The sequence below is a fragment of the Cupriavidus sp. 2TAF22 genome, from assembly GCF_052115045.1.
In the GTDB taxonomy this organism is placed as follows: domain Bacteria; phylum Pseudomonadota; class Gammaproteobacteria; order Burkholderiales; family Burkholderiaceae; genus Cupriavidus.
The window spans coordinates 1-56171 of the sequence record NZ_JBFRFX010000045.1 but is presented as its reverse complement, the minus strand read 5'-3'; the positions used below and the strand labels follow the sequence as shown (position 1 = coordinate 56171).

Genomic DNA, 56171 nt, shown 5'->3' with positions numbered 1-56171 from the left:
CGCCCAGGCCGCGCAGGCCGGCGCGGCCGCCGCCGCGCTGCCGGCGAGCGCACCCGGGAATGGCTGAGCGCCGGCCGGGCTTCGCGTGTACGCAGAAACGGGTACGGTCCGTGCCCCATGTTACGCCGAAGATATATTTCAGCGCTGAAAAATTCATATGCATCGGGGAAACAACATTCGCAATTTGCGAAGTTATGCACCGATGCGCATAATGCCGCTACGCGGTAACGCGGGCAGCCCGGATTTCGCCATGTGCGGCGGGCCAATCCCGTCCGGTGGCGATGGCCACAGTGAAGCCGGCCGACACGAGCCAGCCGTACCAGCAAACCAAAAATAATAGAGAGTACTTGGCAGAACTGGCGCAAGCCACCGGGGAGAAACACCATGGGCGAACATCCGTCGGCGGATGAAGATCTTCACCGCCTGATCGATTCGATCTACGAGTCCGCGCTCGACGTCACGGCCATGCCGCAGGCGCTCGACCTCTTCTCGCGCTACACCGGCACCGAGAGCCCGCATTACCTGGTCTGGGACAAGGTGGCCGGGCGCGCGCGGCTCGGCGTGACCCCGCACGGCTGCTTCTCGGCGCAGGGCGCGCATATCCCCGAAGACCTCCGCGCGCTGGCCACCCTGCCGTCGCACGCACTGGCCGGTGCCCATGCCGGCGGCCCCATGGAGGACGCATCGCACTACGCGCACGGCGCCGATCTCGAACGCGGCGTACGCCTGCTCGATACCGAAGAGGTGTGCGTGCTGATGGGCGGATCGGGCGACGGCCAGTCCCCGGATATCCGCTTCGACGGCATGGAAGGCTCCGCGCACCGCCGCAGCCGCCTGGCCCGCGTGCTGCCGCACTGGGCCCGCGCCGCGCGCATGCAGCAGCGCAATGCCGAACTGAGCGGCCTGGCGGCGCTCGGCCTGGCCGGGCTCGATACGCTCGACTTCGGCGTGATGGTGCTGCAGGCCGACATGCGCGTGCGCTACGCCAATATCTGGGCGGAGGCGCTGGTGCAGGCCGACAGCCAGCTCGCGCTGGACAATGGCGTGCTCCGGCCGCGCGAGCCGGCGCTGCAAGCCACCCTGCACAAGCTGCTCGAACGCGCCATGCAGCCACACGGGCCCGAGCGCGCGGCGGGCTCCTGGATGCATATCACGTCGGGCGGCCAGCCGGTGCCCATCATCGTGCTGCCGCTGGTTTCGCGCCAGCCGGTGGAGGGCCCCTGGCAACTGCCGTTCGCCATGGTGCTGATGGGCAATTCCGAGTCGCGCTCGGTGCTGGACAGCTCGGTGCTGACCTCGCTGTTCGGCCTGTCGCGCAAGGAAAGCCTGGTCGCCATCCGGCTTGCCGCCGGCGAGACCCTCAGCGAGATCGCCGAGCACGAGTTCGTCTCCCCCCACACCGTACGCGTGCATATCCGCGACATCCTGCGCAAGACCGGCACGCATCGCCAGAGCGAGCTGGTGCGGCTGCTGCATCTGCTGCCGGGCGTGGCGCTGGAGCGGGTGGCGCCGGCGCGCGGCGCGCCGCCGGCCTGAGCCCGCGCCCGCCCCGCGCCCGCCCCCTTCCCGGTCACGGCTTCTGCCGGACATCCTCCCCCAAGGCCGCTAAGCCGCGGCTGTCTGCCTCGCCACCGCCATCAGCCGCTGGACCTGCCGGTCGTCGCTGTCGGCGGGCGTGGCCAGCGCGATGCCGATGCGCGCCGACGGACGCGGGCTGCTCAGGCGCAGGAAGCGCACGCGGCGGTTGACATAGCGCGCCGCCACGCTGGGCACCAGCGCCACGCCCAGCCCGCTTTCCACCAGGCTGATGATGGTCTGCACCTGCACCGCTTCCTGCGTCACGCGCGGCACGAAGCCGGCCTGCTGGCACAGCAGCATGGCGATGGCCTGCAGGTTGGGCACATCGGCGCTCGGATGCATGATGAAGGGCTCTGCCGCCAGCGCCTTGAGCGCTACGGTGTCCTGCTGCGCGAATTCGCTGTCGGCCGGTACCGCGGCCACGAACTCGTCGGTCTCCAGCGGCATCAGCGTGTAGCCGCCAGCCTGGAGGATCGGGAAGCGCACCAGCCCGGCATCGAGCTGGTGGCGCTCGAGCCGCTCCAGGATCGACGCCGAGGTGGATTCGTGCAGGATCAGCTCGATACCCGGATGGGCTGCCCGAAAGGCCGGGATCAGCCTGGGCAGCAGCGCATAAGTGGCCGAGCCGACAAAGCCCACCCGCAGCGCGCCGCGTTCGCCATGGGCCGCGGCCACCGCGGCCGCGCGTGCCTGCGCCGCATGGAACAGCGCGCGGCGCGCGTCGTGCAGCGCGGCCTCGCCCGCCTGCGTGAGCCGCACGCCGCGCGACGTGCGCACGAACAGCGGGGTGCCGAGCGAGTCCTCCAGCTTGCGGATCGAGATCGATAGCGGCGGTTGCGCCATGTGCAGGCGCTCGGCGGCGCGGTGGAAGTTGCCGGTCTCGGCGAGAGCGACGAACTGCTGGAGCTGGCGCAGGTCCACGGTGATATCCCAGACGTATCGGATACTAAAAATCTAATATTAGACGCAAAGCTCTCGCCTGATCTACCCTGTTGCCATCCGATGTCGCGCCGGCCGCGCAGGCCTGGCCTGCCGGGCGCCGGAAAAGACACAGAACAGATCAGGAGACCGTCCAGCATGTTGCCTCTCTCAGGCGTGCGCGTGATCGACCTTTCCACGGTCGTGATGGGCCCCTATGCCAGCCAGTGGCTGGCCGACCTGGGCGCCGAAGTGATCAAGGTGGAGCCGCCCGGGGGCGATTCCACGCGGCACACCGGCCCGGCTGCCGAGGACGGCATGTCGGCCATCTTCCTCGGCGTCAACCGCAGCAAGAAAAGCGTGGTGCTCAACCTCAAGCAGCCGGCCGCGCAGGCCGCGCTGGAGCGGCTGCTGGCAAGCGCGGACGTATTCGTGCACAGCATGCGCCCGCAGAAGCTCGCGGGACTGGGGCTGGACCCCGCCGCCGTGATGGCGCGCCATCCCCGCCTGGTCTACGTGAGCCTGCTGGGCTTTGCCGAAGACGGCCCCTACGGCGGCCGCCCGGCCTACGACGACATCATCCAGGGGCTGTCCGGCAACGCCGCCCTGATGGCGGCGCAGACCGGCACCGTGCGCTACTTCCCCACCATCGCCGCCGACAAGACCAGCGGCCTGGTGGCGGCGCTGTCGATCGCGGCGGCGCTGGCCGGGCGCGAGCGCCAGGGCGGCAAGGGCACGCTGGTGGAAGTGCCGATGTTCGAGTCGATGACGGCCTTCAACCTGGTCGAACACCTGTATGGACAGCACTTCGAGCCGCCGCGCGGCCCGACCGGCTATCCGCGCGTGCTGGCCCCGCTGCGCCGGCCTTACCAGACCGCCGACGGTCACGTCTGCATGATGCCGTACACCGATGCGCACTGGCGTGACTTCTTCACCGCCGCCGGCCGCCCGGACCTGGCGGCCGATGCGCGCTTTGCCGGCATCGCCGCGCGCACGCAGCATATCGAGACGCTCTACGAGCTGACCGGCGAAATCGTGCGCGCGCGCACCACCGACGCGTGGCTGGCGCTGTGCGAGACCCTGCAGATCCCAGTCGCCCGCGTGAATGGGCTGGACGATCTCGTGGACGACCCGCACCTGCAGGCCACCGGATTCTTCGACACGCTGGAGGATCCGGCCATGGGCACGCTACGCTTTCCCGGCGCGCCGGTGCGCTTCGACGGCCAGCGCGCGGTGCCCGGCCTGCCCCCGCGGCTGGGCCAGCATACCCGCGGCCTGCTGGGCGAGGCAGGGCTGAGCGAAACGCAGATCGACGCGCTTGGGCAAGCCGGCGCGGCATACTGCGCGCCGGCCGCCGAGGCCTGAGAAACCGGCGCCCGGATCATGGCAGAGACCCTGAACGCAAGCCCGGAAGCGGTGCCGGACAGCACAGTTCCATCTTCCGCTCCATCCACTCCTAACATAAAGGATGCCGGCCACACGGGCCGGCCATCACCAGGAGACGCCGTGCCGCATACCCACTACCCCCGCCTCGGCCAGGGCTTTTACTGGCAGGACATCAAGGAAGGCCAGACCTTCGAGACCTTCCGCCGCACCGTGACCGAGACCGACCTGGTCAACTTCATCTCGGTCACCGGCATGCTGGAAGCCATCTTCATCGAAAAGGGCTACGAGGGCAGCGCCATCCAGGGACGGCCGGTGCCGGCCGCGCTCACCTATGCGCTGATCGAGGGCTTCATCCTGCAGACCATGATCCAGGGCACCGGACTGGCCATGCTCGAGCTGACCCAGAAGATCCTGGCGCCTGTGGTGGTGGGCGACACGATCTGGGCCACGGTCACGGTGGGCGACATCCGCCCCACCTCGCGCAGCGGGCGCGCGGTGGTGGACTCGGCCATCGAGGTATTCAACCAGCGCAACGAGCTGGTCATGAAGTACACCGCCAGGCGCCTGCTGGCGGGGCGATAGCGGCCAAACCGGAGGAGACAGAGTGAAAAAACAAGACAAAGAAACGAGCAATTGCACTGGCACTGGCACTGGCACCGGCACCGGCATCGGCGGCAAGCCGGCACGTCCCGCACGCGGCCTGCCGCCGCTCCTGCCGGTCCTCCTGGCGCTTGGCCTGGCCGCCGGGCCGGCCTGCGCGGCAACGGACTACCCCGCGCACCCGGTCAGGCTGGTGGTGCCGTTCCCGCCGGGCGGGCCGACCGACCTGGTGTCGCGCGTCATCGCCAGGAAGATGTCGGACGAACTGGGCCAGCAGGTGCTGGTGGACAACCGGCCGGGCGCCAACGGCAATATCGCCGCCGAGCTGGTCGCCAAGTCGCCGGCGGACGGCTACACGGTGCTCTACAACACCTCGTCGATCGCGCTGAGCCCGGCGCTGTACAAGAAGCTGTCCTACGACGTGAAGCGCGACTTCGCCCCGGTGGCGATGACGGCGATGGTGCCGCTGGTGCTCGAAGTCAACGCGCAGGTACCGGCCGCCAACCTCGGCGAGTTCATCCACTACCTGAAAGCCAACCCGGGCAAGCTGACCTATGGCTCGGCCGGCAACGGCAACGTGACCCACCTCGCCGCCTTCCTGTTCCTGCAGGCCAACGGGCTGTCGGCGGTGCACGCGCCGTACAAGGGCAGCGCGCCGGCGCTGACCGACCTGGCCGGCGGCCAGGTGCAGTTCATGACCGACACCATCAACTCCTCGCTGCCGTTCATCCGCGACAAGCGCATGAAGGCGCTGGCGGTGACCAGCATGTCGCGCAGCTCGCAGTTGCCCGACGTGCCGACCGTGGCCGAGACCGTGATGCCGGGCTTCGAAGTGGGCGCGTGGCAGGGCATGCTGGTGCCGGCCAGGACCCCGGCCGAGGTGGTGCGCAAGCTCAACGCCGCCACGCAGCAGGCCCTGGCCGCGCCCGATGTGCGCGCCAGCCTGGCGGCGCAGGGCGCCGAGCCGCGCGGCAGCAGCCCGGACGCCTACGGCCGCTACCTGGCCCAGGAGATCGACCGCTGGCAGAAGGTGGTGAAGGATTCCGGCGTGACGCTGGACTGACCCGCCGCCTGGCCAGCCGCATCCCCGGAGATTCGCTTTGACTTCCCTGATCGACACGTTCCAGCTTACCGCCCTGCCCGCGGCCGCCGCCGCCTTCCGGCAAGAGGTGAAGGCGTTCCTGACCGAGCACCTGCCCCCGCTGCCACCCGAGACGCGGGCGCGCTCGTGGATGGGCTTCAACGCCGATTTCAGCCGTGCGCTGGCGCGGCGCGGCTGGGTGGGCATCACGCTGCCCGCGCAATATGGCGGCGCCGGGCTCGACCCGTTCTCGCGCTTCGTGCTGGTGGAGGAGCTGCTGGCCTGCGGCGCGCCGGTCTCTGCACACTGGATTGCCGACCGCCAGAGCGGGCCGCTGATCCTGCGCTACGGCAGCGATGCGCAGAAGCGTTTCTACCTGCCCCGCATCTGCCGCGGCGAGGCCTTCTTCTGCATCGGCATGAGCGAGCCCAATGCCGGCTCGGACCTGGCCAGCGTGGCTACGCGCGCGCTGCCGCAGGAGGATGGCACGTGGCGCCTGAACGGACGCAAGATCTGGACGACCAATGCCGACCGCTGCCATTACATGCTGGCGCTGGTGCGCACCTCGGGCAGCGCGGAAGACCGCCAGCGCGGCCTGTCGCAGGTCATCGTGGACCTGTCCGCCCCGGGCGTGACGGTGCGGCCCATCCACGACCTGGCGGGCGACGCGCATTTCTCGGAGGTCAGCTTCGACGACGTGCTGTTGCCGGCCGGCGCGCTGGTCGGCAAGGAAGGCAGCGGCTGGGAGCAGGTCAATGCCGAGCTGGCCTTCGAGCGCAGCGGACCCGAGCGCCTCTACTCCAGCGTGGTGCTGCTCGATACCTGGATCGCCGCGCTGCGGCGCGCGCCGGCCGCCCGGCGCGACACCGTCACCATCGGCCGGCTGGCCGCGCGGCTGGCCGTGCTGCGCACCATGTCGCTGGCGGTCACCGCGCGGCTGGCGGCGGGCGAAAGCCCGGTGGTGGAAGCCGCGCTGGTCAAGGACCTCGGCACCGGATTCGAGCAGTCCATCCCCGCGCTGGCGGAAGCCGCCCTCGGCGACGACCCGCACCTGGCCGCCGACGCCGAGCTGTACCGCACCCTGGCCTACGTCAGCCAGGTGGCACCGTCCTATTCGCTGCGCGGCGGCACGCGCGAGATCCTGCGCGGCATGATCGCCCGGGGCCTTGGCCTGCGCTGATACGGAGTTCCCACATGCATAACGCTTATTCCGACGCGCTCGAAGCCCTGCTGCGCGACTGTTGTACCCCCGCCGTGGTGCGCGCCGTGGAACGCGGCGGCGATCCGCAGCCGCTCTGGCAGGCGCTGCAGGAAAGCGGCTTCGCCGATTGCCTGCTGCCCGAGGAGGCCGGCGGCGCCGGCCTGCCGCTGGCGGAACTGGCGCCGGTGCTGTTCGCGCTGGGGCGCCACGCGCTGCCGCTGCCGCTGGGCCAGACCCTGTTCGCACGCGCGCTGCTGCACGCCGCGGGGCGCGCGGTGCCCGCCGGCCCGATCGCGCTGGCGAGCTTCGACGGCGATGACGCGCAGACCACGCTGGTCGCCGGCGGCGCGCCGGCGGCGTGGTTCCTGGTGCAGGAAGGCGCGCGCTGCGTACTGCTGCCGCGCGCGCAGGCGCAAGTGCGCGCCACCGGCGCCCATGCCGACCTGACCGTGATCCTGCCGCGACCCGCGCCGCAAGGGCCGGACGCCTTCATGCTGCCGGCCGGCGCCCTGCGCGAGATCGGCGCCTGCGTGCACGCCGCGCAGATGGCCGGCGCGATGTCCCATGTGTTCGACATCACGCTGCGATACGCCAACGACCGCCAGCAGTTCGGCCGCGCCATCGGCAAGTTCCAGGCCATCCAGCATCAGATCAGCGTCATGGCCGAGCATGTCGGCGCCGCGCGCATGGCCGCGCAACTGGCCTGCGCGGGCGGCGGCCAGGACAATGCGTGGCGACCGGACCCGCTGCGCGCCGCCATCGGCAAGCTCAACGCCAGCGAAGCCGTCACGCCGGTGGCCGCCATCGCCCATGCCGTGCACGGCGCGATCGGCATCACCGAGGAATACGACCTGCAACTCTACACCCGCCGCCTGCATGCCTGGCGGCTGGCGGACGGCACGGAAACCTACTGGGGCCGGGTGGTCGGAGAGGCGGTGTGCGCCGCCCCCGGCGATGGCGTGGTCGCGCTCGCGCGGCGCTGGAGCACGGACGCAGCCTAGCCCGCAACCGCCATAGGCCCGCGCGGCCAAGGTGCGCGAAAATGCCCGCCGGAGGCCACGCCCAGGCGCATCCTGCCCGGCGGCGCCGGCCCGGCGCCAGTCCGGGAAAGCCGGGCCTGCGTGTGTCCCTTTCCCATCGCCCGCATGGCCAAGACCGCAGAATCAGAGTACCTCCTACACTACAGTGAGATTCGAGGAAGTAACGCAGTGCGCCGGCCGATGAAAGGATAAGTCGCCGGCATCCTTGCGGTGCCCGCTCCGGCGACGTTGTTCCGATCCACCCGAGATTCGGTGTCTGCCCGCAACCGGGATACGGAGGCTGATGTGTCGACAATCCAAGCAAGCCTTGCCGGCGCCGCGTATTGCCGCCGCTGGCGGTCTGCCGCCATTGCGCTGCTTAGCCCGATCGTGGCCGCGATGGCTTTCCTGCTGGCGCCGCAAGCGCGCGCCCAGACGCCTTCGCCGGCGCCGGAATGGCAGTATTCGGTCGGCATCCCGCTGGAAAAGATGTTCGAGCCGGAAACGCCGACGTGGGCGGTGCGCATCGGCGCGGCCGCCATCTATCGCCCGCGCTATGACGGCGCCTCGAACTACTACGTGCTGGGCGGTCCCTCCCTGGACGTGCGCTATCGCGACCTGTTCTTCGCATCCACCGGCGAGGGCATCGGTGTCAACCTCGTCAGCACGCCAAACTGGCGTGCCGGCCTGGCCATCTCCTACAACATCGGCCGGCGCGAGGCTGACGATCACGATCACCTGCGCGGCATGGGCAACATCAACTTTGCGCCAGAGGCCAAGGTGTTCGTCGACTACGTGGTTTCGAAGGAATTCCCGCTGGTGATCCGCGCCAATATCCGGCGCGCCATGGGCGGGGCCGACGGCTGGACCGGCGACGTCGGCGCCTATCTGCCGCTGCCGGGCAGCTCCGAGAAGTTCTATTGGTTCGTCGGGCCTACCATGAGCTTCGCGGACTCGCGCTACATGAACACCTGGTTCGGCGTCAGCGCAGAGYAGTCGGCGCGCTCCGGCTATGCCCAGCACAACGCCGGCGCGGGCATCAAGTCCTATGGCGCCGGCCTGAGCGCGATGTGGTTCTTCCACAAGCATTGGTTCGTCACGAGCGACGTCAGCGTGTCGCAGCTGGTGGGCAGCGCCGCCAGCAGTCCGGTCGTGCAGCGCGCCACCAGCTTCTCGGGAGATATGTCGTTCAACTATCAGTTCTGAGCACTCCGGGGGCGTTCCGGGCGCCCGCGCCGGCATTCGCCGGCATTGTCACGCGGCGCGGGTCGCGCTGGCGGGGCCGGGCGGGCCCGGCCCGCCCGTGCGATGCTCAGGCCGCCTTGCGGTGCCTGCGCTCGGGCTTGCACTCGTACTTGGATTCGCGCCGGCCGTCTTCGTAGGCCACCTCCAGCCGCACCGTGAAGCCCCACAGCCGCGTCACGTGGCGGATCACCTCGTCGAAGTTCTGCGCCAGCGGACGGCGGTCGTTCTGCAGGTGCCGCAGCGTCAGCGAGCGGTCGCCGCCGACATCCACATTGGTAATCTGGATGTTCGGCTCCATGTTCGACAGGTCGTACTGGTTGGCCAGCAGCTGCCGGATATTGCGATAGCCCTCGTCGTTATGGATGGCGGTCACGCGCAGCTTGCCTTCGCGGTCGTCGTCGAGCACCGAGAACAGCTTGAGCTCGCGGATCACGCGCGGCGACAGGAACTGCAGCAGGAAGCTCTCGTCCTTGAAGTTGCGCATGGCGAAGTCGAGCGTCTTGCGCCAGTCGCTGCCGGCGAACTCCGGCGCCCAGCGGTAATCTTCCTCGGTCGGGTTCTCGCACATGCGGCGCAGGTCCTGGAATATCAGGAAACCGACCGTGTACGGATTCAGGCCGCTGTAGTACGGGCTGTTGTACGGCGGCTGGTAGATCACGTTGGTATGCGCCTGCAGCAACTCCATCATGAAGGCGTCGTTGACCAGGCCCTCCTCGTAGAGCTGGTGCAGGATGGTGTAGTGCCAGAACGTGGCCCAGCCTTCGTTCATGACCTTGGTCTGGCGCTGCGGGTAGAAGTACTGCGCGATCTTGCGCACGATGCGCACGATCTCGCGCTGCCAGGGTGCGAGCTTCGGCGCATTCTTCTCGATGAAGTACAGCAGGTTCTCCTGCGGCTCTGGCGGAAAGGACGGTTCCCGCTCAAAGGCGTCGTCGTCTTCGAGCGCGTGCGCGCGGTGCTTCGGCAGCGTGCGCCACAGATCGTTGACCTGCGTCTGCAGGTAGCTTTCGCGCTCGTTCTGGCGCGCCTGCTCTTCGGTGATGGAGAGCTTCTTGGGCCGCTTGTAGCGGTCCACGCCGTAGTTCTGCAGGGCGTGGCAGGAATCCAGCAGCAGCTCCACCTCCTGCTCGCCATAGCGCTGCTCGCACTCGGCCACGTAGTTCTTGGCGAACAGCAGGTAATCGATGATGGCGTCCGCATTGGTCCAGGTGCGGAACAGGTAGTTGCCCTTGAAGAAAGAGTTGTGGCCATAGCAGGCGTGCGCGATGGTCAGCGCCTGCATGGGCATGGTGTTCTCTTCCATCAGGTAGGCGATGCACGGATTCGAGTTGATGACGATCTCGTACGCCAGCCCCATGTGGCCGCGCTGGTAGCTGCGCTCCGATGCGAGGAAATGCTTGCCGTAGGACCAGTGGCTGTAGCCAACCGGCAGGCCGGACGATGCGTAGGCATCGAGCATCTGTTCGGCGGTGATGATTTCTACCTGGTTGGGATAAGTATCCAGGCCGAAGTCGCCTGCGATGCGGGCGATTTCGCGGTCATAGCGGTTGATCAGCTCGAAGGTCCACTCCGAGCCGGTAGACAGATATGCCATTTACGACCCCCGTTGCGGGTGAAGGGTGCGCCCGCGTCTTGCTCAACTGGAACCAGTGCCGCTGCCCGCAGGGCGGGAGACGGGCACGTTCGCCGCCGGCATGCTCCGCGTCAGCGGCTCGCAGGCCAGGCCGCCTTCTTCTGGAACAGGTCGTGCAGCACGGGATAGATCTCCTCCGCCCCGATGATGCGCTGCATGGCGAAGTTCTCGTACCGGTCCCTGACCATCAGATACTCTTCCCAGAGATTCTGCGGTTCCTCCGAAGCCACCTCCACATAGGCGTAGTACTGCACCAGTGGCAGGATGGACTCGCGCAGCAGGCGCCCGCACAACTCCGAATCGCCCGCCCAGTTGTCGCCGTCGGATGCCTGCGCCACGTAGATATTCCACTGGCTGGCCGGATAGCGGTCGTGGATCACCTCGACCATCAGCTTGAGCGCGCTGGATACAACCGTACCACCGGATTCGCGCGAATGGAAGAAGTCCTCCTCGTTGACTTCCTTGGCCACCGTGTGATGGCGGATGAACACCACGTCGATGCGCTCGTAGTTGCGCTTGAGGAAAAGGTACAAGAGCATGAAGAAGCGCTTGGCGAGATCCTTGCGGCTCTCGTCCATCGAGCCGGACACGTCCATCAGGCAGAACATGACCGCCTGCGCCTGCGGCCGCTTCTTCAGCACGCGGTTGTTGTAGCGCAGGTCGAGTTTCTCGATGAAGGGCACGCGCTCCACGCAGGCGCGCAGGTGACGCATCTCCTTCATCATCTCGAGCGCGCGCGCCGAGTACGGCCCGTCCTGTTCCAGTACCTCGCCGTACTCCCGCTCGAGCACGTCGAGCTTTTTCTGGTAAGGGCTGGACAGCGCGATGCGGCGCCCGAGCGAGCTGCGCATGGTGCGCAGGATGGAAAGGTTGGAAGGCGTGCCGTCGATGGAAAAGCCGGCGCGCACCTTGCGGACCTCGGCGATCTTGGCAAGGTGGCGCTTGGCCATGTCCGGCAGCGCCATGTCCTCGAAGAAGAAATTGAGGAAATCCTCGCGCGACAGGGTGAAGACGAAATCGTCCTCGCCCTCGCCCGAGTCGCTGGCCTTCGAGCCGCCCCCGCCGCCGCCTTGCTGCTGGCGGTCGAAGCTGTCCCCCCGGATGAACTTCTTGTTGCCCGGGTGGATCCACTCCCGCCGGCCGCCCTGGCCGTGGTGGAAGGCGGGTTCGGAGATGTCCTTGACCGGAATGGACACCTGGCCGCTCTGCTCGATGTCCATGATCTTCCGGCCGGACACGGCCTTCGCTACCGCCTGGCGTATCTGTTCGCGGTAGCGTTTGATGAAGCGTTGCTGGTTGACGGCACTCTTGTTGCCGCCGTTCTCGCGCCGATCGATGACCGTGGCCATATGCATGCCCTCTTGGAGAGGCCTCGTCCAGGCGCCGTTACGATGATTTTCTGACGCGCAAATACCACTCCACAAGTAGGCGGACCTGCTTCGCCGTGTAGCCCTTCTCAACCATGCGGTTGACGAAGTTCGCGTGCTTGTCCTGGTCCTCGCGGGAGGACTTGGCGTTGAACGAGATCACGGGCAGCAAGTCTTCGGTGGTGGAGAACATGCGCTTCTCGATCACCATGCGCAGCTTCTCGTAGCTGGTCCACGCAGGATTCTTCCCCGCGTTGTTGGCCCGCGCGCGCAGCACGAAGTTGACGATCTCGTTGCGGAAGTCCTTGGGATTGGATATCCCCGCGGGCTTCTCCACTTTCTCGAGTTCGTCGTTCAGTGCGTTGCGGTCGAGAATCTCTCCGGTATTCGGGTCGCGATATTCCTGGTCCTGTATCCAGAGGTCGGCGAACACCACGTAGCGATCAAAGATGTTCTGTCCATACTCGGAATACGACTCGAGGTAGGCGGTCTGGATCTCCTTGCCGATGAACTCCACGAACGGCGTGGTCAGGTACTCCTTGATGTACGACAGCAGCTTGGCTTCCTGTTCCGGCGGGAACTGCTCGCGCTCGATCTGCTGTTCGAGCACGTAGAGCAGGTGCACCGGATTGGCGGCCACCTCGGTGTTGTCGAAGTTGAAGACCTTGGACAGAACCTTGAACGCGAAGCGCGTGGACAGGCCGTTCATGCCTTCGTCGATGCCGGCGTAGTCGCGGTACTCCTGGTACGACTTTGCCTTCGGGTCGACGTCCTTCAGGCTTTCGCCGTCATACACCCGCATCTTGGAGAAGATGTTCGAATTCTCCGGCTCCTTGATGCGCGTGAGCACGGCGAACTGCCCCATCATCTTCAGGGTGTTGGGCGCGCACGGCGCGGCCGACAGCGAACTGCTGCGCAGCAGCTTGTCGTAGATCTTCACCTCGTCCGACACGCGCAGGCAATACGGCACCTTTACGATGTAGATACGGTCGAGGAAAGCCTCGTTGTTCTTGTCGGCCTTGAAGGTCTGCCACTCGGCTTCGTTCGAGTGCGCCAGGATGACGCCGTCGAACGGGATCGCGCCGAAGCCCTCGGTACCCTTGTAGTTGCCTTCCTGCGTCGCGGTCAGCAGCGGGTGCAGGACCTTGATGGGCGCCTTGAACATTTCCACGAACTCGAGCAGCCCGCGGTTGGCCAGGCACAGCCCGCCGGAATACGAGTAAGCGTCCGGATCATCCTGCGGGAAATCCTCGAGCTTGCGGATATCGACCTTGCCGACCAGCGAGGAGATGTCCTGGTTGTTCTCGTCGCCCGGCTCCGTCTTGGAGATGGCGATCTGCGAAAGCACGGAGGGGCGCAGCTTGACCACGCGGAAGCGCGTGATGTCGCCGTTGAACTCATGCAGGCGCTTGACCGCCCAGGGCGAGGCGATGGTGTTGATATAGCGTACGGGAATGCCGTAGTCCTCTTCCAGGATCTTGCCGTCTTCCTCGGGCGAGAACAGCCCGAGCGGAGATTCATGGATGGGCGAGCCCTGCAAGGCGTAGATGGGAATCTGCTCCATCAAGGCCTTGAGTTTCTCCGCCAGCGAGGACTTGCCCCCGCCGGGAGGGCCGAGCAGGTAGAGGATCTGCTTGCGTTCCTCGAGGCCTTGCGCGGCATGCTTGAAGAAGGCGACGATCTGCTCGATCGTGTCCTCCATGCCGTAGAACTCGCGGAAGGCCGGATAGATCCTAATGACCTTGTTGAAGAACAGGCGGGACAGCCGCGGGTCGTGGTGGGTATCCACCAGTTCGGGCTGGCCGATGGCGGCGAGCATGCGCTCGGCCGCGGTCGCGTAGGCGGAAGGATCCTTCTTGCAGATATCCAGATACTCCTGGATGCTGTATTCCTCTTCCTTGCGAGCTTCGAAGCGTGTGGCGAAGTGGCCGAAAATGTCCATACCTCACTCCCGTCAGATTCCCGTCCGAGGCGAAGGCACAACCGCTACATCCAAAGATCCCGCGCCAGCGATTTGCGGCTCCGCCACCCCGGCTTGGCGGTGCTGGCCATGTTGCGAGGCCTTTACTTCATCATAGTCAAATAACGGCGAAGGCTGAGAGCCGGTTGACGAACTTTGCAACTGCGTCTGCAACTGGTTTTGCAAGCGCGCAACAGAGGTTTCGACTCACCGTACCGCTGCTCCAGGCCCCACTCGCGACGGGCATTTGGACCATGTCTTGTGACACACATTACACCTTTCCCGCTCTCCATGCACAGTTGGTTTTGTAACCAGAGGCACGCTCCAGAACCTGCAAGCCGCGCCACACGGGGCATTGCGGGCAGGCCTACAGCCAACGTCCTACGACGTCGGCATGAGGGCCTTGCGCAACCTCCGCGCGCATGCGCGCGCCGCACCGCGCATGTGGCCACACAGGTGGCCACACAAGCCGCCACATCGGCGGCCACATGCGCGCGTCACAGCGTGCGCGCCACCAGCTCCTTCATGATCTCGTTGGAGCCGCCGTAGATCTTGCTCACGCGTGCGTTGGCGTACATTCGCGCGATCGGGTACTCCAGCATGTAGCCGTAGCCGCCATGCAGCTGCAGGCATTCGTCGATGATTTCGCAGTTCTTCTGCGAGCACCACCACTTGGCCATGGCCGCGGTGGGCGCATCGAGTTCGCCCGCGAGCAGGCGCATCATGCAATCGTCGACGAAGGTCGCGGCAATGGTTGCCTCGGTCTTGCACTCCGCCAGCTTGAAGCGCGTGTTCTGCATATCGATCAGCGGTTTTCCGAACACCTGGCGCTCGCGCACATACTCCGTCGTCAGCTCGATGGCGCGCTGCATGCTCGCCACCGCGCCGAGCGCGATGATCATGCGTTCCTGCGGCAACTGCTGCATCAACTGATAGAAGCCCTGTCCCTCCTCTGCACCAAGCAGGTTTTCCACCGGCACGCAGACATCGTCGAAGAACAGCTCCGCGGTGTCCTGCCCTTTCTGTCCGATTTTTTCCAGGATGCGGCCGCGCCTGAAGCCTGCCAGGTCACGGGTCTCGACCATGATGAGCGAGACCCCGCGCGAGCCGGCTTCGGCATCGGTCTTGGCCACTACGCAGATCAGGTCGGCGTGGTAGCCGTTCGTAATAAAGGTCTTTGCACCGTTGATGCGATAGATGTCTCCGTTCTGGTTCTTTTCACGCACCGCGCGGGTGCGTACTGACTTGAGGTCGGACCCCGCGCCGGGCTCCGACATGGCGATGGCGGCCACCATGGCGCCAGAAGCCATCTGCGGCAGCCATTTGCGCTTCTGCGCCTCGGTGCCGTAGTTGAGCAAGTAATGGGCCACGATGCCGCTGTGCACGCCATTGCCAAGGCTGGTGGCAATGGCACGGGCCATTTCGTTACAGATTACGGCCTCGTGAGCAAAGTTCCCGCCGCCGCCGCCGTACTCCTCGGGAATGCTGGCGCACAGCAGGCCGACTTCCCCGGCCCGGTTCCAGACCTCGCGGTCGATATAGCCGCGCTCGGCCCAGCGCGCTTCGTTCGGCACCAGCTCGCGCTCGACGAAACGCCGCACGGTGTCCTGAAACATCGTCAGCTCTTCGTTCATCCAGGGCACCTTGCGTGCCGCCATCGCCGTATTCTTGTCCGTGGCTTTCATATTGGTCTTCGTCTCCGAGGGGGATTGGTTCTTCGGCGCGCAGTAATGCGTCGCCATACCTTCTGCGGGCGGTCAGTCCGGCCAGCGATAACGCGGGGGCTGTTTCTCCAGGAATCGCGTGGCGGCCTCCTTGCGGTAGTCGGTGGCGAACGCAATGCCCTGGCCGTCCGCCTCCATCTCCAGCATGCTGTGCAGGTCCTGGTTGAGCGAGGCGTTGAGCGCCTTCTTGGTCAGCGCCACCGCCACCGGCGATGCCTCGGTGAAAGCCGAGGCCAGCGCCAGCGCGCGCGCCTGTAGTGCATCCTCGGGCACGATCTCCATCACGATGCCCTGCTCCAGTGCCGCCTGCGCACTGAGTTCGCGCATCGAGAACATCAGCGCCTTGGCACGCTGCAGGCCGATCATGCGCGGCAGCGTGTAGAACACGCCGCAATCCGGGATCAGGCCCAGCCGCAGGAACGGCAGCCCGAAGCGCGCGCGCGGCGTGGCCAGGATGATGTCGGCCACCAGGGCCAGGCTGAAGCCGGCGCCGTAGGCCGCGCCGTCCACCGCGGCGATGACCGGGCGGTCGAGGTGGATCAGGTCTTCCAGCCAGGGATGGATCGCCGCCAGGCGCTGGCGGCCCTGGTCGGCACTGATGTCGCCCTGCATCGAACTGATGTCGCCGCCCGAGCAGAAGTCCGTGCCCGCGCCGGTGAGGATCAGGGCGCGCACGCTGCTGTCCTGGCGGAGCTGGTGGACCACGTCGCCGATTTCGCGGCGCATGGTGCCGTTAAGCGCGTTCTTGCGCTTCGGGTAGTCCAGGGTCAGGGTGGCAATGCCGTCAGCGACGGCGTAGCGGATGGTCTCCATGGCGGATTCCTTCAGTATCAGACAAGCGATGATGTATCGGATAAGGCGCCCGACGACGGCGCCCGCAGACTTGGCGCGGCCGCTCAGTCGAGCTGGATGTGCGCGTCCTGGACAATGCGCGCCCACTTGGGCGTATCGGTGGCGATCACCGAAGCCAGCTCCTCGGCCGACGATCCCACCGGCTGCAGGCCCATCGCCGCCAGCTTCTGCGAGATCTCGGGCAGGCGCACGATGCGCCCGATCTCGGCCGACATCTTGTTCACCACGTCGCGCGGCGTCTTGGCCGGCAGGAACACGGAGAACCAGCCGCTCGGCTCGAAGCCGGCAAAGCCTGCCTCGGCAAAAGTGGGCACCGCGGGGATGGATTTGTAGCGCTGCGCGCCGGTGATGGCCAGGATCTTGAATTTGCCGCTATTTAAATAGCTGTTCGCGGACGTCACATCGACGAAAGCCGAATCCACCTGCCCGCCCAGCACGTCGCTCATCAGTGGCGCGGCGCCCTTGTACGGGATATGCGCCAGGTCCAGCCCGGCCTGCATCTTGAGCAGTTCGCCGTGCAGGTGCGAGGAAGTGCCGTTGCCGTAGGAACCGTAGCTGAGCTTGCCGGGGCTGGCCTTGGCCAGGGCCACGAACTCCGCCAGGGTGCTGGCCGGCACCCGGTTGGGCACCACGAACAGGTCGGACGACCGCGCCAGCAGCGAGACGGGCTGGAAATCGCGCGCCACGTCGTACGGAATGCGCTTGTACAGGCTCGGAGACTGGATCATGGCGGTGATGCCGAGCAGCACCGTGTAGCCGTCCGGAGCCGCCTTGGCGACGATATCGTTGCCCAGCATGCCGCTGGCGCCGGGCTTGTTGTCCACCACCACGGGCTGGCCCCAGGCTTCGGTCAGGCGCTGGCCGATCATGCGCGCCACGGTGTCGGTGCCGCCGCCGGCCGGATACGGCACCACCATGCGGAGGGGCCTGGCCGGGTAGTTGCCCTGCGCCAGCACCGGCAGTTGCCATCCGCCCAGCAGCGCACCGCCGCCGAGTGCCGCCGCCTGGCCCAGCCAGGTTCGCCGAGTTGCCTTCATCGTTGTCTCCCCCATTCGTTTCGGTGATCTCTTGTCTTTGCCGTGCTTGCCGTACTTGCCGTGCCTGCCTTGTTCCGCCTCAGTCCGGGCCGGAGGCGCCCACGCCCGCGGCGGCGGCCGTGCCGCCTTGCGCTTGTTCCTGCTCCTGCAGCGCCCGCCACTGGATCTTGCCGGTGGCGGACTTGGGCAGCGCATCGACGAAGCTGACGATGCGCGGCACCTTGTAGGCGGCGAGCCGCTCGCGGCACCACGCCATGATCTGTTCGGCGCTGGCCTCGGGCGTGCCGCGCGCGGCGGCCTTGAGCGCGACTACCGCCTTGACCGTCTCGCCGCGGCGCTCGTCGCGCGCGGCGATCACGCAGGCCTCGTGGATGGCCGGATGGCCGTAGAGCAGGTTCTCCACTTCGGCCGGCCAGACCTTGAAGCCGGAGGCGTTGATCATGCGCTTGAGCCGGTCGCGCATGAAGAAATAGCCGTCCGCGTCCATGAAGCCCAGGTCGCCGGTGCGCAGGAAGCGCTTGCCGCCGATCTCGATGAACGATTCGGCGTTGGCCTGCGGGTTGCGCCAGTAGCCCAGCATGATCTGCGCGCCGTGCGTGATGATCTCGCCCACTTCGCCCTGCGGCAGCTCGGCCAGCGTATGTGGGTCGATCACGCGCGCGTCCACGCCGAAGGTGGCGATGCCCAGGCATTCGCGCTTGGGCCGATGGCGCGGGTTGGACAACAGGAAGGCCGCGCTCTCGGTCAGGCCATAGGCCTCGACATAGGGCAGGCCGAAGCGCTCCTGCAGCATGGTCGCCACCGCGTCGGGCATGGCCGCGCCGCCGCCGCCCAGGTAGGCAAGGCTGGAAAGATCACGCTGCGCGATGTCGGGCTGCGCGAAGAAGTCCACCAGCATGGCCGGCGGCGCGCCCCAGGTGGTGACCTGGTAGCGCTCGATCAGCTCTGCTGCCAGCGCGCGGTCCCAGCGCGGCAGCAGGACGATGGTGGCGCCCAGGTAGAGCGGGGCATGGATGCCGTTCTGCATGCCAAGCAGGTGGAACATCGGCGCCACCGACAGGGTCACGCTGTCGGGACTGGCGCTGCGCCACAGCTGCGAGCCCACGGCCGCGCTCATCAGCGTGCCGTGCGTATGCATGCAGCCCTTCGGGTGGCCGGTGGTGCCGGAGGTATAGGCCAGCATGCACAGGGTGTCGTAGCCGGCCTCGTCCGCGCGCGGGCGATGGCCCGCGGCGTCAGCCTGCATCCATTGCGCGAGCGTGGCGCCGGCGGGCGCGGATGCGGGCAGCGGCGCGCGCTCGTGAAGCCATGCGGGCACCAGCGGGCCGGCGTCGCCGAGCAGGTCGCCGTACTGGTGCACGATCAGATGCGGCAGGCGGGCGCCATGCAACGGTGCGATGCGCGGATACAGCTCGGCCGCGACGAACGCCGCCACCGCCCCACTGTCTTCCACCACATGCTCGAGCTCCGCGGTCAGCCACATCGGATTGGCCGGCACCACCACCGCCCCGGCGCGCAGGATGGCGTAGTAGGCCACGATGAACTGCGGGCAGTTCTGGCTGAACAGCACCACGCGCTCGCCCGCGGCCACGCCGCAGGCGTGCTGCAGGTAGCCCGCCATGCGCTCGATCTGCGCCTGCAGGCTGGCGTAGGTGATGGCGTTGCCGAAATACTGGATCGCGGTCTTGTCCGGATAGCGCCGCGCGGCAACCTCCACGTTGTAGGCCAGGCTGGTGCGCGGCACCCGTACCTGGCCGGGCATGCCGGGCGGCCAGAAGGCAGAGCGGTAGGCGGGAGCGGAGGAAGCGTGCGTGGGAACGGAATCGGCTGGGGTCATCGGAAGACGGGTAAGGGTAAGGCGCCGGCCGCCGCCGGCACGGCGCTAGTCAAGGCGGATATTGCGGGTGCGGATCACCTTGCCCCAGCGGGCATAGTCGCTGCGCATGGTGTCGGCGAAGGCGTCCGGCGTGCTGCCCGAAAGCACCACGCCCATGTCGTTCATGCGCCCGCGCACGGCGGGCAACGCCAGCACGCGGTTGACGTCGGCGGAGAACTTCTCCACCACCGGGCGCGGGGCGGCCGCGGGCAGCAGCAGCCCGAACCAGCCCATCGAATCCATGCCCGCGATGCCGCATTCGCGGAAGGTGGGCACGTCGGGCAGTTGTGGCGCGCGCGCCGGGCCGGTCACCGCCAGCGCGCGCAGGCGGCCCGAGGCCATATGCGGGCGCGCGCCCATCACCGAGATGATGGCCGCCGGCACCTGGCCGCCGAGCAGGTCGTTCAGCTCGGGCGCCTCGCCCTTGTATGAGACATGGGTCATGTCCAGCCCGGCTGCTTCGTTGAAGACCTCGCCGTAGAGATGGCCGCTCGAGCCGGTGCCGAAGGAGCCGTAGTTGAACTGCCGCGGCCTGGACTTCACCAGCGCGATGAACTCGGCCAGCGTGGTGGCCTGCACCGAGTTGTGCACCGCGAACACCAGGCTGGTGGTGCCGAGCTGCGACACCGGGGCGAAATCGCGCACCGGGTCGAACGGCGCCTTGGTGTAGAGGCTGGGCGCCTGGACCAGCGTGGTGATGGTCAGCAGCGCGGTATGGCCATCCGGGTCGGCCTTGGCCACGGCATCCGCGCCGATCATGCCGCTGGCGCCCGGGCGGTTCTCCACCACAATGGGCTTCTGCCACAGCTTGCCGAGCGACTCGCCGACGGCACGCGCCAGCACGTCGGTGGCGCCGCCAGCCGGGTAAGGCACCACCAGGCGGACCGGCTTGGACGGGAAAGCCTGGGCGCGCGCCGGCGCCAGGCCCAGCCCGAGACCGCCGGCGGCGAGGGCGCCGGCGCCGATCTGCTGCAATGCCTTGCGGCGTGTTTGCTGCATCGCTGCTCCTGAGTGACGTGCACGGAAATGCGTCCGCGGGGGACGGCGGGAATGGCGCCGGAGGATGGCGCGCGGCCGATGCTCAGATTGCGCGATGCTGCGCTGCGTGGACAATGACCATTCGGCCCAAAATGATTGGCCGAATCGCTCAGGCAAAAGCCTGCCTTTGGTAAATCCGGATTGTCGGCGCCCGTGGCGTCAGGCTTACTGGCGCCATAGCCGGCAGAGATCCGGCATCGCCAGACGGGTCCGCTTCAGCGGCCATGCCGCGGCGCAACAAAGCGCGCGCATGCCGAAACCGACGGCAATGAGGACGAGGAGACCATGCATATCGTCGCATCCGGCGCGGGCACGCCCGCGCCGCTACCCGTTTCGTTCGCGGCACGCCCACGGCTCGACGCCGCCGGGACGCCCGCGCCGATCGCGCAGCCCGCCCGGCATGCCGGCGCGCGGCCCGCCGCGCGCCACACCCATACCATTTCCGTGCTGCAGCTCCAGCAGATCCTGCTGGGCGCGCGCCGCCTCGGCTGCGATATCGACGCCCTGCTGCGTCGCGCCGGGATCTCCCCCGCCCTGCTGCAGTCGGCCAGCGCGCGCGTGACCGAGGACCAGTTCGCCGCGCTGATGCGCAGCATGCGCCGCGTCACGCGCGACGAGTTCTGGGGCCTGCTGAACCGGCCGCTCAAGCCGGGTGTGTTCGCCCAGTCATGCCGCGCGCTCATCCATTGCGCCACGCTCGAAGACGCGCTGCGCGTCGGCCTGCAGCAATACCGGCTGCACCTGGATGATTTCGTACCGCGCCTGCAGCAGCACGCCGGCATCGCCACCCTGCTGCTGGTGCCGCGCGCGCCCGCCACGGCGTGCCGCCTGTATGCCGAATCGACCTTCGCCTTCCAGGCCTATGGCGTGGCCAACTGGCTGGTGGCCCAGCGCATCCCGCTGACCGGCGTGGACCTGGCCGCCCCCGCCCCGGAGCGCGGCGGCAGGCCCGCAAAGCGCACCGACACGGAACGCGTGTTCAACACACAGGTCCGCTATGGCCAGCCACATACCGCGCTGCATTTCGACGCCGGCTGGCTGCGCCTGCCGGTGGTGCAGGACGCCGCCAGCTTGCAGGCCTTCCTGCAGGACACGCCGCGCAACCTGCTGACCCGCTACCGCGACGACTCCTGCCTGGCCGAGCGCATCCGCCGGCACCTGCGCTGCCATCTCGACGGCGAACTGCCTTCGCTGGAACAAATGGCCGAAACCCTGCGGCTGACCCCGCAAACCCTGCGCCGCCGGCTGCGCGACGAGGGCCGGGGCTACCAGAGCATCAAGGACAGCCTGCGGCGCGATGCGGCCATCGGCTTCCTGGAGCACACCGACCTGCCATTGCAGCAGGTCGCGCTAAGGGTGGGGTTTTCGGAGCCGAGCACGTTCCACCGGGCGTTCAAGAAGTGGACGGGCGTGGCGCCGGGGGAGTATCGGCAGCGGCAGATGATGGGGTGTGCGGCGTAGGGGTTGGCGTTGCTCGGGGAGTGCTAGCTGTGCCTGGCCAGGCTGGGGCATTGCCGTGCCGCGCTGGCATCGACACGGGTCGATTGCCGCATTCAAGTTACGCGATTCGGGACATTGATTGACTTTCTCTCGGCGGCTGCGCCAGAATTCACCCGTCATCACACAATGGTGACCGGGCGTGGAAACCCGAAGAAATGAAAGACGGACAGCCGCATTTGTGGCTTTTTTGTGTCCGATGCGTTCGCGCGCGCCTACAATCCCGAGGCGGGCCGGGCGAGGCAGCCTTCGGGCTGGCCGGTTGCTTTCATTCCCCGGTATTTCCACCCTCGCTGCGGGCCCGCCACCCTCACGTGGAAATGAGCGGCCACAGTCGTGCCGAAGCCTCTTGTCAATAGAAACGGGGGCTCTGGTTCAAAGCAAAGACCGATATTTTTTGTTCTTAATTTATTTAAAATAAGAAATCTTTATTAAGAAAAAATCAAAATCAACGTCGAAATCAAAGTCAACATCTAAATCAAAGTCAACGTCAACGGCTTTCGCTCCCCCGGAGCGACCTACTTTCTTTTCCCCGCCCTCCATGTCAGGATACTTGTCGCCTCCGTCTCCTTGGTGAAGCAAAATGGAAGGCGGTGTGTGCGAATAGGTGATGACACGATATACAACCGAGCATCGGGAATGGGTGGTGGAGCAGATGATGCCGCCGCTGAACCGGTCGGTAGTGGAGTTAGCCAAGGCCACAGGGATCACGCCGGTGACCTTGCGGACGTGGCGCAGGCTAGCGAGAGAAGCAGGAAGAATTGTGCCGGGTGACGGAAAGCAGAGTGATCAATGGTCCAGCGCGGACAAGTTTCGCGTTGTGTTGGAGACAGCGCCGCTAAGCGAAGCGGAGTTGTCGGAGTACTGCCGCGCAAAGGGCATCCAGCCGGAGCAGATTCAGCAATGGCGTGAGGCGTGCGAGCAGGCCAATGCGGCGACCCCCGTCAAGCGAACGCTGGCGCAGCGGCGCGAAGACGAAGCGGCGCGCAGGCGAGTGCGTGAGCTGGAACGCGAGCTCAAGCGTAAGAATGCGGCGCTGGCGGAGACGGCGGCACTGCTGGTCTTGCAAAAAAAAGCCGCAGCGATCTGGGGACGGGACGAGGAAGACTGATCAGCACCCCGGATCGCTTGGAAGCCATAGCGTTGATCGATGAAGCCGTAAGCGCCGGGGCCCGGCAGGCGAAGGCCTGCGAGGCGCTCGGTTTGACCGAGCGGACCATGCAGCGCTGGCGACAAGCCCCCGCCGACGGGCGGCTTGACGCGCGCCGTGATGCACCGGCCAACAAGTTCAGCGAAGCCGAACGGCAGGCGGTGCTGAGGGCGGCGAACCAGCCAGGTTACGCGAGCCTGACGCCGCACCAGATCGTGCCGAAGCTGGCGGATGAGGGTATCTACGTGGGATCGGTATCGACGATCTACCGGGTGCTGCATGAAGCGGGACAAAGCCGTCGGCGTGGCCGCAGCAAGGCCCCGTGCACGCGCCCGCCAACGACGCACCGGGCCACGGGTCCGAACCAGGTGTGGTGTTGGGACATCACCTGGCTGCCGACTACGGTCAAGGGCAAGTTCTTCTACTGGTACATGATGAAGGACATCTACAGCCGCAAGCTGGTAGCCAACGAGGTGCATGAGAGCCAGACGGCTGAGCACGCGAGCCGCCTGCTGATGCACGGCTGTTTGCGGGAGCAGACAGCGGGTCGTCCGCTGGTGCTGCACTCGGACAACGGCAAGGCCATGAAAGGGGCCACCATGCTGGCAGCGATGTATGACCTAGGCGTGGTGCCATCCTACAGTCGGCCCAGGGTGAGTAACGACAACGCCTTTGCCGAAGCGTTGTTCCGCACGGCAAAGTACTGCCCGATGTGGCCGGAACGCCCGTTCGATAGCCTGAAACAAGCGCGTGACTGGGTGCTGCGCTTCGTGCGTTGGTATAACGACGAGCACCGACACAGCAGCCTGAAATACGTTACGCCCAACCAGCGGCATCAGGGCACAGCCACCGCTCTATTGGCGCAGAGAACGGCACTGTATGAAGTCGCGCGCGCCCAGAATCCGCAGCGTTGGACCGCGGGCATCCGCAACTGGGAACTCCCAGATGCTGTGTACCTGAACCCGGAGCGAGCGCAGCAAAACGGAGAGAATTACAAGCAAGCAGCGTAACGGCTGAGGCGACAACTACCTTGACACACGCCGCCCGAAAAGAAAGTAGGCAAAGAAAGCGGGCTGCCTGGCCGGCAGGGGCAGAAACATTGGGGTTTCCTGTTATGGTGGTTTCGTSGTGGGGCCTGYGGTTCTGCYSGCATCCTGCCGTTACCGGTWTTGGCGGYCRCTATCCWGCRAGCGRCGCTGGATTCGTGGTGGCGCTGCATGATGGYGTKGGYCCAGGTRRKTCAAGCTGCTGCCGCGACCGGGGCGGATGGGCACGWCRTGGGAACGGCRCTGGTTTCGTGGTGGGCGCGGTGGCTCCCGCGCGGGAGTACCCGCCGACACCCGCGCCCCGGTCCACCACGCCCACCACGAAACCAAGAGGGTGCTATGTCGTGGTCGCTTAAGCCGGTAACGGCAGATGGCCGGACAGGCAGTGTGCTCGCCATCATAGGTCTGACCCCGAAACCAACACCGCTAGCAAGATCGTGGCCGCCCGCACCGGTAACGGCAGGATGCCAGCAGAACCACGGTCCCCACGACGAAACCACCGACAACCAGCAACCCCAATGTTTCTGCCCCTGCCGGCCAGGCAGTCCGCTTTCTTTGCCTACTTTCTTTTCGGAAAAAAGAAAGTAGGTCGCTCCGGGGGAGCGAAAGCCTTTGACTTTGATGTTGACTTTGACCTTAAAGTTGAAGTTGACTTTAAAGTTGAAGTTGACTTTAAAAAAGCCTTTGACTTTTAAGTTAATACCTCAAAGCCATCCCCCCCTCATATCACCCCCTTCCCCCGCAACCCCTCGATCCGCTCCGCCGACATCCCCAAAATATCGCCAAGCACACTATCCGTATGCTCGCCCAGCCGCGGCGCAGCCGCGTCGTAGCGCACCGGCGTGGCCGACAGCCGCAGCGGGCTTTTCACCGTGGGACATACGCCGCCATCGCTGCGCACCATGTCGACCTGCAGTTCGCGGTACCTGACCTGCGGGTCTTCCAGCACCTGGGCGTAGTCGTTGATGGGGCCGCACGGAATGCCTTCGCGCTCCAGCGCTTCCACCCAGTGCGCGGTGCCGCGCGTGCGCATATGCGCTTCGAGCAGGGGCACCAGCACGGCGCGGTTGACGATGCGCCCCGGCCCCGTGACGAAGCGTTCGTCCTGTGCCAGGTCCGGGCGCGCCACGCCGCGGCAGTATCCCTGCCACTGGCCGTCATTGCCGGCTGCCACGATCATGTAGCCGTCGGCGGTGGCGAACACGTGGTACGGCACCATGTTGGCGTGCGCATTGCCGAAGCGGCCCGGCACCTTGCCGGTGACGCGCTGGGAGATGATGGGCGTGGCGCCCACCGCCACCACGGCGTCGAGCAGCGCCATGTCGATGCGCTGGCCTTCGCCGGTACGCTCGACGTGGCGCAGTGCGGCCAGAACCGCCACGGTGGCGTACATGCCGGTGAACATGTCCACCACCGCCACACCGACCTTCTGCGGACCGCCGCCGGGCAGGTCGTCGCGCTCGCCGGTGATGCTCATCAGGCCGCCGATGCCCTGGAAGATGAAGTCGTAGCCGGGCTTGTGCGCGCTCGGGCCTTCCTGGCCATAGCCGGTGATGGAGCAGTAGACCAGCGCCGGGTTGATCGCCTTGAGGCTCTCGTAGTCCAGGCCGTAGCGCTTGAGGTCGCCGACCTTGTAGTTCTCGAGCACGATATGCGACTTGGCGGCCAGTTCGCGCACGATGGCCTGCCCTTCCGGGCTGGCGATATCGAGCGTGACCGAGCGCTTGCCGCGGTTCGCGCCAGCGTAATAGGTAGCGTCGCGCGAGGGCTTGCCGTCGCCATCGGGCAACCAGGGCGGGCCCCAGGAGCGGGTGTCGTCGCCCACGCCGGGGCGCTCCACCTTGATCACCTCGGCGCCGAGGTCGGCCAGGTTCTGCGCGCACCACGGCCCGGCCAGGATGCGGGACAGGTCCAGCACGCGCACGCCGTCGAGCGCGCTTTTCATTGCGCCTTTCATCGCGTCGTTCATCGCGTCCTTCATCGGGATCGTGGTCATGCGCGGACCTCCGCTACACCATGGCTGAGCACGGTGACGTCGCGCGCCGGGATGCGCGCGTCGAACAGCACGCGGTGCGCGCCATCGCGCTCGCCGTCGCGCCACATGCGCACCTCCAGCGTCTCGCCGGGGAAGACCGGGCGCGAGAAACGCACGCCGAGTTTGAGCAGGCGGTCGCCGTCGCCGCCGGCGAAGGTGTCCACCAGCGCCCGGGCGGCCACGCCGTACGTGCACAGTCCATGCAGGATCGGCTTGTCGAAGCCGGCCGCGCGCGCCACTTCGGGATCGGCATGCAGCGGGTTGGGGTCTGCGTTGAGGCGGTACAGCAGGGCCGCCTGCGGCAGGATCGCCAGGCTGTGCACCGCGTCGGGCGCGCGCGCTGGCGCGGCCGGCAGCGCCTCGGGCGCGGCATCGCCCTGGCCGAAGCCGCCGTCGGCGCGGCAGAAGGTGGTGTGCGTGACCGTGGCCAGCTCCGCGCCGCTGGCGTCATCGACCAGCGTGCGCTCGACTATCACCAGCGCGCCCTTGTCGGCGCCCTTGTCGATCACGTGGCTGACGCGGGCACGCGCCCGCACCGTGCCCGAAGGCGGCAGCGGACGATGCAGGCGCAGGCGCTGCTCGCCGTGCACGATGCGCACCCAGTCGATGCCGCTCTTCGGGTCCTGCATCCAGAAGCCGGGGTAGGCCAGCACCACGGCCTGCGTCGGGAAAGCCTTGAGCTGCGCCTCGTAGACGTAGCGCAGCTGGCGCGGATCGGTCGGCTGTTCGCCCAGGCCGAGGCCCAGCGCGTACAGGATGGAGTCCTTCTCGCCGTAGGTCTGCACGACCTCCGGGAAGTCCCAGTGCTTGATGCGGTTGTAGTCGAGCGGCATGGCTTCAGATCGGGTCCCAGTTGATCACGTCGGGCGAGCGTTCGAGCTTGAAGAAGCTGCCGCGCATGGCGGGGATGGCGATCTCGGCGATCGATTCCGGGGTCCAGCCCTCGCTCATGTGCACCGAGCGCACCGGACGCGGCTGGCTCATCAGGATGATCTCGTTGGCGCGCACGGCGAAGATCTGCGCGTTGACTTCATGCGCGGCATCGCTGGCGAGGAAGGCCGCCATCGGCGCGACCTTGTTGGCCTCCATCTTCTGCAGCTTGGCCACGCGCGCCTTTTCTTCCGGCGTCTCGGACGGGATCGAGCTGGTCATGCGGCTCCACGCGAACGGCGCGATGCAGTTCGAGCGCACATTGAAGCGCGCCATGTCCAGCGCAATCGACTTGGACAGCGCGGCGATGCCGAGCTTGGCCGCCGAGTAGTTGGCCTGGCCGAGGTTGCCGATCAGCCCCGAGGTGGAGGTCATGTGGACATAGGCACCGCTTTCCTGGTCCTTGAAGTGATTGGCGGCGGCGCGGCTGACGAAGAAGGTGCCGTTGAGGTGCACGTCGATCACCGAGCGCCATTCTTCCTCGTTCATCTTGAAGAACATGCGGTCGCGCAGGTTGCCGGCGTTGTTGACCACGGCATCGATGCGGCCGAAGTTGTCCAGTGCGCATTGCACGATGGCGTTGGCGCCCTGCCAGCTCGACACGCTGTCGGTATTGGCCACGGCGGTGCCGCCGGCCGCGCGGATCTCGTCGACCACGCGCTGCGCGGGGCCGGCGTCGCCGCCTTCGCCGGTAAGCGACACGCCGATGTCGTTGACCACCACCTTCGCGCCCGCCTTGGCCAGTTCCAGCGCGACGCCGCGCCCGATGCCGCCACCCGCGCCGGTCACCAGCGCTACCTTGCCTGCCATCAATCCACTCATGTTTTCTACTCCTGTCTACACGTTACTTACGATCATTCGAAAATTCGCGGGCGCGCGCCCTCACTCGAGCCGCGCGCCGGATTCCTTCACTACCTTGCTCCAGCGCGTGATCTCCGCATCGATATGCGCACCCAGCGCGGCGGGCGTGGAGCCCACCGGCTCGTAGCCGTTGGCGGCGAGATTGGCGCGCAGGTCGGGCTGGGTCAGCACCGAGGCGATTTCCTTGCTGAGGCGATCGACGATGGCCGGCGGCGTGCCGGCCGGCGCCAGTACCGCGTACCAGCCGTTGATGTCGAAGCCGGGCACGCCGGCTTCGTTCAGCGTGGGTACCTCCGGCGCCAGCGTGGCGCGCTTGCCGCTGGTCACGGCCAGCGCGTGCAGCCGGCCGCTGCGGATATGCGGCATCGAGGTGGAAATGCTGTCGAAGGTCAGCATCACCTCGCCGGCCAACATGGCGTTGACGACCTGGGCGCTGCCCTTGTACGGCACATGGGTCATCTTCACGCCGGCCAGGCTGTCGAACAGTTCGCCGGCCAGGTGACCGGTATTGCCGTTGCCGGCCGAGGCAAAGGTCAGCTTGCCGGGCTCGGCCCTGGCCTGCGCGATCAGCTCGGGCACCGTCTTCGCCTTCAGCGACGGGCTGCCGGCCAGGATCAGCGGCAGGTTGGCCACCAGCGAGACCGGCGCGAAATCCTTGCGGGTGTCGTACGGCAGCTTGGGGTAGAGGCTGGCATTGATGGCATGCGCGGCCAGCACCACGATCAGCGTGTTGCCGTCGGGCTTGGCGCGCGCCAGTTGCTGGGTGGCGATGGTGCCGCCCGCGCCGGGCCGGTAGTCGAGCACCACCGGCTGGCCCAGCCGCTCCTGCAGCTTGGCCGCCACCGGGCGCGCCAGCAGGTCGGCGCTGCCGCCCGGCGGGTAAGGGATCAGCAACTGGATCGGCTTGCTGGGCCAGGTATCGGCCAGCGCCGCTGCGCTGGCGCACAGCAGGCCTGCCGTCAGCGGCGCGGCCAGCGCGGCAAGGAGCCATGATCTGCGGGGGCGTGCCGGTAGTGCTTCCATGCCTTGTCTCCTGGATCTGCCTTGTTCTGGCGGGTTCTGTGTGGTTCCGTGTGGTTCCGTGCGGTTCCGCGTGCTTCTGTCCTGCGCCTGCCTGCCCGTGCGAACGCACGGCATTGCGCGCCTCACTGCAGGGGGATGCCGGTGTCCTTGACCACCTTTGCCCAGCGCTGGCGCTCCGCATTGATGAAATTGCCGAAGTGCTCGGGCGTGTCGCCGCCCGGCACGCCGCCGAGTTCGGCCAGGCGTGTCTTGATCTCGGGCTCGGCCAGGATGGCGGCCACGGTCTTCTGCAGGCGCGACACCACCGCCGGCGGCGTGCCGGCCGGCGCCACCAGGCCGAACCATGCGGTGACCTGGAAATCGTCGAGCCCGGCTTCCTTCATGGTGGGCACGTCGGGCAGCTCGGCCACGCGCGTGGCACTGGTCACTGCCAGCGCGCGCAGCTTGCCGGACTGGATCTGCGGCAGCGAGCTGGGCAGGTTGTCCACCATCATGGTCACCTGCCCGGCGACCAGGTCGGCCACGGCGGGGGCGGCACCCTTGTACGGCACGTGGATAATGTCGATGCCAGTGCGCTTCTTGAACAGCTCGCCCGACAGGTGCACCGACTGCCCGGTGCCCGACGAGGCAAAGGACAGCTTGCCCGGCTCCGCCTTGGCCAGCGCCACCAGCTCGGCCACCGAGCGCGCCGGTACCTTGGCGTTGACCACCAGCACATTGGGCACCGACACCACCATGGTCACCGGCGCGAAATCCTCGGCACGGTAGGGAAGTTGCCGGTACAGGCCGTAGTTGATGGCATTGGGCCCGATATTGCCCATCATCAGCGTGTAGCCGTCGGGGGCGGACTGGCGCAGCGCCTGCACGCCGATGATGCCGGCGCCGCCGGCGCGGTTATCCACCACCACCGGCTGGCCGAGCACTTCGCCCAGCCGCTTGCCCACCAGGCGCGAAGCGATATCGGTCGTGCCGCCCGCCGCCGCGGGCACGATCAGGCGCACCGGCTTGTCGGGGTAGGCGGCAAAGGCGCTGGCCGCCGGGCCCGCCGCGAAGCCAAGTACGGTGGCCGTGGCCGCCAGCATGCGGGCGCTGTAGCGCAAGGTATCCATATGTCTCCTCCTGGGTGGCCCCGCGGCGGCGCGCGGGACTATCCGGTAACCGCCCGCGCAATACGGGCGATCCGGCCATTTTGGTTCTATTGCCACGCCGAATACGATAAATTGACGGCGGAGACATGGCTATTCACGATTCACAAAAGAGGCCTTTGGCCCAGCAAAACACAATGCATTACGACCTGACCGACCTGCGCCTCTTCCTCAACGTCGGCGAAACCGAGAATCTGACCCGCGCCGCCGAGCGCAGCTTTCTCTCGCTGCCCGCCGCCAGCACGCGCATCAAGCAGCTCGAAGAAGCCTTCCAGACCCAGTTGCTGATCCGCCAGGTCAAGGGCGTGCGCCTGACCCCGGCCGGCGACGCGCTGCTGTCTCACGCGCGCGAGGTGTTCCGCGAGCTCGAATGCCTGCACGCGGACCTGCGCCCCTACGCCAAGGGGGTCAAGGGCCGCGTGCGACTGCTGGCCAACACCACCGCCACCAACTCCTTCCTGGCCACGGCGCTGTCGCGCTTCCTGGCGGAGAACCCGGACGTGGATATCGAGCTCGAAGAACAGCTCTCGCAAGCCATCGTCTCCTCGATCGGCGCGGGCGCGGCCGATCTCGGCATCGTGGCCGGCGAAGTCGCCACCAACGACCTGGAAGTGATGCAGTTGTGCAGCGACGAGCTGATCGTGATCGCGCCGGTCAATCACCCGCTGCCGCAGTTCACCCGCCTGCGTTTCGCCGACCTGCTCGATACCTGCCGCTTCGTCGGGCTCAACCAGTTCAGCGCCATCCAGTCCTTCCTGGACCGCATCGCCAGTGGCATGGGCAAGCGCATCAGCCTGCGCATCCAGCTCGGCAGTTTCGACGCGGTGTGCCGCATGGTGGAAGCCGGCGCGGGCATCGCCATCGTGCCCAACAGCTGCGCGCGGCGCTATGCCAGCCGCAAGGTGCTGCGCTTTATCCCGCTGGAGGACGAATGGGCCAAGCGCGACCTGCGGCTGGTGCGCCGCCCCGGGCGCGAGCTGCCGCAGTTCGCCGAGACCCTGGTGCAGTATCTGAAGGACGCGGCGCAAGAGCCGGTGTAAGGGATCGCGGCCCCGGTCGTTCCGGCGCCGCGTTCACGAGGCGCGCGGCCGCCCGCGCAGCAGGCCTCAAGCCCCCGTCATCAGAGCGTCAGCCTCAGCCTTCCCGTCAGCGCCCCCGGCAACAGACTCGAATCGGTCTGCCGCTCGCCATACGTGCCGCTCGACACGCGCAACTGGCGCTCGCGGGTGAGCGCTTCGAGATGGTCCCCCAGGAATCCGTAGATGCTGTCGTCGAAGCGCATCGTGCCAAGCGGCGCCTGGATGCGGCCGTCTTCCACCCAAAAGGTGGCGAAGCGGGTCATGCCGGTCATGCGCCCGGCCGGCGCGTCTGACCAGTTGAGATACCAGAGATTGCCGATATAGAGCCCGGTGCCGAGCGCGGCCAGCGCATCGGCCTGCGCCAGCGTGCCGGCCCCGAGCGCGAGCGCATGCGGCGCCTCGCCGGCATCCGCGCAATTGACCTCCAGGCCGTACTCGCGCGCACTGCGCGGGTAGACCAGCCGCGCCACCGGCAGGCCGGCGCGCACCAGCGCGGCGTCGCTGCGCGGAATGCCCTCGGGGCCGAAGGCCGGGGCCAGCGCGCCGCTGGCGCGCTCGTCCATGTCGACCATCCCGCTCAGCTGCGCCGCCCCGTCGTAGAGGCGCTGCAACGGGCTTTCCTTCTGCGCCAGCGAGCGCGCGGAAAAACCGCCCCAGCTCAGCATGCCCAGCACTTCGTCCAGCGCCGCGGGCGCCAGGTAAGCGCGGTAGTCGGCAGGGGCGAGCGTGCGTGCCGGCTTGCCGAGGTGTTCCAGCTGGGCGCGCGCCGCGGCGAAGCGGCCGGCAAATTCATCGTCGTCCCAGCGGCTGCCGGCATAGTCGGCCTTGACCGCCTGGCCGTTGGCGTGGAACAGGCTCCAGTCGAAGTGAAAGGCCTGCGCGGCGTGCCAGCCGAAGGCGCCGAAGCTGCTGGCGAAGCCGCGGTAGAGGGGACCGGCTGCGTAGATGCCGACCAGGTCCAGCCCGCGCGCGGCCTCGTCGATCCGGGCCAGCACGTGGCCGGTGTCCGGCGGCGCGGCCTCGTCGGCGAAGCTGCGCTGCCAGGGCTCGCGCTCCAGCGTCAGGTAGGGATCGGGCTGCAACTGGGCGAGCGCTTCGCGCAACTGGCGCAGGCCCTCGGCCAGGCGCGCGCGGTCGGCCGCCGGATCGCCGGATAGCGTGATCCAGCTCTTGGCGTGGCGCTCGTCGCGGATCAGCCGCAGGCACGCGGTGGCCTGCGTCACGCGTCCGGCCTGGCGCACCTTTGCCCGGTTGAAGCGGATGAATTCCGAGGACTCCGCGCTGTACCACAGCGTGAACGCCTCGCCCGGCGCCAGCGCGGCGCGCATGTCGTCGGCCAGCGCCGCGAACATGGATTGCGGGGATTGCACCTCTCTCATCACGCGGCTCCCCCGAAGACTTCGACCTGCCGGAACACGCAGGCCGGCGAGGCATGCCCCACGCGCACGATCTGGTTGGGCTCGCCCTTGCCGCAATATGGCGTGCCGTGGACCTCGAGGGTGCCGGCATCGCCGACCGCGGCGAGGCTGCGCCAGAAATTGGCCGAGACACCGCGGTAATTGGGATTCTTGACCACGCCCTTGATCTCGCCGTCCTCGATCAGGCGGCCCCACTCGCAACCGAACTGGAACTTGTTGCGCGCGTCGTCGATGGACCAGGAGCGGTTGGTGGCCATCAGCACGCCGCGCTCGATGCCGCCCACCAGCTGGGCCAGCGTACGGTCGCCGGGTTCGAGGTTGAGATTGGCCATGCGGTCGATGGGCGGGCGGTTCCAGCCGCTGGCGCGGCTGTTGGCCACGCCCGGCAGGCCGCTGCGGAACTGCGAGAGCGCGCCGCCCAGCGGGCGCTGCAGGATGCCGTCGCGAATCAGGAAAGCCTTGCTTGCCGGCTGGCCGTCGTCGTCGTGCCCGTAGCTGCCCAGCTCCTCCGGAATGCCCGGATCGAAGCTGATGTTGAGCAGCGGCGAGCCGTACTGGTAGTGGCCGAAGTCCTCCAGCCGGATAAAGCTGGTGCCGGCGTAGTTGCGCTCGTCACCGAGAATGCGGTCCAGCTCCAGCGGGTGGCCGACCGATTCGTGGATCTGCAGCATCATCTGGTCGGGCATCAGCAGCAGGTCGGTGGGACCGGTGGGGGCATTGGGCGCCAGCAGCAACTGCAGGGCCTCGTCCGCCACGCGTGGCGCGGCACCGGCAAAGCCGAGCCGCCCGACCACCTCGAAGCCGCCCTGCTGGCCGCTGCCGAAGCCGCCGAAGGTGCGCGTCTGGCTGTCGCTGCCGTCGAAGGCGGTCACGCTGATGCCGGGATAGACGAAGCGCTGTGCCTGCCATTGCTCGGCACCGGCGCTGTTCAGATAGAGCTGCTCCTGGAACTGGTGCGAGAGATAGGCCACGTAATTGACGATGCGCGCGTCCGCGGGCACGCCGGCACTGACCTCGGCCAGCAGCGCGAAGCGTTCGGCCAGGCCGGGAAAGGCGCCGTCCGCGCCCGGCGACGCGTAGCGCGCGCTGCCTTGCGGCGCCGGCAGGCCACGCATGTCCACCAGCCCGTGCGCGGCGATGCGCTGCGCCAGTTCGCCCGCGCTGTCGAGCGCCCGCTGCAGGCCGGCGGCGCTGATATCGCTGGTGGCGGCATACGCCTCCACGCCGCCCAGGCGCACCGTCAGCATCGCGCCCACGTCGCGCGTCAGCGAAGGCGGCTCGGCCACGCCGCGCCGCAGCGTGCAAACCTCGCCGCTCTCCCGGATCAGGCGCAGCGAGTGAAACTCGGCGCGGGTGGCAAGGCCGGCGAAATCCTGCCTGACGCGTTCGAACACGATGGGCTCCTGGAGAACGATTGCGGGAACAGGCGGCAAGCGGTGCCGGCAATGCGCGCGCAATACGCACCCTGCCTTGCCACCAGCCTCGCCGCCCCGCAGCGGATCTTACCGCGCCGCCACGCCCGCCGCCGCCAGGTTCAGTCCGCCTGCACGCCCGCCGCCTTGATGATCGGCGACCATTTCTCGATCTCGGCCTGCAGCCAGGTGCGCAGGCCTTCCGGCGTCTGCTTGTCCTCGGGCACGATCTCCGCGCCCAGATCAGCCAGGCGGGCGGCCACCGCGGGGTCCCTGAGACCGGCGCGCAGCGCCACGTTGAGCCGGTCGATCACGGCCGGCGGCGTGCCGCGTGGCGCGTAGACGCCGTGCCAGACCTTGACCTCGAAGCCCTTGAGTCCGCCTTCGGCGAGCGTGGGCGCGCCCGGCAGCGACTTGATGCGCTGGGTGGTGGTCACGCCGTAGAGCTTGACCTTGTCGGCCTTGATATGCGGCAGGGTCTGGGTAGTCTGGTCGCACAGGATGTCGACCTGGCCGCCCAGCAAGGCCGTCATCGCGGGTGCCGTGCCCTGGTAGGGAATGGCGGTCAGGTCCACGCCGATGGCCTTCTGGAACAGCATCCCGCACAACTGCGAGACCGCGCCCAGGCCGGCATTGGCCAGGTTGAGCTTGCCCTGGTTCTGGCGGATGTAGGCCACCAGATCAGGCATGGTCTTGGGCGGCAGGTCGTGGCGGCCCAGCAGGGTCATCGGTACGTCGGCCACCTGCCCGACGAAACTGAAATCCGTCAGCGGCTTGTAGGACAGCTTGCTGTATAGCGCCGGCGCGGTGGCCATGCCGTTGTGATGGATCAGGATGGTGTAGCCGTCCGGCGCGGCCTTGGCCACGTAGGCGGCGGAGACGGTGCCACCGGCGCCGAGCCGGTTTTCCACCACCACGCTCTGGCCCAGGTTCTTCGACATCGCCGCCGCCAGCGTGCGCGCCACCACGTCGGTCGGGCCGCCCGCGGCGAACGGTACCACCATCGTGACCGGCCTGGCGGGATAGGCGTCGGCGGCGCGCGCTCCGGACGGCAGCGCCAGTGCCGCCGCCGTGCCCAGCGCGGCGAGCGCCATCCAGCGCCAGGGCGCCTGCCCGGCTGTCCTTGCTTGCCTGCCGCCGGTCTGCTGCCTTTGTCGCGACCCCTGCGCCTTGTAGCTTGCCATTGTCTCTGCCTCCATCGTGTTGAGGTATCCGGCCGGTCCTTCCGGCGCGTTCGCGGACTGGTCGTCCTTCGCCGCGCCGGTCCGGGGACGGCCGCGCCGGCCTTTCTTGTTTGTGCAGCAAGCGTGGCGGCAAAGCGGCGCAACGGCAATACGGATTTCCCTAAGGGTGGGCAAGGCCGCCCGGAAGGGAGCCGGAGTCTCTGGATGTGGCAGCAAGCGCGCCGCGAGGGGTGGTGCCGGCGCCTCTCCAGTCCCGGTCGCCGCCCCGGTCCGGTCCCGCGCCGATGCCGCACCGCTTTGCGCGCTCCCCGCCGGGCGCGCTTCCGGGGGCGCTAAGCCGCTCTTTCGCAAATCCGAATTTCGGCGCGGGAGGGGCTCGGGAATAATGGCCGCAAGCTAAATCCAATAACGGGGCCTTTTTCATGTTCGCAGAGCAGACGCACGACCAGCCGTATCCCGATATCCGTGAAGCCGTGCGTGCGCTATGCACGGGTTTCGATTCCGCCTACTGGCAGCGCGTGGAAGAACAGAACGCCTTCCCGGAAGAATTCGTGCAGGCGCTGACCAAGGCCGGCTGGCTGTCGGCCCTGATTCCCGAGGAATTCGGCGGCTCCGGCCTGCCGCTGACCGCGGCCTCCGTGATCATGGAGGAAATCAACCGCAATGGCGGCAATTCCGGCGCCTGCCACGGCCAGATGTACGTGATGGGCTGCCTCTTGCGCCACGGCTCGGAAGCGCAGAAGCAGCGCTGGCTGCCCGGCATCGCCTCGGGCGAGCTGCGCATGCAGTCGATGGCCGTGACCGAGCCGACCACCGGCACCGACACCACCAAGCTCAAGACCACCGCCGAGAAGAAGGGCGACCGCTACGTCATCAACGGCCAGAAGGTGTGGATCTCGCGCGTGCAGCACTCCGACCTGATGCTGCTGCTGGCGCGCACCACGCCGCTGGACCAGGTCAAGCGCAAGTCCGAGGGCCTGTCGGTGTTCGTGGTGGACCTGCGTGAAGCCATCGGCAAGGGGCTGACCGTGCGCCCCATCCGCAATATGGTCAACCACGAGACCAACGAGCTGTTCTTCGACAACCTGGAGATCCCGGCCGAGAACCTGATCGGCGAGGAAGGCAAGGGGCTCAAGTACATCCTCGACGGCCTCAACGCCGAGCGCATCCTGATCGCCGCCGAGTGCATCGGCGACGGCTACTGGTTCATCGAGCGCGCCAGCAACTATGCGCGCGACCGCATCGTGTTCGACCGCCCGATCGGCCAGAACCAGGGCGTGCAGTTCCCGATCGCGCGCGCCTACGTCAACGTGGAGGCCGCCAGCCTGATGCGCTACAAGGCAGCTGCCCTGTTCGACGCCGGCAAGGCCTGCGGCAAGGAAGCCAATATCTCCAAGCTGCTGGCCGCCGATGCCTCCTGGGAAGCGGCCAACGTCTGCCTGCAGACCCACGGCGGCTTCGGCTTTGCCGCCGAGTACGACATCGAGCGCAAGTTCCGCGAAACCCGCCTGTACCAGGTCGCGCCGATCTCGACCAACCTGATCCTGTCCTATGTGGCCGAGCACGTGCTCGAGCTGCCGCGTTCGTTCTGAGGGCCGCGCACATGTTCGCATCGCACCCGGGCATCCGCCCGCTCGACGGCATCCGCGTGGTATCGCTCGAGCACGCCGTGGCCGCGCCCTTCGCCACGCGCCAGCTGGCCGATCTCGGCGCACGCGTGATCAAGGTGGAGCGCCCCGGCGTGGGCGATTTCGCGCGCGGCTACGACGAGACCGTCAACGGCCAGGCCTCGCACTTCGTCTGGCTCAACCGCGGCAAGGAAAGCCTCACGCTGGACCTCAAGGACGAGGAAGCGCAGACCGTGCTGCACCGCTTGCTGGCCGACGCCGACGTGCTGGTGCAGAATCTCGCCCCCGGCGCCGCCGCGCGCATGGGGCTGGATTTCGATACGCTGCACGGCCGCTACGGCAAGCTGATCGTGTGCGACATCTCCGGCTACGGCGATGCCGGCCCCTACCGCGACAAGAAAGCCTATGACCTGCTGATCCAGGCCGCGGCCGGCCTGATCGGCATCACCGGCAGCGCCGACGAACCCTCGCGCGCCGGCATCTCCATCGCCGACATCGCGGCCGGCATGTACGCCTACACCGGCATCCTCTCCGCGCTGCTGCAGCGCGGGCGCACCGGCACCGGCCTGCGCGTGGAGGTCACCATGCTCGAAGCGCTGACCGAGTGGATGAACTACGCGCTGTACTTCGGCCACTACGGCGGCAAGGCGCCGGCCCGCTTCGGTGCCTCGCATCCGGCCATCGCGCCCTACGGCGTGCATCGCACCGGCGACGGCGGCAGCGTGATCTTCGGCCTGCAGAACGAACGCGAATGGCAGGCCTTCTGCGAAAAGGTGCTGGGCCAGCCCGAACTGCTCAAGGACGCGCGCTTCTCCTCCAACTCGGGGCGCGTGAAGAACCGGGCCGAGCTGACCGCGCTGATCGAGACCCGCTTCGCGCCGATGACGGTGACGCAGGTGGAAGCGCTGCTCGACCAGGCGCAGATCGCCAACGCGCCGATGAACGATATCGAGGCCGTCTGGAATCATCCGCAGCTCGCCGCGCGCGGACGCTGGCGGGAAGTGAGCAGCCCGGGCGGGATGATCGGGGCGTTGTTGCCGCCGGCCAACCTGTCTGGCGTGGAGCCGGTGATGGGGGATGTGCCGGCGCTTGGCGCGCATAGTGGAGATATTCTTTCTGAGCTGGGGTATTCGGAGGGGAGGATTGCTGAGTTGAGGGAGCGGAAGGTGGTTTGAATTTGGGTATGCGCGTGGAAGTCTGCTTGTGACTGTGGGCCTGGCGGCTTGGGCTTGGTAGCCCGTTCGCACACATGTAAGTGTCACTTTTCTTTTCTCGAAAAGAAAAGTAACCAAAAGAAAGCGATTCTTGCAGAAGGCTGGGCGCTCAGACTTCAGCTTTGATGGTGGTTTCGTGGTGGGGGCGTTGGCTTCGATCAGGCTGCTGACGCTACCGGCGCGGACCATGGCGACACCACTGGAGGTGTCCGATTCGCGGCGCCGCTGCATGATGGCGGTGGCCCGGGTGATTCAAGCTGCTGCCGCGACCGGCGCGAATGGACACGTCATAGAGGCGGCACTGGTTTCGTGGTGGGTGCGGTGGCTCCCGTGTGAGAGTACCGCAGACACCAGCCGCCCACCACGAAAACACGAGGGTCCTATGTCGTGGCCGCCCGAGCCGGAAACGGCAGAATTCCAGCACAACCACGAACCCCACGACGAAACCGACAGCCTCCGCAACCCTGTTCGGCTCTGCCCCTGCCGGCCAGGCAGTCCGCTTTCTTTGCCTACTTTCTTTTCGGAAAAAAGAAGGCAGGTCGCTCCGGGGGAGCGAAAGCCTTTGACTTTGAAGTTGACTTTGAATTTGAAGCCCTTGACTTTGAAGCACCAGCCTCCACCAGAAGCTGCGAGCCCCAAGCGAGGAACTGCAGGACAAACGAACCAGAGCAAGAAGATGACCCAGCAATCCGACACGAACAACTATCCGACCCGCCAGCTCTGCGACTTCCTGGCCCGCTTCACCCTGGCCGACGTGCCGGCGGAGGTCGTGGAAAAGACCAAGGACCTCTTCCTCGACTGGATCGCCTCGGCGATCGCCGGCAAGGATGCGCCCGCGGTGCGCAAGCTGCAGGAGTTCGTCGCGGCGATGGGCCCGCAGCAGGGCCCGTCCGAGGTCTTCGTGGACCGCCGCCGCACCTCGCCGTACTTTGCCGCGCTGATCAACGGCGCGTCTTCGCACGTGGTGGAGCAGGACGACGTGCATAACGGCTCCGTGCTGCACCCGGCCGCGGTGGTGTTCCCGGCGGTGATCGCCGCCGCGCAGGCGGAGGGCAAGAGCGGCGCGGACGTGCTGCTGGCGTCCATCGCCGGCTACGAGGCCGGCATCCGCATTGGCGAATTCATGGGCCGTTCGCACTACCGCGTGTTCCATACCACCGGCACGGTGGGCACGCTGGCGGCGGCCGCGGCGGTGGCCAAGCTCTACGGCATGGACGCCGAAGGCATCAACCAGGCACTGGGTTCGGCCGGCACGCAGGCCGCCGGCCTGTGGGAATTCCTGCGCGACGCGGCGGATTCCAAGCAGTTGCACACGGCCAAGGCCGCGGCGGACGGGCTGATGTCGGCCTGGATCGCGCGCGCTGGCTTCACCGGCGCGAAGCGCATCCTGGAAGGCGCGCAGGGCATGGCGGCGGGCATGTCGAGCGATGCCAACCCGGCGGCGCTCACCGATGGCCTGGGCACGCGCTGGGCCACCGCCGAGACCTCGTTCAAGTTCTTCGCCTCGTGCCGCCACACGCACCCGGCGGCCGACGCGCTCAAGGCGCTGATGCTGCGCGACCAGGTCCGCGCGGACCAGATCGCCGCCGTGACCGCGCATGTGCACCAGGGCGCGATCGACGTGCTCGGCCCGGTCACCGATCCCAGGACCATCCACCAGGCCAAGTTCTCGATGGGCACGGTGCTCGGTCTGGTCGCGGTGCACGCGCACGCCGGCCTCGGCGAGTTCGAAGACCATGCGCTGCAGGATGCGCAGGTGGCGGCCTTCCGCGACAAGGTGGAGATGGAACTCGACGCCGAGATCAATGCCGCCTATCCGCGCCAGTGGATCGGCCGCGTCACCGTCAGGACCACCGACGGCCGCACGCTGGGCGCGCGCGTGGACGTGCCCAAGGGAGACCCCGGCAACACGCTGTCGCGTCCGGAACTGGAAGCCAAGGCGGTGCAGCTGGGCGCCTTCCGCCACGGCGGCAGCGAAGCCGAGATGCGCGCCATCATCGCCCGCGTATGGGCGCTGGAGAAACAGGCCAACGTCAACGACTGGCTGCCCGGCGCGCGCTAACGTTCGAGAGCCATCATGTCCACTGCATCCAACGCTTCCACCGCCATCACCTACCTGTTCGTGCCGGGCGACCGGCCCGAACGCTTCGACAAAGCCGCGGCGGCCGCGCCCGATGCGCTGATCCTCGATCTCGAGGATGCCGTGCACCCGGACGCCAAGCCCGCCGCGCGCACCGCCATCGCCGCCTGGCTGCTCGCGCGCGGCGCGCAGTCGCAGGCTTATGTGCGCATCAACGACACCAGTTCGCCGGCATTCGCGGCCGACATGGACTGGCTGCGCGCGCTGCCGCCCGACGCGCCGCTGGCCGGCCTGCTGGTGCCCAAGGCCGAGGACGCGGTCGCGCTCGGCGAGATCGCCCAGGCGCTGGCCCAGGTCAATCCGCAGGGCCGCGTGGTGGCGATCATCGAAAGCGCGCGCGGCCTGCATGACATCGATGCGGTGGCCAGCGCGCCGGGCGTGTCGCGCCTGGCCTTCGGCTCGCTCGATTTCGCCGTGGACCTGGGCTGCGCCCACACCCGCGAGGCGCTGCTGATGGCGCGCTCGCGCATCGCGCTGGCCTCGCGCGTGGCCGGCCTGCCGCCGCCCGTGGACGGCGTCACCACCGCGCTCAAGGACGAAGCCGTGCTGGCCGACGACGTGGCCCACGCGCGCGCGCTGGGCTTTGCCGCCAAGCTGTGCATCCACCCGGCCCAGCTCGCCGCCGTGCGCGCGGGCTTCCTGCCCACCGCGCAACAGCTCGACTGGGCGCAGCGCGTGCTGGCCGCCACCGCCGGCGGCAGCCATGCCGTGCAGGTCGACGGCAAGATGGTCGACCGCCCCGTCATCGAACAAGCCCGGCGCATCCTCGCGCTCGCCGGCCACCCCGAAGCCCAGCAAGCCAACCCGTCATGACCCAGCTCGAACACCTGCGTACCTGGATCGGCCGCAGCGAAAGCCGCACCGAGACCCTTGCTCCCGAACCCGTGACCGGGCTCGCCGCCACCCTCGACCTGGACGGCGACGCGCTCGTGCGCGGCCCGCTGCCGCCCCTGTGGCACTGGCTGTATTTCCTGCCGCGCGCGCCGCAGCGCGAGCTGGGCCAGGATGGCCATCCCGCGCTCGGCGGCTTCATGCCGCCGATGCCGCTGCCGCGCCGCATGTGGGCCGGCGGCGAACTCGAGTTCAAGCGCCCGCTACGCGTGGGCGATACCGTCACGCGCACCTCCACCGTGCGCAACGTGGAATACAAGACGGGCCGCAGCGGCGAGCTGTGGTTCGTCACCGTGGAGCACGTGCTGAGCGTCGACGGCGAAGTCGCGCTGAACGAGCGCCACGACCTGGTCTATCGCGCCATGCCCGAGCCCGGCGAGCCGCTGCCGCCGCGACCGCGCCTCGCGCACCAGGCAAAGTGGCAGCGCCAGCTGCACGCCGATCCGGTCATGCTGTTCCGCTTCTCGGCGCTCACCTTCAACGGCCATCGCATCCACTACGACCACGACTACGTGCGCGACGTGGAAGGCTATCCCGGCCTGGTGGTGCACGGCCCGCTGCAGGCCGTGCTCGCGCTCGACCTGGTGGCGCGCGAAATGCCGGCGGCCAGGGTGCGCCGCTTCGGCTTCCGCGGGCTGGCGCCGCTGTTCGACCACGACACCGTGACGGTGGGCGGCGTGCCCGATGCGGCCACGCCGGGCAAGATCGTGCTCTGGACCGGCGACGATGCCGGCGGCCAGTCGATGGAGGCGTGGGCCGTGGTGGAGAACTGACGGACACGTGCTGTACAGGCAGGACGCCGGTACCCACGCAGAAAACAACAACGGGAGCTGGCGGGGAAAACAACAAAGGAGACTTCCCATGCACGCATTCCGCAGCGGCCGGCGCATCGCCTGCGCCGCCGTTCACGCCATCGTTGCCCTGTGCGGGGTCACCGCCGCGCAGGCGCAGCAGAGTCCCAGCTACCCCACCCGCCCGGTCACCCTGATCGTGCCCTACGCGCCGGGCGGCACCACCGACGTGGTGGTGCGCCAGTTCGCCGCGGCGCTGCAGAAATCGCTGGGCCAGAGCGTGGTGGTGGAAAACAAGCCCGGCGGGGCCGGCACCATGGGCGCGCTCGCGCTGCGCCAGGCCAGGCCGGATGGCTACACCTTGTCGATGATGCCGGTGACGGTGTTCCGCCAGCCCTTCATCCAGAAGACCGCCTTCGATCCGGCGCGCGATTTCACCTACCTGTCCCGCATCACCGGCTACACCTTCGGCGTGGTGGTGCGTGCCGACTCGCCATGGAAGAGCTGGCCTGATTTCCTCGCTGCCGCGCGGGCCCGCCCGGGCAACGTCAGCTACGGCTCGCCCGGCCAGTTCAGCTCGCCGCACATCACCATGATCGAGCTGACGACCAGGGAGAACCTCACGGTCAACCACGTGCCGTTCAAGGGCGATGCCGACTGCCTCAACTCACTCATGGGGAACCATGTACAGCTCTGCGCGGCAGGCAGTGCCGCCGGCACCCTGGTCGATGCCGGCAAGCTGCGCTGGCTCAACCTGTGGACCGCGCAACGCTCGCCACGCTGGCCGGACGCGCCCACGCTGCGCGAGCTCGGCTACGACATGGTCTCCAACTCGCCCTATGGCGTGGCCGGCCCGAAGGGAATGGACCCCCAGGTGGTGCGCATCCTGCAGGACGCGCTGCGCCGCGCGGCCGAAGACCCGCTGCACCTCGCCGCGCTCAAGCAGCAGGACCAGGACCTGATGTACCTGGACAGTGCCGGCTACACACGCTTTGCCATGCAGCAGATCGCGCAGGAAAAGGCGCTGGTCGAGCGACTTGGCATCAAGGCAGAATGACTATGCGCAGACACCCGACACAACCTCGTTGCGCAGCGACTGCGGCGGCCCGGCCACTGCGCCGCAAATGCCTCGCCGCGCTCTGCGCGCTGGCCGCGCCGGCGCTTGGCCTGGCGCCGGCCGGCACCGCCTGGGGGCAGCAAGACTTCCCCACCCAGCCGTTGCGCCTGGTCGTGCCCTATGCCGCGGGCGGTCCCACCGACGCCTTCGCCCGCGTGCTCGCCGAGCATTGGGGTCAGAAGCTCGGCAAGCCGATGGTGGTGGAAAATCGTACCGGCGCGGGCACCGTGGTAGGCACGGACTATGTGGCGAAGGCCAGGCCGGATGGCTACACGGTGCTGCTGACCACGGTGGCGCACGCCGTCAACGACAGCATCGTGCCGCACCTGCCGTACCGCACCACGCGGGACTTCACGCCGGTGGGACTGGCCGCGAGGGCGCCCCTGGTGCTGCTGGTCACGCAGGCATTCCCGGCGCGCAACCTGGCGGAATTCGTCGCCTACGTGAAGCAGCATCCCGGCATGGTGAACTACGGCTCGGCCGGCAATGGCAGCGCGCCCCACCTTGCGTCCGTGCTGCTGGACCAGATGGCCGGCCTGCAAACCACCCACGTGCCCTATCGGGGCACGGGTCCGGCCATGACCGACCTGATCGGCGGCCAGATCGGCTACATGATCGACAGCGCCCCTACCGGTCTCGCCCAGGCCAAGGCCGGCACGGTGCGACTGATCGCCACCACCATGAAGGCACGCCTGCCCCAGACCCCGGGCGTTCCGGCCGTGGCCGAAGCCGTGCCCGGCTACGAAGCCTACACATGGAATGGCGCCTTCGTCCCCGCCGGCACGCCGCCGGCGCGGGTGGAACAACTCAACCGCGCGCTGCGCGCGGCGCTGGCCGACCCGCAACTGCGCCAGCGCGCCTACGAGATGGGCCTGCTGCTTGAAGCCGACCCCAGCCCGCAAGCGCTCGCCGGGCACCTCGAAACGGAACTCGCCAAATGGCGCAAGGTGGCACAAGCCGCCCATATCCAGGAACCCTGAACCATGTCCATGAATCCCGGCGCGCGCGCCGATGCCGATGCCGCTGCCAAAGGCACCGGCAGCACCAGCATCACCTCCGACACGCCATTCGATCCGCGCAGCCACCGCATGTGCGAACAGCGCTACTTCGAGGACTTCGTCCCCGGCGAACGCTTCGTGCTGCCTTCGCGCACCATGACCGAGGCCCTCTTCGCAGCCTTCCAGCTCGCCAGCGGAGACAACCACCCGGTGCACTACGATGCCGAGTACTGCCGCGCGCACGGCATGCCGCACATGCTGGCGCACGGCTACCAGGTGCTGATCCAGACGGCGGCCGGCGCCGGCTTGTTTCCGCATATGGTGGAGGAGTCGCTCAAGGGCTTCATCGACCAGAGCAGCCGCTTCCTGCATCCGGTCTTCGTGGGGGATACCTTGTACAGCACGCTGGAGGTCGCCGAGCTGGCTCCCAACCGGAGCACCGGCGTGCTGACGCTGCGCTCCACCGTGCACAACCAGCATGGCGTGCTGGTGCTGGACGGCACGCAGCGCTATCTGTTGCGCAAGCGGGCGCCGGCGGGTTGATCGTGCCGGGTGGCGCGTAGCCGCCCGCATGCTTGCACCCTTCTCCCGCTTGCGGGAGCGGGGAGCCAAGGTTCGCCACCTTCGCCCCTTCGTCCCTTCCCCCTTTCGCCCCTTCTCCAATACGAGCCCTGTCGGCAAAAAAAAATCGCGGCCCGTGCGAGCCGCGATTTCTACCTGCGAAGCCTGCGCACTCAGCGCATCGTCATTCCACCTGGATCTTCGCCGTCTTGACCACCCCGCCCCACAAGGCCAGTTCCTTCTGGATGCGGTCGGCCAGCGGCTTGGGACCGGTGATGTTCAGGTCGTATCCGCCCTGCGTCATGCGCTGCTGGAACGCGCGATCGTCACCGATCGCCTTCTGCGCCTTGACCAGCTTGTCCACCACGTCGGCGGGCAGCTTCTGCGGGCCCACCAGCGCGTACCAGCCGGTGAGATCGTAGTTCTTCATGCCGGACTCGATCATGGTTGGCACATTGGGCAGCGCGGCGTTGCGGCCCTTGGACGTCACCGCCAGCGCGCGCACCTTGCCGCCCTGGATGTGACCGATGGCGGTGCCGGTGATGTCGAACATGAAGGTCACCTTGCCACCGACCACGTCGGCCATGGCCGGCGAATTGCCCTTGTACGGCACGTGCAGCATCTTTACGCCGCCCATCTGCGCCAGCAGCTCGGCCGACAGGTGATTGGACGCGCCCACGCCGGCCGAGCCGAAGCTGACGCCGTCCGGGTGCTTGCGCGCATAGTCCACCAGTTCGCCCACGTCCTTGGCGGGGAATTCCTTGTTGATCAGCAGGACGTTGGTGTAGTCGGTGATCAGGCCGATGTAGCTGAAGTCCTTGGTCGGGTTGAAGTTCACCGACTTCTGGATCAGCGGCGTCATGGTCATGGTGGGGCTGGCCACGAAGTACAGCGTATAGCCGTCCGGCGCCGCCCGGGCCGTCAGGTCGGCGGCGATGGCGCCGCTGGCGCCGGCGCGGTTGTCCACCACCACCGGCTGCTTGAGCGCGCGGCCCAGGTAATCGGCATAGATGCGCGCAGCGGTATCGACCGGGCCGCCAGGCGCGTAGCCCACGATCAGCTTCACCGGGCGCGCCGGGTAGGCGTCGGCCCATGCGGCGCCTTGCACCGCGGCCAGCAGCAGGCCGGCCATCATCCATCGTTTCATTTGCATCTCCTCCTTATTGTGTTTGTCGCCGGGCCGCGCCATGCGCGCTCCGGTACACGTGCGCTTCGACCCGTGGCGAAGCGCTGCCGGGCGTCAGGCAGCCGCGGCGCTGCCATCCACCAGCGCGCGCAGCGGCTGCTTGAGCAACTTGCCGCTGGCGGTGGTGGGGATGGTTTCGATCACGCGGATCTGCGCGGGGCGCTTGTACGGCGCCAGGCTTTCGCGCAGGTAGGCTTCCAGCGCGGGCATGTCGATGCGGGCACCGGGCTGGGTTTCGATGAAGGCCACCACGTCTTCGTTGCCGTCGGCCGCCTGGCGCCCGACCACGGCGGACTGGCGCACGCCGGGGAAGGCATTGATGACGGACTCCACCTCGATCGGATACACATTGAAGCCCGAGCGGATGATCAGGTCCTTCGAACGGCCGACGATGAACAGCGCGCCATCCGGAGCGAGGAAGCCAAGATCGCCGGTATTGAGCCAGCCGCCCGGCAACAGCGCCTCCGCGGTCTGTTCTTCGTTGCGGAAGTAGCCGCGCATCACGCCGGGACCGCGCACGCGGATCTGGCCACGCTCGCCGGGGGGCATCGGCTGGCCCTGCTCGCTGGTGATGGCGATCTCCACGCCCTCGACGATATAGCCGGCCGAGCAGTCGGTGCGCGGTGCATCCTTGCGCGTGATGAACAAGGAGCCGGCGTACTCGGTGATGCCGTAGCCGTGGTGCAGCGGCTGGCCGAACCACGCCTCGGTGTCGCTCTTGAGGGTGGGGTCCAGCGGCGCACCGCCGGTATAGAGGTAGCGCAGGCGCGGGAACGCGGTGGCGCCGTTCTTGCCGGTCCTGGCCGACGACTCGCGCGCCAGCGCCATGATGCGCGTGAACATGGTCGGCACGCCCTGCAGCATGGTGAGGCCGGGCGACTCCAGCGCCGTGAACACGTCGGCCGCGTCGAAGCGCGGGCGCATCACCAGGCTGGCGCCGGCGTAGAGCGTGGCCATCAGCACCGTGGCAATGCCGAAGATGTGCGACAGCGGCAGCGCGCCATAGGCGATATCGTCCGGGCCCAGGTCGCGCGAGGTCGCCGAGATGCGCGCGAAGATGGTGAGGCCGGCATGCGGCACCATCACGCCCTTGGGGGCGCCGGTGGTGCCGGAAGTGTAGATCAGCGTGGCGATGTCGCGCGCCTGTGCGGCATCCACGCGCTGCGGCGCCCGCGCGGCGCGCAGCACGGCGAAGCGCGGATCGAGCGCGGCGCAGTCCGAGGGCTGCGCGCCGAGCCGTGCGGCGTGCGCGGCTGCTACGTCGGACACGTGGTTGGTGAAGAAGGTCAGCAGCGGCTCGGCATGGTCACGGATGCCGTCGATCTCGCGCGGGGAAAGCCGCGCGTTGACCTGGATCGGCCACGCGTGCAGCGCGCTGCAGGCAAACAGCATCACCACCATCTCGGTGCAGTTCTCGCCCACCACCATCACGCGGTCGCCCTGGCCCACGCCCTGCGCGGCCAGCCAGTCGCGCGCGGTGGCGATGCGCTGCCACAGCGCGCCATAGCTCAGGATCCCGTCGCTCTCGTACAGGCAGGGCGAATCAGGCGAGCGCTCGGCCCAGTGTTTCGGGATGTCGTGGATGAACTCGGGGCGGAAGGAAGACATGATGCGGGCGATGTAATGCGGATGAAGCTGACGAAAGGGAAGCCGGTGCCCGAAGGACACCGGCTGCGGACAAGCTTATTGGTCGAGGTGGATGCCGGCCGACTTGATCAGGCCATCCCACTTCTGGTACTGACTGCGCATATATGAGCCGAACTGCGCCGGCGTGGACGGAAACGGCACCGTGCCCTGCGCCGCGAGGCGCGCGGCCAGCTCGGGCTGCGCCAGCGCGGCCACGATCTCGGCGTTGAGGCGGTCGACCACGGCCGGCGGCGTATTGGCCGGCGCGGCCACGCCGAACCAGGCGGTCAGCTCGTAGCCGGGCACGCCCGCGGCGGCCAGCGTTGGCACGCCCGGCAACTGGTCCGAAGGTTTCGCGGTGGTCACGCCGAGCGCGCGCACGCGGCCGTCGCGCACATAGGGCAGCGCGGTGGAAATGCTGTCGAACATCATGGTCAGGCGCCCGCCGATCAGGTCGGTCATGGCCGGGGCGCTGCCCTTGTACGGCACGTGGTCGATGCGCACGCCCGCCATGTGGGTAAACAGCTCGCCCGCCAGGTGCGAGGACGAGCCGTTGCCGAACGAGCCGTAGCTCAGCTTGCCGGGCTCGCGCTTGGCCAGCGCGATCAGTTCGGCCACGTTGCGCGCGGGCACCGACGGATGCACCACCAGCACATTGGGCAGGTAGGCCACCGAGGCTACCGGCGCAAAATCCTTGAGCGGGTCGTAGCCCGGCTTGTCGTACAGGCTCTTGTTCACGGCCAGCGAACCGAACGTGCCGAAAAACAGCGTATAGCCGTCGGCCGGCGCGCGCGCCACCGACACCGCGGCGATATTGCCGCCCGCGCCGGGGCGGTTCTCGATCACCACCGGCTGGCCCAGCCGCACCGACAGCGCATGGCTGACCTCGCGTGCCAGCAGGTCGGTGGCGCCGCCCGGCGGGAAGGGCACGACCAGGCGCACCGGCTTGTCCGGATAAGCCGCGAACGCGCTTGCGGTGGCCGCCAGCAAGCCGCAGAGCGCGAGCAGCCTGGTGCAACGTGTGGTCCAGCGTGACATTCGCCTGTCTCCTCGGCGTTAATTGTGATGTTGCTGCGATGGAACAGCGCCAGTGTGAGTCAGGCGCCGCAGGGGCGCCATTTGGATTTGTTTAAGGCCGTGTTCGGGACGGCGGGGAGCAGCGCCGGCATGACGCAGGAGGTGCGCGCCCTGGTGCAAACCCTTGGCGGCGCGCGGCCCGGCGCGGCCGAACGCTTCCGGCAGGCCGAAGAGCGGCTTTGCCATTGCGGAACCAGCGAATCCCCTGCCCCCCATAGAATCGGAGCACCGTATCGCGGAGGCGACCGTGGTCCGTGGCGCATGTGCGCGCGGCCCGCGGCCGGCCTTCCCAACCGAGGGGACAAGCAGATGGATTTGCGTTTCAACGCCGCGGAGCAATCGTTCCGCGAAGAGGTTCGGAGTTTCGTGCAGGCCAGCCTGCCGGCGGATATCCGCGACAAGGTGCTGGCGCACCAGCGCGTGGAGAAAGACGACTACGTGCGCTGGCACCGCGTGCTGCACGCGCAAGGCTGGGGCGCGCCGACCTGGCCCAGGCAATGGGGCGGCACCGGCTGGACCCCGCTGCAGCGCCTGATCTTCGAGATCGAGACCTTCCGCGCCGGCGCGCCGCGCCTGCTGCCGTTCGGCCTCACCATGATCGGCCCGGTGCTGATGAAGTACGCCAGCCCCGAGCACCAGGAACGCTTCCTGCCGCGCATCCCCACGGTGGAAGACTTCTGGTGCCAGGGCTATTCCGAGCCCGGCTCCGGCTCCGACCTGGCTTCGCTCAAGACGCGCGCCGTGCGCAAGGGAGACCGCTACATCGTCAACGGCCAGAAGACCTGGACCACGATGGCGCATTTCGCCGACTGGATCTTCTGCCTGGTGCGCACCGACTCCGAGGTCAAGCCGCAGGAAGGCATCTCCATGCTGCTGATCGACATGAAGACGCCGGGCGTGACGGTTCGCCCCATCGTCACGCTCGACGGCGGCCACGACGTCAACGAAGTGTGGTTCGAGGACGTGGAAGTGCCGGCCGCCAACCTGCTCGGCGAAGAGAACCGCGGCTGGACCTACGCCAAGTACCTGCTCGGCCACGAGCGCACCGGCATCGCCGGCATCGGCCACTGCAACCGCGAACTGCGCCAGCTCAAGCACTACGCGGCGCAGTCCACCGACGGCGCCGGCCGGCCGCTGATCGACGACGTGCGCATGCGCGACAAGATCGCCCGCATCGAGATGGACATCATGGCGCTGGAAATGCTGCTGCTGCGCGTGGCCACGCAGTCCGCCGGCCAGCCCGGCCCCGAGGCCTCCATCGTCAAGATCCGCGGCTCCGAAATCCAGCAGGACCTGGCCATGCTGCAGATGGAAGTGGCCGGCCCCAGCGCGTGGCCGTACTCGCCTCGCTGGCTCGAAGCGGGCGAGACGCCTGCGGACATGCCGCAGCACGCACCGGACTGGGCCGCGCCCGCCGCCTCCACGTACTTCGACATGCGCAAGACCTCCATCTACGGCGGCGCCACCGAAGTACAGAAGAACATCATCTCCAAGATGATCCTGGGTTTCTGAACGCCGGGACAGAAGGAACAAGCACAGCCATGGACTTCAATTACAGCGAAGAGCAGCAGATGCTGGCGGACAGCCTGCGCCGCTTCATCGATACCGAATACACCTTCGCCAAGCGCCGCGCCAGCGCGCGCGACGGCGCCAGCCTCGACCGTGCCACCTGGGCCCAACTGGCCGAGATGGGCGTGCTCGGCCTGACCGTGCCAGCCGAGTACGGCGGCTTCGGCGAAAGCGCAGCCAGCCAGCTGGTGGTGCAGCGCGAACTCGGCCGCGGCCTGGTGCTCGAGCCGGTCACGCCCGCCGCGGTCATCTCCACCGCCGTGCTGGCAGCCTACGGCAGCGCGGCGCAGAAGGAAGAATGGCTACCCGCCATCGCCAGCGGCGAGCGCATCGTCACCCTCGCCTACCTGGAGCCCACCACCCGCTACCGCCCCGAAAGCGCGCGCGCGGCCGCCGAGCGCAAGGGCGACGGCTACCAGCTCAACGGCACCAAGACACTCGCCTGGCACGGCGAAGCCGCCGATGCCTTCCTGGTCAGCGCGCGCATCGCCGGCAGCAACGAACTGTCGCTCTTCCTGGTGCCGAAGGACGCGCCCGGCCTGACCGTGCGCGGCTACCCCACCATGGACGGCCTGCGCGCCGCCGACCTCACGCTGCAGAACGCCACGGTCGGCGCCGATGCGCTGGTAGGCAGCGAAGGCAACGGCCTGGCCGCGCTCACGCACGGCATCGACCACGGCATCGCCGCGCTATGCGCCGAAGCCGCCGGCGCGATGGAAAGGCTGATCGAGATCACCGGCGAATACCTGCGCACGCGCCAGCAGTTCGGCAAGCCGCTCGCCGCGTTCCAGGCCCTGCAGCACCGCATGGCCGACATGCTGGTGCAGAAGGAACTGGCGTTGTCGATGGCCTATGTCGCCGCGCAAGCGCTCGACGAAACCGATCCCGCGCAGCGCCGCCGCATGCTCAGCGGCGCCAAGGTGGTGGTCGCCAAGGCCGGCCGCTTCGTCGGCCAGCAGGCGGTGCAACTACATGGCGGGATGGGGATGACGGATGAACTTGAGGTTGGGGATTACTTCAAGCGGCTGACGATGATCGACCCGCTGCTGGGGGATAGCGATTTTCATGTGCAGCGGTATGGGGAGGTGATGGTGGGGTAGGTTGAGCAATCGGCGCTTGCGCCTGCGCTCGCTCGGCAATGCGTGTCTTTTTGCTCTGCCGGGCGGGCCGGTCTGCATGCGCCAGTTCAGTCCTCCGGCCAGTTGCTATCGCCTTCGGTCGGGGACTTCGGATACCGAATAAGATGGCTCTCCCGATCGCTCTCCCCAACGGTCATTCAGCCGCCAGAATCTGGATGATCCTCACTGGGAATAATCATTGAGGTTGCGAGCGATACAGCGTGGGCCACCATTCGCTCCATAGACCGTTGCATACCCCTTGCCCCCGGATCTCGGTCAGATGGAAGCGAGCGCCGTCGAAAATCCATCGGGTCAAGATGCCGCAGTCGCCCAGGCCCCGTACTCGAAACAAGCTCCATAGTTCGCTCCGCAAGGGAATGTAGTCGCTCTCAAGCAATTCGTTCGATCTGCCAGTGAACCCCTCTGGCCTGCTTATTGTGTCCAGCTCTCTACTGGCGGCGATCTTGCTGAAGTCCATACTCCGGCCGACATAAGGGGCTTTGCGCTCGACGCGGTACCAGAGCTGAGTATGGTTGTAAGCGCTGTCCACCTGGCAAGCCAGCGCCACCAGCGCTTCGTTTGCCGTGAGGGCCACGGCGCTATTCGCGCGCGCACGGGCAGCGCGGATGTCTTCGTCACCGTGGTTGTGTGCGCAAGCGCGGACGTCGTCCGCGAACCGGGAAGACGCGGCCCGGATCAACTTGCGTTGTTCTGCCTTGGACAGTGCCGGCACTGGTTTGGCAGGAGCGGGAATCCGCGGCAGCGATGGGGCATTGGGTACGGCGCCGGCCGGAGCGCCGCCCCTGCGCAGCAGCGCAGTAACAGTGCCCAGTCGACCTTGTGCATCGTCCATGGCCAACAAGGCCGCGCTCAAACCAGCAAGCGACACCTCCGGGACATAGTCATTGGCGGGTTCACCGAAACTCATCGTCTGCGCGTTGCGCGCGGCGCTCACCCAAGCCGCGATAGTTGCGCTATCACGTGTCCTCAAACGGTAGGAATAGTGCCCGTCGTCGTCGGATATCGCCGCCGACGACGTCCATGCGGTAGAAGTCGAGTTAAACGGGCGATCATCCAGGCGCAGTTCGTCGAAAGCGATAGGGGTTCGCGAGTCAATCTGCAAAGTGGTGCGGCCATCAGGACCGGCATCGCGCCACAGCCTGACGAGCAAGGTCGGTACAGTGGCGCCGTCCCCATAGTGGTCGGCGTAGCAGCGCTTACCGTTGTCGCAGGCCAGTGTCCAGTCTTTGTAGTCCTTGAAAAACGGCCGGTAGGCAGCAGGATCCGCAGCAGCCGCCAGAATGGCGTGTAAGGCCAGTGGGCCGACGAGCAGTAGGCGATGAGGTAGTTTCACAGTCACACACCATTAGAGGAACTTACATTTGCTATCTGAGATGACCTGGCGCAGAAAAAATCTATTTTCCGCCTCGTGTAATTCAGTTAGTCCGATTTATCAGTTCTCCGTACTGGATAAACGAACGTGACCGCATCTCCGTGGCGATCGACATAACTTATAATAAATTTATGGTTATCCAGTCTCACATCGATAATTGCGCCCGGAACATTAACCAATTCTCGCGGCAAGTTCAGTCGAATCGAACCGATTACTGAATTTTTTCTACCTGGATAGATTTGATATATTGGGAGCGGATTTTTCGATATTTCCAATGCCACTCCGAATTCCAAGCCATAGGCTTCCACGATGGGCACATCAGGCACTTACCAAATCACCTGCAGTCGATCAATTTCCCTCCGTTGTCCAACTCCTTGTTTATTTTATTTTCTGTATTAAGAGAGAATTTCACACGCCTTCCATTTTTGACTCCATCCCAGCCTACCTTATTCTCGCCAAGAAGCTCCCTTCGAACAAAAAAAGGGTCTCCCGCAATATTTTCACCATAACGATAAATAAATACCCTATACATATCCCCATTAAAAGATGAGGCACGAGAGTTAATATTCCACCTCACCAACACCACAATACATTTATCAGCTCTAATGAAAGATGATAGTATTTCCGGAGGCCCTCCCTCCTTTTCATAGGTGTCAATAATAACGGCTGTGCCGTCCTCACACGACCACCCGGCATCAATATTTCCTGAAACCGCTTCCGATACGGACTCAGACATAGAAGGTGCCGTTTCTTGAAATATCACAGAACACCCATTCTTTATGCTATTCGCATGGACGGCTTCGATTTTCTGAGAAGCAAAGCTGGTCTGTGAGAACGAAAAAGACGATATATAAAAAAATTTAATTATCACCAGTGATTTCGTCACCAACCGTGAGAAATATTTAGTTTTGCATTCCAGTTTTTGTTGCATGGTTCGACCCCCTGATTTATTTCCATAAAAGACCTACGAGCCGCGACTCGCCTTCGATCGATGTTAGTAACGAATAATTAAACGTACCGACAGGTACTTGTATTCCATAATCTACTTTCTGCTTGCAGCGTTACCTTGCTCTGGTGGCCAGTCTGGAGAGATAGTCTTCAGATACATTGCCCTAAGCTCAGATAGCCTCGCGAGGCAGTTATTACGCGTAGTCTCAAACGCCTCCGACTTATTCTCTATCTGCATAACTTCCATTTCGCAGTCCAAATATTTTATTTTTCTCCAAGTTTCTTGGGAGGCAATTACTTTATTCTTTGTTTCCCTGAAGAGATTGGGTTCTCTTTCATATTGCCTCCTCAATCTTTTAATAAGTGACTTATACGACGAATCGAGATTCAAGTTAGCTTTGGCGTAACTTATAGCTGAACACTTGTAAATATCGGCACTGTACCTCGGTGAAACGCAGTCGAGATCGCTAGCCTGCACGCCAGGAAAAAATACAGATACAATTAAATAAAAAATATATTTAATCTGATTTTCTAACGAAAAAATCATGGCATTACATTTGCGGTAGTGGAATGCACAAAGCCAACGAGCAGTAGACGATGTAATTTTCGCGGCGCCACATCGTCGCTGCCTGAGACGCCTGCGTGCGCAAACGTTCGCCCCACCTCATAGAATTAATCAGTGCTATTAGCTCGTGGCACCGGATAAGAGAGCGTGACAACAACTCCGTGACGATCGACATAGGTGATAATAAAACTGTGATTTTCAAGCCTTACATCCCTAATTGCGCCTGGAACGTCGGCCAGTTCTCGCGGCAGGTCCAGTCGAATGTATCTGATTACTGGATTCTTCCTACTGGGATAGATTTGATATATTGGAAGCGGGTTTACCGAAATACTCAGTGCCATGCCAAACTCCAAGTCATAGGCTTCCACCAGTGGAAAAGGCCCGGCCAACCCCTTGTCTTGACTATAGAAATAGGTGGCAGAACATTGCGTCCCACATGGAAACAATATTACAAACACTCCCTTTACGAGTGAAATCCCAGCCGGCGCCGCAGGATAATCAAATAGCTTTTTTTCCCCTCGCTTGCCAGTGCGGTATATGTCGCACCGGAGATATCCCTTGTTATTCGAACAAATGGTCTTTATCTGAGTGTCGCCGGGCTGAAGATTCGTTGTTTCTGTCAGTGACTGACCATCAGCCGGCATGGCAAAAATCAGGCAAGAAAAAAATGATAAAGCTTTACGGCCTATAGAACCGGTAATCTTCATCGCTGACTCCTGGCGGATTCGGAATCCTCTTTTCTTGTACTGCAAATGGAGGCACACTGGGGTATACGCTCGGCTTCACTTCGTGTAGAGCGGCCTGAGACCTAGGGCTATAATAATTGGTTGCTCCCGGGAAAATATTATCTGAATCGGGTGCGGTCATAACTTGCATCGCAGCTTTGCGACAATCCTTCCAAGCGTCCCCCGTTGGGCTATGTATTGCTTTGTAGTTATCAGGATCAATTTTCTCATTCCAGCATGTGAATTGGTATTCTGCAGTTACGACAGATTTATAGGTATCTCCCCACCGCCCAGCCTCCAATCTATTTCTAATAATCCAGGCAACGGCCACTTTGGATGTGTAGTTCTGCCCCCTTGCTTCACCATAGAGAGTCATCGCCAGATACAGAAATTCCTCATATTCCAGGACATTGAAATTTGCGGCCAGGGCCACCGGATGAACATGAAACACAAACGAATCAACAGGAAAACCCTCCACCTTCCCCGCCACAGCATCCCACCACACCAGTTTGGCAATCCGCGCCTTCTCGCTTTGCCAGGCGGCCCGGGCCGTGGGCGGCACGTTCTTGTCCCAGGCATCCCAGCTCGCCGGGTCGGCCTTCCATTCGCTTGGATAGCGAATGATCAATCGCGACAGTTCGCCGAGCTTGCCGCGGCTGCGCTGGGCAGCCCGCAGTTCCCCCAGGGTCAGTCGGTGATCGGGGATGGTATCGAGGCTGGCGAAGACCTCGCGCATGGGGCCGTCGAGTTGCGCATCGGTGAGCGCCAGCTCGCCGCCCTGGAACGCAGCCATTTGGGCCGCGGTGGTGAAGATGTTGCCGTAGCCTTCGCCCGTTGGCTTGGATTCGACGAGCTTGAAGTCCACCCACTCATGCGGTGAATGCAGGGTGATGCCGGTATGGCCCACTTCCCCAGCCCAGCCGATAGCGGTGGTGGTGTCGTCGCTGATCTGCACCCGCCACCAGCGCTTGCCGGTTTCGTCCAGTGCGAAGGCGGTGGGTAGCTTAGTGGGATCCGGCGCGGCTGGCCTGGACTGCGTCAGTGTTGCAATGTCGAAGCGCTGGGGATACGGGCCGTTGATGGGACCGTTGGCGACAAACGTCAGGGGAAAAACCGGCCAGCCCAGTTCCAGATCGGCCACCAGTAGCTTGCCTCGATCGCCTTTGCCCAAGGTCGGCATTGCGTCATAGGCCGCTCTGGTGATCCACACGGGGGCACCGGCAGCCGCAGCCACCAGGATGCCCCGATAGAGCGTGGCGCCCGGCTTTCCAACGGTGCCCTGTTTGGGCGGTCGGACAATATCCCTCGCCGCATACGGCACGCCGTTGC

The 56171-nt window shown here is 66.4% G+C and carries 46 protein-coding genes; 21 read left to right on the top strand and 25 right to left on the bottom strand.

What is annotated here, in order from left to right; translation table 11 throughout:
* Positions 1 to 384: 384 nt before the first annotated feature.
* On the top strand, positions 385 to 1536 hold the full coding sequence (locus AB4Z48_RS34175; RefSeq protein WP_441622267.1) for a helix-turn-helix transcriptional regulator: 1152 nt from the start codon (positions 385 to 387) through the stop codon (positions 1534 to 1536).
* A gap of 69 nt (positions 1537 to 1605) precedes the next feature.
* Here the strand turns inward: AB4Z48_RS34175 and AB4Z48_RS34170 are convergent, their stop codons facing one another.
* Complete coding sequence (locus AB4Z48_RS34170) at positions 1606 to 2499, bottom strand: LysR family transcriptional regulator (RefSeq protein ID WP_441622265.1); 894 nt, start codon at positions 2497 to 2499, stop codon at positions 1606 to 1608.
* Positions 2500 to 2655: 156 nt separating this feature from the next.
* On the opposite strand from AB4Z48_RS34170, the gene AB4Z48_RS34165 reads away from it, so the two are divergent.
* The 6 genes from AB4Z48_RS34165 to AB4Z48_RS34140 all read left to right on the top strand — a co-directional run bounded on the left by AB4Z48_RS34165 (position 2656) and on the right by AB4Z48_RS34140 (position 8989).
* Positions 2656 to 3861 (top strand): CaiB/BaiF CoA transferase family protein, encoded by a 1206-nt coding sequence (locus AB4Z48_RS34165; RefSeq protein WP_441622263.1) that lies wholly within the window; start codon positions 2656 to 2658, stop codon positions 3859 to 3861.
* 141 nt (positions 3862 to 4002) lie between these two features.
* A complete protein-coding gene (locus AB4Z48_RS34160; protein ID WP_441622261.1) occupies positions 4003 to 4464 on the top strand; it encodes a MaoC family dehydratase in 462 nt (153 codons plus the stop codon).
* A gap of 130 nt (positions 4465 to 4594) precedes the next feature.
* Complete coding sequence (locus AB4Z48_RS34155) at positions 4595 to 5545, top strand: Bug family tripartite tricarboxylate transporter substrate binding protein (RefSeq protein ID WP_441622281.1); 951 nt, start codon at positions 4595 to 4597, stop codon at positions 5543 to 5545.
* Between the two features lie 37 nt (positions 5546 to 5582).
* Positions 5583 to 6743: an acyl-CoA dehydrogenase family protein gene (locus AB4Z48_RS34150; RefSeq protein WP_441622259.1), complete on the top strand. Its 1161-nt coding sequence runs from the start codon at positions 5583 to 5585 to the stop codon at positions 6741 to 6743.
* Positions 6744 to 6757: 14 nt separating this feature from the next.
* Positions 6758 to 7765 carry an acyl-CoA dehydrogenase family protein gene (locus AB4Z48_RS34145; RefSeq protein WP_441622257.1) on the top strand — a complete coding sequence of 336 codons (1008 nt, stop codon included), beginning with the start codon at positions 6758 to 6760 and terminating at the stop codon, positions 7763 to 7765.
* 324 nt (positions 7766 to 8089) lie between these two features.
* Positions 8090 to 8989, top strand: coding sequence for a MipA/OmpV family protein (locus tag AB4Z48_RS34140; protein ID WP_441622255.1), 900 nt, complete (start codon positions 8090 to 8092; stop codon positions 8987 to 8989).
* A gap of 106 nt (positions 8990 to 9095) precedes the next feature.
* Here the strand turns inward: AB4Z48_RS34140 and AB4Z48_RS34135 are convergent, their stop codons facing one another.
* The 8 genes from AB4Z48_RS34135 to AB4Z48_RS34100 all read right to left on the bottom strand — a co-directional run bounded on the left by AB4Z48_RS34135 (position 9096) and on the right by AB4Z48_RS34100 (position 20476).
* Complete coding sequence (locus tag AB4Z48_RS34135; RefSeq protein ID WP_441622253.1) at positions 9096 to 10622, bottom strand: SpoVR family protein; 1527 nt, start codon at positions 10620 to 10622, stop codon at positions 9096 to 9098.
* A 110-nt stretch (positions 10623 to 10732) separates the two neighbouring features.
* A complete protein-coding gene (locus tag AB4Z48_RS34130) occupies positions 10733 to 12010 on the bottom strand; it encodes a YeaH/YhbH family protein (protein WP_441622251.1) in 1278 nt (425 codons plus the stop codon).
* Positions 12011 to 12047: 37 nt separating this feature from the next.
* On the bottom strand, positions 12048 to 13970 hold the full coding sequence (locus AB4Z48_RS34125) for a PrkA family serine protein kinase (RefSeq protein ID WP_441622249.1): 1923 nt from the start codon (positions 13968 to 13970) through the stop codon (positions 12048 to 12050).
* A gap of 515 nt (positions 13971 to 14485) precedes the next feature.
* Positions 14486 to 15646 (bottom strand): acyl-CoA dehydrogenase family protein, encoded by a 1161-nt coding sequence (locus tag AB4Z48_RS34120; protein ID WP_441622279.1) that lies wholly within the window; start codon positions 15644 to 15646, stop codon positions 14486 to 14488.
* Between the two features lie 99 nt (positions 15647 to 15745).
* Positions 15746 to 16525, bottom strand: a complete 780-nt coding sequence (locus tag AB4Z48_RS34115; RefSeq protein WP_441622247.1) for an enoyl-CoA hydratase/isomerase family protein — start codon at positions 16523 to 16525, stop codon at positions 15746 to 15748.
* Positions 16526 to 16608: 83 nt separating this feature from the next.
* Complete coding sequence (locus AB4Z48_RS34110; protein WP_441622245.1) at positions 16609 to 17601, bottom strand: tripartite tricarboxylate transporter substrate binding protein; 993 nt, start codon at positions 17599 to 17601, stop codon at positions 16609 to 16611.
* 79 nt (positions 17602 to 17680) lie between these two features.
* Positions 17681 to 19438, bottom strand: coding sequence for a long-chain fatty acid--CoA ligase (locus AB4Z48_RS34105; protein WP_441622243.1), 1758 nt, complete (start codon positions 19436 to 19438; stop codon positions 17681 to 17683).
* Between the two features lie 45 nt (positions 19439 to 19483).
* Complete coding sequence (locus AB4Z48_RS34100; protein ID WP_441622241.1) at positions 19484 to 20476, bottom strand: tripartite tricarboxylate transporter substrate binding protein; 993 nt, start codon at positions 20474 to 20476, stop codon at positions 19484 to 19486.
* 324 nt (positions 20477 to 20800) lie between these two features.
* Between AB4Z48_RS34100 and AB4Z48_RS34095 the strand changes: the two genes are divergently transcribed.
* The 3 genes from AB4Z48_RS34095 (at position 20801) to AB4Z48_RS34085 (ending at position 24903) form a co-directional block, all read left to right on the top strand.
* Complete coding sequence (locus AB4Z48_RS34095) at positions 20801 to 21976, top strand: AraC family transcriptional regulator (RefSeq protein ID WP_441622239.1); 1176 nt, start codon at positions 20801 to 20803, stop codon at positions 21974 to 21976.
* A 646-nt stretch (positions 21977 to 22622) separates the two neighbouring features.
* Positions 22623 to 24172, top strand: a protein-coding gene (locus tag AB4Z48_RS34090) for an IS3 family transposase (RefSeq protein WP_441622237.1) whose coding sequence is annotated in 2 segments (ribosomal slippage) — positions 22623 to 23109 and positions 23109 to 24172 — 1551 coding nt in all. Because the reading frame shifts where the segments join, the coding sequence is not laid out codon by codon here.
* A 554-nt stretch (positions 24173 to 24726) separates the two neighbouring features.
* The gene (locus AB4Z48_RS34085) at positions 24727 to 24903 is read left to right on the top strand and encodes a hypothetical protein (RefSeq protein WP_441622235.1); all 177 of its coding nucleotides are present in this window, start codon (positions 24727 to 24729) and stop codon (positions 24901 to 24903) included.
* Positions 24904 to 24929: 26 nt separating this feature from the next.
* On the opposite strand, the gene AB4Z48_RS34080 is transcribed toward AB4Z48_RS34085, so the two are convergent.
* The 5 genes from AB4Z48_RS34080 to AB4Z48_RS34060 form a co-directional block, all read right to left on the bottom strand.
* A complete protein-coding gene (locus AB4Z48_RS34080) occupies positions 24930 to 26165 on the bottom strand; it encodes a CaiB/BaiF CoA transferase family protein (RefSeq protein ID WP_441622277.1) in 1236 nt (411 codons plus the stop codon).
* A 35-nt stretch (positions 26166 to 26200) separates the two neighbouring features.
* On the bottom strand, positions 26201 to 27076 hold the full coding sequence (locus AB4Z48_RS34075) for a MaoC/PaaZ C-terminal domain-containing protein (RefSeq protein ID WP_441622233.1): 876 nt from the start codon (positions 27074 to 27076) through the stop codon (positions 26201 to 26203).
* Between the two features lie 4 nt (positions 27077 to 27080).
* Positions 27081 to 27995, bottom strand: coding sequence for an SDR family NAD(P)-dependent oxidoreductase (locus AB4Z48_RS34070; RefSeq protein WP_441622231.1), 915 nt, complete (start codon positions 27993 to 27995; stop codon positions 27081 to 27083).
* 60 nt (positions 27996 to 28055) lie between these two features.
* Positions 28056 to 29057, bottom strand: coding sequence for a tripartite tricarboxylate transporter substrate binding protein (locus tag AB4Z48_RS34065; RefSeq protein ID WP_441622229.1), 1002 nt, complete (start codon positions 29055 to 29057; stop codon positions 28056 to 28058).
* A 122-nt stretch (positions 29058 to 29179) separates the two neighbouring features.
* Positions 29180 to 30139 (bottom strand): Bug family tripartite tricarboxylate transporter substrate binding protein, encoded by a 960-nt coding sequence (locus AB4Z48_RS34060; RefSeq protein ID WP_441622275.1) that lies wholly within the window; start codon positions 30137 to 30139, stop codon positions 29180 to 29182.
* A 200-nt stretch (positions 30140 to 30339) separates the two neighbouring features.
* Between AB4Z48_RS34060 and AB4Z48_RS34055 the strand changes: the two genes are divergently transcribed.
* Entirely contained in the window at positions 30340 to 31242 is a 903-nt protein-coding gene (locus AB4Z48_RS34055; protein ID WP_441622227.1) for a LysR family transcriptional regulator, read from the top strand.
* Between the two features lie 80 nt (positions 31243 to 31322).
* Here the strand turns inward: AB4Z48_RS34055 and AB4Z48_RS34050 are convergent, their stop codons facing one another.
* From AB4Z48_RS34050 to AB4Z48_RS34040, 3 genes are all read right to left on the bottom strand, one after another.
* Positions 31323 to 32660, bottom strand: coding sequence for a metallopeptidase TldD-related protein (locus tag AB4Z48_RS34050; RefSeq protein WP_441622225.1), 1338 nt, complete (start codon positions 32658 to 32660; stop codon positions 31323 to 31325).
* Positions 32660 to 34096, bottom strand: a complete 1437-nt coding sequence (locus tag AB4Z48_RS34045; RefSeq protein ID WP_441622273.1) for a TldD/PmbA family protein — start codon at positions 34094 to 34096, stop codon at positions 32660 to 32662. Before AB4Z48_RS34045 ends, AB4Z48_RS34050 begins: the two co-directional genes overlap by 1 nt.
* 137 nt (positions 34097 to 34233) lie before the next feature.
* Positions 34234 to 35205, bottom strand: a complete 972-nt coding sequence (locus AB4Z48_RS34040; RefSeq protein WP_441622271.1) for a tripartite tricarboxylate transporter substrate-binding protein — start codon at positions 35203 to 35205, stop codon at positions 34234 to 34236.
* 512 nt (positions 35206 to 35717) lie between these two features.
* Here AB4Z48_RS34040 and AB4Z48_RS34035 point away from each other — a divergent pair.
* The 8 genes from AB4Z48_RS34035 to AB4Z48_RS34000 all read left to right on the top strand — a co-directional run bounded on the left by AB4Z48_RS34035 (position 35718) and on the right by AB4Z48_RS34000 (position 44617).
* On the top strand, positions 35718 to 36887 hold the full coding sequence (locus AB4Z48_RS34035; RefSeq protein WP_441622223.1) for an acyl-CoA dehydrogenase family protein: 1170 nt from the start codon (positions 35718 to 35720) through the stop codon (positions 36885 to 36887).
* Between the two features lie 11 nt (positions 36888 to 36898).
* The gene (locus AB4Z48_RS34030) at positions 36899 to 38098 is read left to right on the top strand and encodes a CaiB/BaiF CoA transferase family protein (RefSeq protein WP_441622221.1); all 1200 of its coding nucleotides are present in this window, start codon (positions 36899 to 36901) and stop codon (positions 38096 to 38098) included.
* Between the two features lie 715 nt (positions 38099 to 38813).
* Positions 38814 to 40199 carry an MmgE/PrpD family protein gene (locus AB4Z48_RS34025; protein WP_441622219.1) on the top strand — a complete coding sequence of 462 codons (1386 nt, stop codon included), beginning with the start codon at positions 38814 to 38816 and terminating at the stop codon, positions 40197 to 40199.
* Positions 40200 to 40214: 15 nt separating this feature from the next.
* Positions 40215 to 41090: an HpcH/HpaI aldolase/citrate lyase family protein gene (locus AB4Z48_RS34020; protein WP_441622217.1), complete on the top strand. Its 876-nt coding sequence runs from the start codon at positions 40215 to 40217 to the stop codon at positions 41088 to 41090.
* Positions 41087 to 41941, top strand: a complete 855-nt coding sequence (locus AB4Z48_RS34015; protein WP_441622215.1) for an FAS1-like dehydratase domain-containing protein — start codon at positions 41087 to 41089, stop codon at positions 41939 to 41941. The genes AB4Z48_RS34020 and AB4Z48_RS34015 overlap by 4 nt, the downstream gene beginning before the upstream one ends.
* Positions 41942 to 42029: 88 nt before the next feature.
* Positions 42030 to 43016: a tripartite tricarboxylate transporter substrate binding protein gene (locus AB4Z48_RS34010; protein ID WP_441622213.1), complete on the top strand. Its 987-nt coding sequence runs from the start codon at positions 42030 to 42032 to the stop codon at positions 43014 to 43016.
* Positions 43013 to 44056 (top strand): tripartite tricarboxylate transporter substrate binding protein, encoded by a 1044-nt coding sequence (locus tag AB4Z48_RS34005; protein WP_441622211.1) that lies wholly within the window; start codon positions 43013 to 43015, stop codon positions 44054 to 44056. The genes AB4Z48_RS34010 and AB4Z48_RS34005 overlap by 4 nt, the downstream gene beginning before the upstream one ends.
* Before the next feature lie 108 nt (positions 44057 to 44164).
* Positions 44165 to 44617 (top strand): MaoC family dehydratase, encoded by a 453-nt coding sequence (locus AB4Z48_RS34000; protein ID WP_441622269.1) that lies wholly within the window; start codon positions 44165 to 44167, stop codon positions 44615 to 44617.
* Between the two features lie 202 nt (positions 44618 to 44819).
* Here AB4Z48_RS34000 and AB4Z48_RS33995 read toward each other — a convergent pair whose 3' ends face one another.
* From AB4Z48_RS33995 to AB4Z48_RS33985, 3 genes are all read right to left on the bottom strand, one after another.
* Complete coding sequence (locus tag AB4Z48_RS33995; RefSeq protein WP_441622209.1) at positions 44820 to 45782, bottom strand: Bug family tripartite tricarboxylate transporter substrate binding protein; 963 nt, start codon at positions 45780 to 45782, stop codon at positions 44820 to 44822.
* A 93-nt stretch (positions 45783 to 45875) separates the two neighbouring features.
* Entirely contained in the window at positions 45876 to 47429 is a 1554-nt protein-coding gene (locus AB4Z48_RS33990) for a class I adenylate-forming enzyme family protein (RefSeq protein WP_441622207.1), read from the bottom strand.
* Positions 47430 to 47504: 75 nt separating this feature from the next.
* A complete protein-coding gene (locus tag AB4Z48_RS33985; protein WP_441622205.1) occupies positions 47505 to 48485 on the bottom strand; it encodes a Bug family tripartite tricarboxylate transporter substrate binding protein in 981 nt (326 codons plus the stop codon).
* A gap of 348 nt (positions 48486 to 48833) precedes the next feature.
* On the opposite strand from AB4Z48_RS33985, the gene AB4Z48_RS33980 reads away from it, so the two are divergent.
* Both AB4Z48_RS33980 and AB4Z48_RS33975 read left to right on the top strand, forming a co-directional pair.
* On the top strand, positions 48834 to 50036 hold the full coding sequence (locus tag AB4Z48_RS33980) for an acyl-CoA dehydrogenase family protein (protein ID WP_441622203.1): 1203 nt from the start codon (positions 48834 to 48836) through the stop codon (positions 50034 to 50036).
* A 29-nt stretch (positions 50037 to 50065) separates the two neighbouring features.
* Positions 50066 to 51193: an acyl-CoA dehydrogenase family protein gene (locus AB4Z48_RS33975; protein ID WP_441622201.1), complete on the top strand. Its 1128-nt coding sequence runs from the start codon at positions 50066 to 50068 to the stop codon at positions 51191 to 51193.
* A 214-nt stretch (positions 51194 to 51407) separates the two neighbouring features.
* On the opposite strand, the gene AB4Z48_RS33970 is transcribed toward AB4Z48_RS33975, so the two are convergent.
* From AB4Z48_RS33970 to AB4Z48_RS33950, 5 genes are all read right to left on the bottom strand, one after another.
* Positions 51408 to 52565, bottom strand: coding sequence for a DUF1176 domain-containing protein (locus AB4Z48_RS33970; RefSeq protein ID WP_441622199.1), 1158 nt, complete (start codon positions 52563 to 52565; stop codon positions 51408 to 51410).
* A gap of 373 nt (positions 52566 to 52938) precedes the next feature.
* A complete protein-coding gene (locus AB4Z48_RS33965; protein ID WP_441622198.1) occupies positions 52939 to 53535 on the bottom strand; it encodes a hypothetical protein in 597 nt (198 codons plus the stop codon).
* 111 nt (positions 53536 to 53646) lie between these two features.
* A complete protein-coding gene (locus AB4Z48_RS33960) occupies positions 53647 to 54099 on the bottom strand; it encodes a lysozyme inhibitor LprI family protein (protein ID WP_441622196.1) in 453 nt (150 codons plus the stop codon).
* A gap of 125 nt (positions 54100 to 54224) precedes the next feature.
* On the bottom strand, positions 54225 to 54824 hold the full coding sequence (locus AB4Z48_RS33955; RefSeq protein ID WP_441622194.1) for a hypothetical protein: 600 nt from the start codon (positions 54822 to 54824) through the stop codon (positions 54225 to 54227).
* Positions 54796 to 56171, bottom strand: a 1376-nt coding sequence (locus AB4Z48_RS33950) for a cell wall hydrolase (RefSeq protein ID WP_441622192.1), incomplete at its 5' end; no start/stop codon positions are given. The genes AB4Z48_RS33955 and AB4Z48_RS33950, both read right to left, overlap by 29 nt.

Coding starts and splice junctions, on each gene's coding strand:
- AB4Z48_RS34175 (WP_441622267.1), top strand. CDS start 385: ATGGGCGAACATCCGTCGGCGGATGAAGATCTTCACCGCCTGATCGAT.
- AB4Z48_RS34165 (WP_441622263.1), top strand. CDS start 2,656: ATGTTGCCTCTCTCAGGCGTGCGCGTGATCGACCTTTCCACGGTCGTG.
- AB4Z48_RS34145 (WP_441622257.1), top strand. CDS start 6,758: ATGCATAACGCTTATTCCGACGCGCTCGAAGCCCTGCTGCGCGACTGT.
- AB4Z48_RS34135 (WP_441622253.1), bottom strand. CDS start 10,622: ATGGCATATCTGTCTACCGGCTCGGAGTGGACCTTCGAGCTGATCAAC.
- AB4Z48_RS34130 (WP_441622251.1), bottom strand. CDS start 12,010: ATGGCCACGGTCATCGATCGGCGCGAGAACGGCGGCAACAAGAGTGCC.
- AB4Z48_RS34125 (WP_441622249.1), bottom strand. CDS start 13,970: ATGGACATTTTCGGCCACTTCGCCACACGCTTCGAAGCTCGCAAGGAA.
- AB4Z48_RS34120 (WP_441622279.1), bottom strand. CDS start 15,646: ATGGCGGCACGCAAGGTGCCCTGGATGAACGAAGAGCTGACGATGTTT.
- AB4Z48_RS34115 (WP_441622247.1), bottom strand. CDS start 16,525: ATGGAGACCATCCGCTACGCCGTCGCTGACGGCATTGCCACCCTGACC.
- AB4Z48_RS34110 (WP_441622245.1), bottom strand. CDS start 17,601: ATGAAGGCAACTCGGCGAACCTGGCTGGGCCAGGCGGCGGCACTCGGC.
- AB4Z48_RS34105 (WP_441622243.1), bottom strand. CDS start 19,438: ATGACCCCAGCCGATTCCGTTCCCACGCACGCTTCCTCCGCTCCCGCC.
- AB4Z48_RS34100 (WP_441622241.1), bottom strand. CDS start 20,476: ATGCAGCAAACACGCCGCAAGGCATTGCAGCAGATCGGCGCCGGCGCC.
- AB4Z48_RS34095 (WP_441622239.1), top strand. CDS start 20,801: ATGCATATCGTCGCATCCGGCGCGGGCACGCCCGCGCCGCTACCCGTT.
- AB4Z48_RS34085 (WP_441622235.1), top strand. CDS start 24,727: ATGTTTCTGCCCCTGCCGGCCAGGCAGTCCGCTTTCTTTGCCTACTTT.
- AB4Z48_RS34080 (WP_441622277.1), bottom strand. CDS start 26,165: ATGAAAGGCGCAATGAAAAGCGCGCTCGACGGCGTGCGCGTGCTGGAC.
- AB4Z48_RS34075 (WP_441622233.1), bottom strand. CDS start 27,076: ATGCCGCTCGACTACAACCGCATCAAGCACTGGGACTTCCCGGAGGTC.
- AB4Z48_RS34070 (WP_441622231.1), bottom strand. CDS start 27,995: ATGAGTGGATTGATGGCAGGCAAGGTAGCGCTGGTGACCGGCGCGGGT.
- AB4Z48_RS34065 (WP_441622229.1), bottom strand. CDS start 29,057: ATGGAAGCACTACCGGCACGCCCCCGCAGATCATGGCTCCTTGCCGCG.
- AB4Z48_RS34060 (WP_441622275.1), bottom strand. CDS start 30,139: ATGCTGGCGGCCACGGCCACCGTACTTGGCTTCGCGGCGGGCCCGGCG.
- AB4Z48_RS34055 (WP_441622227.1), top strand. CDS start 30,340: ATGCATTACGACCTGACCGACCTGCGCCTCTTCCTCAACGTCGGCGAA.
- AB4Z48_RS34050 (WP_441622225.1), bottom strand. CDS start 32,660: ATGAGAGAGGTGCAATCCCCGCAATCCATGTTCGCGGCGCTGGCCGAC.
- AB4Z48_RS34040 (WP_441622271.1), bottom strand. CDS start 35,205: ATGGCGCTCGCCGCGCTGGGCACGGCGGCGGCACTGGCGCTGCCGTCC.
- AB4Z48_RS34035 (WP_441622223.1), top strand. CDS start 35,718: ATGTTCGCAGAGCAGACGCACGACCAGCCGTATCCCGATATCCGTGAA.
- AB4Z48_RS34030 (WP_441622221.1), top strand. CDS start 36,899: ATGTTCGCATCGCACCCGGGCATCCGCCCGCTCGACGGCATCCGCGTG.
- AB4Z48_RS34025 (WP_441622219.1), top strand. CDS start 38,814: ATGACCCAGCAATCCGACACGAACAACTATCCGACCCGCCAGCTCTGC.
- AB4Z48_RS34020 (WP_441622217.1), top strand. CDS start 40,215: ATGTCCACTGCATCCAACGCTTCCACCGCCATCACCTACCTGTTCGTG.
- AB4Z48_RS34015 (WP_441622215.1), top strand. CDS start 41,087: ATGACCCAGCTCGAACACCTGCGTACCTGGATCGGCCGCAGCGAAAGC.
- AB4Z48_RS34010 (WP_441622213.1), top strand. CDS start 42,030: ATGCACGCATTCCGCAGCGGCCGGCGCATCGCCTGCGCCGCCGTTCAC.
- AB4Z48_RS34005 (WP_441622211.1), top strand. CDS start 43,013: ATGACTATGCGCAGACACCCGACACAACCTCGTTGCGCAGCGACTGCG.
- AB4Z48_RS34000 (WP_441622269.1), top strand. CDS start 44,165: ATGTGCGAACAGCGCTACTTCGAGGACTTCGTCCCCGGCGAACGCTTC.
- AB4Z48_RS33995 (WP_441622209.1), bottom strand. CDS start 45,782: ATGAAACGATGGATGATGGCCGGCCTGCTGCTGGCCGCGGTGCAAGGC.
- AB4Z48_RS33990 (WP_441622207.1), bottom strand. CDS start 47,429: ATGTCTTCCTTCCGCCCCGAGTTCATCCACGACATCCCGAAACACTGG.
- AB4Z48_RS33985 (WP_441622205.1), bottom strand. CDS start 48,485: ATGTCACGCTGGACCACACGTTGCACCAGGCTGCTCGCGCTCTGCGGC.
- AB4Z48_RS33980 (WP_441622203.1), top strand. CDS start 48,834: ATGGATTTGCGTTTCAACGCCGCGGAGCAATCGTTCCGCGAAGAGGTT.
- AB4Z48_RS33975 (WP_441622201.1), top strand. CDS start 50,066: ATGGACTTCAATTACAGCGAAGAGCAGCAGATGCTGGCGGACAGCCTG.
- AB4Z48_RS33965 (WP_441622198.1), bottom strand. CDS start 53,535: ATGCAACAAAAACTGGAATGCAAAACTAAATATTTCTCACGGTTGGTG.
- AB4Z48_RS33960 (WP_441622196.1), bottom strand. CDS start 54,099: ATGATTTTTTCGTTAGAAAATCAGATTAAATATATTTTTTATTTAATT.
- AB4Z48_RS33955 (WP_441622194.1), bottom strand. CDS start 54,824: ATGAAGATTACCGGTTCTATAGGCCGTAAAGCTTTATCATTTTTTTCT.